The following is a 50,228-nucleotide window of genomic DNA, read 5'->3' as shown; positions in this document are numbered from 1 at the left end:
AATAACATTAGGTAATTGATTTTCTGCTTTCTTTACTGTGTTATCAGTAACACCACCACTGCCGCTACCACCGCAAGCTGATAACAATGTCATTAGGGCAGCAGTAAAAACAGTGATAAATAGGGGGGGTTTATTTTGGTTTACATTATTCATTAGAGTCGAATATCCTTATTGTCTTAAAAAGCTCAAGCAACCCAGTAATCAATTATGGGGTAAACATTGCCGAGCCGACGTATTCCTTAGAGCCCCATTTTAAAACACAATTTCGTTACATTCAATTCACGATTTGATTTTTATCTGTTTTTAAGCTGATATGGTCGCTTTACTAGCTCGACATGAACTACGCGTACTCGTTTGGTGCAAACTGCTAGGCCGCTTGAGTAATCAAATTAAAAACCTTTAGCAGCTAAAAATGAGTCGACTCAATACAGCCTCTAATAAGATTGAAGTATTTATAAAAGCAAAATTTAAACCTTGTCTGAGCTAATACAAATATTGTTGTAACATCATGCAATTTGGTTGTTTTTAAGACCTTGCAATACCAGAGGAAGCCATATATGGGGCTATTTACATAATGTTCCAAAATATATCTATTGGCTATAACTTCATTGACTCAGTATCATAGATACTAAAAACTCTCCCTTACCAGCACATAATATAAATAATATCTTATTGTTAGCCTGTAAGGGCTAACAATAAGAAGTAAGCGCACTTATTAATTTATTTATACCATCACGGGTAATGTCTTTGTGCGTTACAAAACGCATGCCTTGATAGCCAGGTGTAATAATGATCCCCTGCTTTTTTAGTTGTTCGCTTATGCTCTGAATATCCAGTTGTTCATCAATATCAACAAACACAATATTAGTTTGAACAGGGTAGGCTTGCGTACTAAAACCGGGCAGCAAGTCTAATTGATGAGCAAGGTATTGTGCATTATCATGATCTTCAACTAAGCGGCTAACATTATGTGTTAACACGTATTGCCCTGGCGCAGCCAAAATACCAGCTTGACGCATACCGCCACCTAACATTTTACGTAAACGCCGTGCTTTTTTAATAAAAGCATTGCTTCCCAGTAATAACGACCCGACTGGTGCCCCTAACCCTTTTGAAAGGCAAATAGTCATAGAATCAAAATGCTGGCTAATTTCTTTAATATCTACATTTAATGCAACAGCGGCGTTATACACTCGCGCACCATCTAGATGCAGCGCTAATTGATGTTTTATAGCAAAAGAGCGTGCCAGCGCTAAATACTGTAAGCTCAGTACTTTTCCACCGATGGTATTTTCTAAGCTCAAAAGCTTTGTACGTGCAAAATGGCTATCATCAGGTTTAATGGCTTTTTCTAGTTTTTTTAAACACAGGCTACCATCAGCTTCGTTTTCTATTGGCTGTGGCTGCACTGAGCCAAGCACGGCAGCACCACCAGCTTCGTAACGGTAGTTATGCGCGTTTTGACCGCACAAATACTCATCACCGCGCTCGCAATGGCTTAGAATCGCCAACAAGTTTGCCTGTGTACCAGAGCTAACAAATATACTCGCTTCAAAACCGTGGCGCACAGCAGCCCAATGCTCTAGTTCATTTACACTGGGGTCATCCCCATAAACATCATCACCGACTTGGGCATTGCTCATGAGTAAACGTATTTGCTGACAAGGCTGCGTGACGGTATCTGAACGAAAATCTATCATCTCGCATTACTCCTATCGTTGGTGTTTATAAACAACGCCATTTTTCATTACAAAAGAGACATTAGACAGTGCTGTAATATCATTTTCAGGGTTTGCTTTTAACGCAATAATATCAGCGTACTTGCCCACTTCTAAAGACCCTAAATTAGTCTCCTGACCAAGTAACTTAGCAGCATTACGTGTTGCACTAACCAGCACTTGCTTTGGCGTCATACCGTAGTTGACCATCAATTGTGCTTCTTTGGCATTATCACCATGGCGTGACACGCCAGAGTCAGTACCAAACGCAATATTTACATTATTCTGTAATGCGCTGCGAAACGCGTTCTCCATAAGAGGGGCTACTTTTCGCACTTTATCTGCAACGGCCTTCGGCATGTTTGGATTATTTAACACCTCTTTTGAAACTGTGTGGCCAGCCAACAGCGTTGGCACTAAATAAGTACCGTGCTTTTTAAACAGCACGATTGACTCTTCATTCAAATACGAGCCATGTTCAATTGAGTCTACACCCGCACGAATAGCAGCATTAACACCTTGTGTACCATGCGCATGTGCCGCGACTTTGCGACCAAGATTATGCGCAGTTTGAACAATCGCGGTAAGTTCATCATTAGTTAGCTGTTGATTTACACCTGCAGCCGTATTGCTCAATACCCCACCGGTTGCCGTGATCTTAATAACATCAGCGCCATATTTAATTACTTCACGAACAGCGCGTTGACAATCGTCAGCGCCATCACAAATACCCAGGCTGGTATTCATTGTTTCAATAACATTGCGTCTATAACCGTGCATATCCGCATGCCCACCGGTTGCTGAAATAGCATTACCTGATGCGAATATGCGTGGCCCAGCTATTGTTTGTTTTTCTATTGCTCGTTTAAGTGGGAATATAACTTGATAATTAGCGCCTAAATCTCTGACTGATGTAAAACCTGCATCCAGTGTTTTTTGCAAATAAGGGATTGCTTTTAGCGCGTAGTCGGCGTCATCTTGCGTAAGCCAAGCATGCGGATTTGTCTTTGTATCTCGCTCAAATGTCATATGCACATGCATATCTATCATGCCTGGCATCACATAATATGCTTTTAGGTCATAAGTTTTAACACCCTCAAGCCCCAACTTTTCAACAGACTGGTAGCCACTATAAATAGCAGACACGCGACCATTTTCGAGTACTAAAGTTTGCTCGGTTAGCGCATCGGCTTCTGGTTTAATACGTACTTTTCCAGCATGAATAACACCATCAACCTGCGCTAATGCAGCAAAGTGAACAAATACCGCTCCAAAAAATACAGCGATCCTCTTTGTTTTTTTCATTATTTTTCTCCATATCAACGATATGATATCAATACCACATTATTCTCTGTGACTGACTCAATTTGCGGTCAATCAACACCACGCTCTGTTCTTTTTTACCTTTTACCCTCATAATCACGCTCCATTGCGACATAAGTCTCGTAGCCGCTCAATAAACATCTGCGCAGCTATACCTAATCGGTCGCCATCTTGAAAGACTAAAAATAGTGAACTGGTACGAATTGCGCTATAAGTCAAAGGCAAGCGCACCAGCTTGGCGCTTTCTAGCTCGCTCGTAATTGCGCTCAATGGCAACCAAGCAAACCCTAGACCCTGTGAAATCACATCTATTGAAGTGCGTAAGTGACTCACGGTCCAACGCTGTTCAGCTTCTAACCAACCTGAATCTGAGCGTTTATGATATGCAGAATCCCTGATCACTATTTGACGAAAAGACTTCAAATCCTCAAGTTCTAGCTGTCGATTAAGTTGCTGTAAAGGGTGAAAGGGGCTAGAAACCGCGACAAAGTCGATAGTGCATAACTGCTCACTCACTCCGTTTGCAAGACTGATAGGTGAAATGGCCACATCTGCTTGATTACTCTCTACCAATTCGTGCGCGCCGCTTAAAATGGACTCAAATAACTCAATGCGCAATAAAGGGTATGATTTAGATGTTGCTTCAAGTGCCTGATACAAAATATGTTTGTCAAAAACTTCATCAACTGCAATGCGCAACGATGCTTCCACGCCAGCACCAAGCGTGTGACCCACAGCTTCCACTTTTTGAGCTTCATCTAACAGGTAGTTAGCACGTCTGAGTAACATTTCACCAGAGTCTGTTAACTTCGTTTTTCTGCCTTCTACATAAAATACTTTAACCCCTAACAGCTGCTCAATTTTACTCACAGCAGTGTGAATGCTCGACTGACTCTTGTGTATGTGCTCGGCCGCTTGGTTAAACCCACCATGCTCGGCCACCATACGAAACATTCGCCATTGTTCTAGTGTAATTCTTAGCATGCTGTTGCACTTTCCCATGATTATCTTGTAGATACGCATTTAGTAAAACATATCGATGTCAGTGGGTGAATATTTTTCTGGCTATATTAAAGTTAAAAAACACTTTACCTCAACTTAGCTTGAGCTTTTACGCTTTAAGCACTTTCAAAGGAGTACTTATGCGTAACACACTTATTTTATTTTCAAGCGCCAACGAGAATGGCAATACTTTTAAACTGACTAACCAAGTTATGAACAATTTAGCCAACGAACAAGTTAAGTTTTTCCATATTGATAAACTTAATTTCGCAGATTATAACTATAATAATCAATATAGTTATGATGATTTCTATCGCATTGTAGAAGCATTGAATTGGGCAGATAACATCATTTTTGCCTCTCCAGTGTACTGGTACAGCGTAAGTGCCAATATGAAACGCTTAATTGATCGAATGACAGAGCTAACTGAAAACCCCACAATTAAACCCATAGGTAAAGCGCTCAAAGGTAAGCGTGGTTACGTATTGACCACCTCAGCAAGCGAACAAGTGTGTGATGTGTTTGCCCGTTTTTTTAGTCAGCTTTATAGTTATTTTGATATAAAATACAGTGAGTTATTACACGCCTCATGTCGTGAGGAATTTACCTTAAAAGAAGAAGAATTTAGACAGTTCATCCACAGCATTAACCGTGCGCCAGCTACCTAATGTAAATAACCTCAGCTCTGGATAAGTGAATTTGCCCAATAAAGCTATTTTTCTCACTCTCGGCGTTGCTTTCATTTGTAATAGCCAGCTATTACTGCATAAAAGCGCCTTGATATTGAAAAAAATATCATCATTGGATTGTACGTAATATTTGTTTACAACAATATTTTCTATTTCAAAACCCTTATCCAAACCTGAGGTTAAACAGCCACTTTAGTATTAGCAAAGTGGCTTTTTTGTTCACCCCTCAATATGGCGCTGACACTGTAATTTATATTTTCGTCGCACTTCATCTACTAAACGATAGCGAGAGCTACGCTGGCGTTCATGAGGAGCAAACATTGAACTGGCACCATCGAGTAAGTTAACAGCATGAGTCAGTGCTTCAACTTTACTTTCATCTAGCTCACCTTGAGCGGTCAATTCATTAATTTGCGCAATTGCTAACTCTTTAGCTGCAATATCTTCCGGCAAACCCGAGCGGGTACACAAGCCATACGTGCCAGATAAAAAGTGTGTCCACTCGGTTTTAATATGGTCAGAGAGTTTTTCATTCAATTTTGCATCTATGCTGCGATAGCCTTGTGCTTGTAAAGCTTCTATGGTTTGTTTATATCTATGACTGAACACACGGTAGATTGACTCTTGATCATCTAAAGCCTGCACTATCCCTAACCAATTAACATACCCTTTAGCATAATATTCATAATCACTATGCTGCTGGTGATGACCAAAAAACGACTCACAATGTACATCAAGGTTTAAATGATAAGATGCTTGAGGCACAACGCCCTGCTGTTGGTAGTGACGCAGGGTTTGTTCACTGACCTGTGCCAATGATAATAATTGCGATAGCGTAATAAAGTGGTTGTTTAGATAATCTAATAACTGCAATGTTATTTCCTTTTTAATTCACAATAAATAAAAAAATCCCTCGCCCCTTGACCTCAAGCTAACTTGAGCTTTTAAAGTTAACTTAACTCAGTAACACATACTTATAAATGAGTATTTACCAAATAATGAAGCAAAGGTTTAATAGCAAAAGCGATTAAATCACAAATTTATACAAAGAAAAAATAGGAGATACCCATGCGCTTAGAACACCTCAATTTAGTGATTACAAATATGGAAAAATCATTGCACTTTTATCAGGCCGCATTTCCTCATTGGCATGTACGTAGTCAAGGACATGGCCAGTGGTACGGCAAAGCAAGACATTGGTTACATTTTGGCGATGACTATAACTATATTGCCTTTAGCGACCACGGCGAAGGAGAAAACCGGATATTAACAGGACACCAAACAGGGCTTGGTCATTTTGCATTTGAGGTTAATAACCTAAGTGCCCTAATTCAAAGAATGGAAAACTCAGGCTATGCCGTTGACAAAGGTAGCAGTGATAATCTACATCGCAGAAATGCCTACTTTATAGACCCCGATGGTTTTGAAGTTGAGTTTGTTCAATACCATAGCGATTTGCCAAAAGAGCGTAATAATGATGATTAACACCAAACGGGCCACACTGTAACAGCAATGCGGCCTTCACTTTGTTAACAATGATCAGCCAAGCTTCAAGCGCTCAACTTAGAGGAGCCCGGCAAAATTGCGATATCTTACTTTAATATAATTAAACTGCTTAATTATGAAATTTTATTTTTATGATTGAATTACAACATTAGGTTGCGGCTCACGTGAAGCACTACCAAACCGTCTAATCATTTTTGCTATTGGCCGCTCAAAGCAGCAAAAAGAGATATAAGCCACCAGTAAACTCAAACTCAGTGATAAGATCAGCTTAAATTCAATCGCTATTTCCCACTCGTTGACCACCAAAATAATGGGCATATGCAATAAGTACAGTGAATATGAAATTTTACCAACAAAATCTCCTAACTTGTTAGCAAGCAAGATATTGTTGTTAGGCACTAAAAACACTACACAAAAAAATACAGCACTCATCACCAATAAAACTTCATAGCTAAGCCACATCCTATTTTTAGCGTCTGATGTGACTGGCGTAAACTCTGGATACATAAGTGGAATTAAACCTAAAGAAAGAACAAACCAATGTTTTTTAAGATAATCTGGAATTTTTGCTGATTTATAATGCATACCAAACACCACCCCAACAAAGAAAAACGGTAAGGTTCTTAATATGCTAAATAAGTTATATGGAATACCATTAAAATCACCTGAAATTCTAGGGAAATTAGTAAAAAACAGTAACATCATCACTGCAACAACGCCGACATAAATATATCCAGCTCTTGCATTTGACAATGACCAAAAAATTACAAAAATTAAATAGAACTGAATTTCTGGTGGAATTGACCAAAGTACACTCCCACCATACACAAATAATAAATGGCCTAATAACGTATTAAAATCCGGTATGTTATAAAGCACATCCATTTCAGCTATAGTAAAAAAGTATGAGCAAAAAACAACAAGTAAATACAGAGGCAATACGCGCGCACCTCTGGCTATAAAGTAATGCTTAATATGTTCTTTAGTAAACTTTTTATCTAAATAAAGATGGGACATTAAAAAGCCACTTAACATGAAAAATAACATCACACCATATGCGCCACTGCCGCCACCTAAAGCACCATCAAGCCAATTAGTAATATCACTAAAGTGAGTGAAAAAAACGATTAATGCAGCAAGCGCCCTAAGTGTGTTTAACTTCCTGATTTGCATAAACTGCTATGTTCCCTTTTTATTTTTTGTCATGACAGTATTTATAAAAGCATCAAAATAAGGCCAACAATGACGATTCAAAGTGGCCTGTTTTGTATTTAAAAGCAATTCAACTTATCCGAGCACCGCTATTGATCCCAAACCCCATGCTCACTTTGCCCCTGAATATTCACCCGTTTGACATTAAACTCAGGCTCTTTGCCCAATTTTCGCTGCGCATTATAATCATTGTTTACGGCAATAATGGTCGGTGTTAATAACACAATAGCGAAAATATTTACTAGAGTCATTAAACCAAGCGCCATATCAGCTAAGCTCCATACTTCTTTTAACGTGGCAGTTGCACCCCATAACATCATGCCCAAATACATCGCAGTATAAATACTTCGCCCAAGTTTGTTATCTAATTTAAACAAGTGCAAATTACTCTCAGCATAAGCAAAATTGGCAACGACAGAGGTAAATGCAAACAAAGTAATTGCAGCAGCAACAAAATAAACACCACCTTGCGCTAAATGCGCTGTCATCGCATTTTGAGTAAGGCGTATGCCTTGCATTTCACCACTAATGTCAACATCAGCGAGTAGAATAACCACAGCAGTACAACTGCACAGCACAATGGTGTCAAAAAACACGCCTAGCATTTGAATATACCCTTGCGTTACAGGGTGATTTGGCACTGGACTGGCAGCCCCTGAGGCGTGAGGTACACTACCAGCACCCGCTTCATTTGAGTATAACCCGCGCTGAATGCCATTTTTAATCGCTGCTCCCATAGCACCAGCACCCGCCTCTTGTAAGCCAAAAGCTGAGAGTAAAATGTCTTTGATCATTGCAGGTACTTCACTAAAGTTAATCAGCGTTATTATCACTGCGACAGAAACAAATACAATGCCCATAATAGGCACTACTCGCTCAGCAAATCGGGCTATGGCTTTAAAACCACCGAGTATGATAGAGCCCGCCAACACAGTGATAACAATACCTGAGTAAAGCGGTGGAATATCAAATGCAAAAGATAATGCATCAGTAATAGTATTGGTTTGCATAGCACTGAAACTAAATCCATAACCCAAAAACAAGCAAACAGCAAAAACAATGGCTAACCAGCGCTTATTTAAACCCATTTGAATGTAATAAGCAGGCCCGCCACGAAACTCTCCAGCGCTATCTCGCACTTTGTAAACTTGACCAAGTACGCTCTCAGCAAAGCCAGTTGCCATGCCAAGCACTGCAATCACCCACATCCAAAAAATAGCCCCACTGCCCCCAAGTGAGATAGCCACTGCAACACCCGCTAAATTACCTGTGCCAACACGTGCTGAAAGCCCTGTACACAATGCTTGAAAGGAACTAATTTCTTCTTTATTAGCTTTGCTACTGCCTTTTAGCAAAGTAAACATATGCGTAAACTGGCGCACTTGAATACAGCCTAATCGCGCCGAAAACCACACACCTGCAAACAGTAAAATATAAATCAGTAATTGGCCTTCTCCCCACAAAAGGCCATTAATGCTAGCAATCACTTCATTTACCATGCAGAACTCCTGTTATGCACCTTTTTAGATGCATTATTATTATATATTTTGCAAATGCACACCTGCGAGCATACAGCGAATAGAGCCACCTGCAGACTCTAAAGTAGGAATGCTCATCGGCAATAAACGGGCTGAGCTTTCAATTATGTTTTTTTGTTCCATCGTGAGCGCATCACACGCCGTATGAGATAACGCTAATACTCGCCCATGTTTACCCTGTAACTCTATTGCATTGCCACAAAACTGTGCAATTTGACTATTTGAGAGCACAATCACTTCCTTTTTATGTTGAGCAAAGCACTCTAATAAAGATGCCTGCTGCTCTTTTGGCACCATATCTAAGCCAATCATCACAAAGTTGCTTGCCACACACATCAAGACATTAGTGTGATATACCGCCATACCTTGTTCATCAAACGCTTTAAATATATGAGCTTGATAACCCAATTGCTTGCATACTTTCACCACTAACTTAGCACATGTGCGCTTTGACTCAACGGCATAGACAATTTTGTGATAATGATCCATCACCATAGAGCCCGTACCTTCTAAAAACAAATCATCACGCGTTAAATCACTAAAGTCCGTCAGCTTACTCACTCTATAGTGCTGCTTTAAAAATTCTATTATATCGTTACGTCGCTCTGCTCGACGATTGGGTGCATACATAGGATACGTTAGCAACTGACCATCACCATGTGTAGAAAACCAATTGTTAGGAAACACCGAGTCTGGCGTTAACTTAGTTTCATCCTCAAATAAATGTACGATTACGCCCGCATCAGTTAGCAATTTGGCCACACCGCTGACTTCTTGATAAGCCTTTATACAACTATTTTGGCTCTCAGCAGCAACTTGATACGCATTATCTTGCATTGTTTGTGGATTAGATACAAAGTGATGGGGTCGGATCATCACCACAGCATTCGGCGTTTGTGATTGCCTCATACTGCCCCCATCCTAACGATTACCTGTTTGGTACAAGCCAAAGGTACAGCTTGTTTAAATGTAAAAAAGAACGCCCGCATTGCGCCTCCAAAGGTGTTGTCATAATTTAAACTCTACTATAACGAGCAAAAAGAACAGTTAAAATGCCAAAGCTATAAGCAATTAGCACTATTATTTATCATTTTGTATAGCCATACATTGCAAAATGCCAACATCTTGGTACTTTAAATGGGTTCGTTGTTTAAATGTGGGAGTTTTAAATGCAGCCTTATCTGTATGACTCATTAGATAAAGCGCTTATCGCAGCACTTAGAAAAGATGGTCGAGCATCTATATCTGCATTAGCACAATTGCTTAATATATCTCGTGGTACAGTACAAAATCGTTTAGATAGGCTACAAAGCTGTGGCGCTATATTAGGGTTCACCGTAAGGGTTCATGAACAAATAGACAGTGACTGCGTGCACGCCATTATGATGATAGAGGTCGTAGGCCAGTCAACCTCCCAAGTCATCCAAAAATTAAAAGGCATACCTGAACTGGTTAGAATACATACAACTAATGGCGCGTGGGATTTAGTAGCAGAAATAAAAGCAGCTAATTTGAGCGCATTTGATAGCGTACTAAAAGAGGTCCGAGCAATACACGGTATTCTCAACAGCGAAACCAGCATTAAGCTTTCTTCAATTTAAGCTAATGAGGAAGATCTGTATACTTTTTATAAATAGCCTCGATTTCTTGATTTACTATCATAATGGTTAAAGCATCATCTAATTGTTTTTTCAAATCAACCAAATGCGGCTGTAATCGCATGGCGACGTTGGTAGTCTCAATCGTGTATGCATCATTAAACTGCCCATAAGCTGGGTTATTGGCAATATAATAATGTGCCGTATCTTGACCTATTAAAATATAGTCTAAACGACCATAAGCCAACTGGCCTAACAGCTCTTTTTCAGAAACATTATCGTATACAAGTAACTTATCCTCACCAAAGTGTCGTTCAAAAGTGCCATACCGATACCCTCTTACACGACCAACGACACTTCCGTAAGCCTGATTTATAACCTCTAACTTATTGCTGTGATTAGCTAATAAAATTTCCACCGACTTAGCATAGTCAATGGTATAAACACCCGGCACTTTTTGTTCTGCGCGCCACTGCCAATTAACTCCGGGTTCAATATCTACTTGACCTGAGTCAAAAAAACGTTGCCCACGCGCCACTGATGTGGCTATAAACTCAAACTCATGACCAGTTAGCTGCGAAAGCCGGGCAAAAATATCCGCAAATATACCAACAACCTGCTGATTATCTCTAAAACTGTAAGGTGGATTAGCACCGTGATACACCAACACGGTATACTTTTGACCAAAAGCGGAAAACGCAATTAACGCAATACATATAAGCCATAGTTTCATAGCAGCTCACTTAACCCTATATTACCTATAAGTTAGTTATAGCATTTTGTTTGACTTTTAACCGCCCCGCTTAAAGTCATTGTGTTTTATTGTTCAGATTTAAGTTGTTGAGCATATTTTGCTACCACTAATAAATTAGCAATAAACCATAAATCTTTAATCACAAATTGCCCAAGGCCTGCCAATAGAGTCTGTGAGCTAAATGCTCCTTCGGCACTAAATAAAAACGTTTGTGTCATTACAAATACCGAAGCACAGCCGAATATGGCCAGCAGTATTATATTGCGTTGCTTAAACCAAAGGCCTAACCCGAGTAAAGCAGCAAAAGCTAGGTCAAAAATACCGATAATATTTGACGCCTGTTGCACCGAAAATACTTCATAAAGCCATGACATAAATGGCGAGGTGCTCACCAGTGATACAATGCCCTTCGCTTCAAACTCAAAAAACTTGAGCCCGCCAATCCATAATAACACCATCGCCACGGGAAAATAGTTTAGCCAAGCTAATTGCTTAATAGAAAATCGTGTTGAAAAAAATACACTCGCTAAAAGAGGAAAAAGTGCTGCATATTTTATAATGCCTTGTCCAGAACCAAGAATTGGAAAGCCGCCCAAATCTTGAATATATCGACTAGGGCTAGTAAGCGTCAGCAAAAAAACAGCTGCAAGAACGGCAAATATAACTGCACCTAGATGCTTAAACTGAGGTTTATCGATAAATACAAGTACCGCAGCAAGCATCATTACAATACCAATCAGTAAGCCCAGCGTAACACCACTCATCATGCTATCTATATGATAAAAAACAAGTAGTAAATCCATCCCCTTGGGATTACCATTGAGTGCAAACGACAAACCCAACAGGCCCAGACTGACAGCTAAGCACACTTTTATTGCTAGATTTACATACTTATTAAACATTAATTTATTCTCTTTATACACAATAGTGAACAGTTGACCGTTCAAAGCAAAGTTTTACTTCAAATATAGTTTGATTCAAACTTCGAGAAAGTACCAAGGTCTATAAGGATACGCTTTTGAATTAAGCAGACTGTGTTGAGTTGATATAAGCGGCGCTGATGTGCGCCGCTTATATTAAACTTAAGGCGTGTTTAACTTAAATTAACTTGATAGGTAGGTGGCTGATTGAGTTGCTTACCAAGTCCTCTCAGCCCAAGCCACCAAATCAATGCCAGTACTGCCATTGCCGCCAACCAAACGCTAGCGAACATAGGTTGCTTTGCAAAGTTGGCTAGCTGATAAATACTGGTTGATAGAATGTAGGCCAATGAGGTGGTCCAACCAATTACCAACCACATCCAGCGCGTGCCAGATTCTCGTTTTACCGCGCCTAGCACCGCCACGCATGGGGTATATAACAAAATTAGTACTAGATAACTAAATGCACCCAACTGGCCATTAAACTGACTGGCCATTTGCGTTAATAATGCATTACTGTTTGCATCTTGTTCATCCAATGCGCCAAGGCCTAGAGGGTCGCCAAGGCTACCTAATAAATCAATGAAGTTGCTTGGTATAGTAGCGAACGCTTCAATTGTTGAATCAACTAATGAGTATTCACTTTGCAGCTCACCTTGGCCAATATAAAGCGCATCAAGGGTGCCTACAATCGCTTCTTTGGCAAACAATCCTGTCACAATACCCACCGTGGCAGGCCAGTTGTCTTCTTCTATACCCAGAGGCTTAAATGCAGGTGTGACTACTTGCGCTGTTTTAGCAAGTAATGAACGTTCAGTATTTTCATTGCCAAAGCTGCCATCAGTCCCTATTGAATTAAGCATACTCAATAGCACAACGACCATCACGATAGTTTTACCTGCACGCAACGTAAAGCCTTTAAGGCGGTGCCATGTTGTGAGCCAAATATTGCGCCATACAGGTAAATGATAAGCTGGCATTTCAGTATAAGATGGGGTTTTTTCACCGGTAAATACCAGTTTTCTAAAAATAAAACCACTGGCAACAGCTACCACAATCCCCAATAGATATAATGCAAATACTACATTAGCACCATTGGTTGGGAAAAATGCAGCAGCAAATAACGCATAAACAGTTAAACGCGCACCACATGACATAAAGGGTGCCATAATAATGGTGAGTAAACGGTCCGACTCACGGTTCATAGTTCGCGCTGACATCACCGCAGGGACGTTGCAACCAAATCCAACAATTAAAGGCACAAATGCATTACCCGGCAAACCAATAGATGACATGAGTCGGTCAATAACAAATGCAGCCCGAGATAAATAACCACTATCTTCGAGTAATGATAAACACAAATACAATATGCCAATCACGGGAATAAAGGTGGCCACCAACTGTACACCTGCACCAAACCCATCAGCTAGAATAACACCGAGCCAATTAGGTGCATTAATGGCAGCTAACCCTTCTTTAACGCCATCGATTAATAATGCACCAACAAAAATATCAAAAAAGTCGATAAAAACCGCGCCAAAATTTACCGCTATGGTAAACATCAAGTACATCATTGCCAAAAAAATAGGCACACCTAAAAAGCGGTTAAGTACTATTTTATCTAACGAGTCGGTTATGTCTGAGCGCTGTGGTGAAATAACATTCACTCCATGAGTAAGGCCACGCACCTTTTTATATCGCTCTGTGGTAACTGCCACTAAATCCGTATTTTTTACATTCGACTTATTAACTGTTTTTTTACTGCTAGTGCTTTGCGCTAAAGCAATAGACAACGCTGATTTAAGTGCATCGGTACCTTTACCTGTTGAGCCCACCATCTCAATTACAGACAAACCTAAACGCTCACTGAGCAATTTAACGTCGAGTGTTTTACCGCGCTGCGTTGCCACATCAACCATGTTAGCAACAACAAGCATGGGTGTGCCCAGCTCTTGCAGTTGAGTCGTTAACATCAAGTTACGCTCAAGATTTGCCGAATCAACAATATTAATGATTAAGTCAGCATTGTTTTGATGCAAAAAGTCGATGGCAATTTGCTCATCCTGCCCTGCTTCTATTTGTTCAAGACTATATAAACCCGGTAAATCAATGAGTTCAATTTCTTGGCTTTTACCTGTATTTGATAAAGTAAAGTGACCAATTTTTTGCTCTACCGTAACACCTGGCCAATTACCGACCTTTTGCTTGGAGGATGTAAGACGATTAAAGAGAGTTGTTTTACCACAGTTAGGGTTTCCTACTAATGCAATCTTCATTGAGGCCCCTAAAGTTTTACGGTTAAAGAAATTAAACTCGCGTCGGTTTTTCTAACGCTCACTAATGTATCGCCCACTTTGACTTGCAATGGGCAACCCATAGGCGCAACGTTCATTAGCTCAATTGACTCCCCTGGTACTAAGCCAAGGGCCATGATGCGGCTCGATAGCGCAAAATCTTGATGATGCAAAGCTTCAATCACCGCTTTTTGTCGCGGCTTTAATTCATTTAAAGTCATAAATTAAACACTTATTGCAATTGGCAATAATTACCATTCCTATTTTGATGCATAATAACTCACTCCAGTGCCTAATGAAAGTGTATGACTTCACTCTCGCAAAAAGCGCAATTAATAGCGCTGGCCGATAGGGGCTTAACTTTTAGATTTATAACAAGATTTGCACGTAATTCATCAGCTTTTTATGAAAACATTAATACCCATAAAAGGTACCATACCGCGCATAAATATAACTTTAGAAAAGACAACATTAAATACGCTTTTTAAATATCAGGATTAATAGAAAGGACTATTATGAACATTAACCAAAGGGAGTGGTTGTCACTCTCAGGTACACCCTATTATTTTAATAAAAATCCTAGTACAACACTTTTAAAATACATCATACCTTTGTTTTTGTTAGCACTGAGCGCTCAAACACATGCATTAGAGTGCCACTGGGCTAATGTTGAAAGCGACACAATTAATGATGAATATAACGAGTGGAATATTAGTAAAATTTACTGCATGAATCATTCTATTAATGTCGGTGAAATCGTGTCTATCAGCTATAGAGGCAATCGCTTTTTGAGTGCTTCAGGTAATGTTGAAGAAACGCCACCATCACATCTGGTTGTAGGTCAAACGTATACTTTTACAAATAAGCTTTCCACAACTAACCCCAAGCAAACCATATCAGCCACTTGGGGAGAGAAAGGTTGGCTGGTACCTTACCTAAGTAATCAAAATGATAAGCCAACTAAAATCTACATAAGTGGCAATAAACTACCTAAACATGCTAATGCAGGGTTAAATCTCACTACGAATGCACTTATCAGTAGTGTCTATGAACTCGTTGAGGGGGTTGGTGACAACGCATTATTTAGAATTCAAGAATATACTAATCGATTAGAAGTTAAAGAACCTTACTCTATTGAAACAGGCGAGTATATGGTTCATGTAAATGCTAAACACTCAGACGACACCACAATTACACAAGTATTTACAATAAAGATCGTTGATACCCCAATTTTGTTCGGGCTTCCAAGCACCGAGACCTTTCACAATCAATGGTATAGCTTTCAACCACTTGTTATGTCACCTGATGACACTTTTGACTATCAAAACTTCCAGTTTTACATTAAAAACAAGCCCAGTTGGGCTACTTTCAGCACATCGGCAGGAAATTTATCTGGTCAACCTACGGCTGCTGAGATAGGCAAATATGAAAATATAGCTATCTCAGTTACTGACGGCCAAAAATCTTTTGATTTAGCACCTTTCGACATTCAAGTGAACGAGTATAACTATCCGCCAAGCGTTCATTATTACAATGTAACACGCAGCTTTCCATACTACAGCGGCACACCGATTGAAATAAAACCGTACGTAGAAAATATTGATTCAGACCCACTCACTTTTACTATGGCAAACGCACCCCAGTGGCTCAGTATAGATCCAGATACAGGTATCATTACGGGCACTCCACCAGATTCTTTTTCGGGGGAAGTGGATAGAATTTTCGTTACTGTTTCAGATGATTACCATACAAGCTCTGTAAGACTTGCCCCATTTACGGTTAACTACTTAGATATTGGCCAAATTGAGCTTACTGTACAAGAACCAATTGTTTATCAAATGGGCCATTGGCTACAAACAACCCCAGAAGGTGGGCTGTTCAGCTTTTTCAATTTTACTGAAGAGCAGATAAACAAAGGCATCACTTTTACCATAGTGAATACAAACATTCCGGTGAGTGAAGGTACCTTTGACTTGTATTATGATGGTTCATTCAGTGCTAACATCCACGTTGGAGGAAACCTCCCTAGCAAACCAACTTTAGACTTTGTTGTTATGGTTGGTAGCCAATACTCTCAAATATTCCAAATTGAATTAGTAATCGATGGGAACTCAGTCAAACCTCAACAGGCTCATACCGATAGTGTATTTATAGAAGAAGATAAAACAGTTGAAATAGATGTACTCGCTAACGATGAAGTTCTCGACTTTGAAAAGGCGCAAAGTTCGCTAAAAATCGCTCAACAGCCAGCTAGAGGGTCTGCTGTAGTTGCAAATGGTAAAATAAAATATACTCCCGAGTTAAACTCTTTTGGCAGTGACAACTTCTCATACTCGTTTAAAAACACAACAGGAGAATTTGTCCCTGAATCTTTTGTTGATATTCATATTAACTTCAACAATGATCTCCCTACCATTGACGCTGCAACAGTCAATGTTATAGAAGATAGTGCACTTGAGCCAATCCTCTTGAGAGATTTAACCAAAGATGTTGAAGAAGGCATACCTTCTGGTGCGCTAAGATTAACGGGTATGCCAACAAAAGGCTCCATCAGCTTTGACTTGCAAACAGAATCAATAACCTACACACCTAACAAAAATGAAACAGGGGTAGACTCGCTCTCTTTTACCGTCACCGATTCAATGGGCGCAGTGTCAGAGCCTGGTAAAATTACATTTAACATCACGCCAGTCAACGATTTACCAGTAGCTAGACACGATGTATTTAGCATTAAAGAAGATACTGTTACATCGCTAAACATCTTACAAAATGATGAAGATATTGAAGACAAACCACTTACCAGCCCAACCATAACGCTTGAAGACAAAGGCCAAGGTGCTGGCATTTATGACCTTGCAGTCGTTACCGTTAAAGAAAATAGTGAACTATCGGTCGCTCCAAAAACAGACTTAAGTGGTTATTTTGAATTCACATACACAATCACAGACTCTGATGGGGGTACATCTGAACCTGCGAATGTTCAAATCTCAATTGACTCTGTTAATGATGCACCACAAGCAGCAAACCTTTCAGTACAACTCTTAGAAGATGAGAGTGCAGAGATTACACTAAGTGCAACAGACGTTGATAGTACGAACTTGGACTATCACATTGTTGAAGCACCAACGCATGGCACAGTGAGTTTAAATGGCAGCAAAGTACTTTATGTACCAAACAACAATTATGAAGGTACTGACTCGTTCAAATATGTAGCAAACGACGGCAACTTAAATTCTTTGCTCGCCGTGGTAAACATTATCGTTACTGGTGTACCAGATACGCCAACAATTGAGGGCTCACCTATAACAATAGCCAAACAAGGTGATGAATACAGTTTTAAACCAACTGCATATGATGTTGATAGTAATGACACTCTAACATTTTCAATCCAAAACCAACCAGAGTGGGCAGCGTTTGATACTAAAACAGGTGAACTCTCTGGTACACCAAAAAATGAACATGTGAAAATATATAAAGGTCTCATGATCTCCGTTGTTGATTCTTTGGGTGCAAAAGCAACACTAAAAGCTTTTGAAATCATAGTTAAAAATGTCAATGACAGCCCAGCGATCAATGGTGAACCTGCTAACAATATTGCAGAGGATGCTGAATATAGCTTTACACCTGAGTTCTCCGATCCAGACCTAGATGTACCTAACTCTCAAGAATCACTGACCTTTACTATTTTAAACAAACCATCATGGGCTGATTTTGATATCGAAACGGGTACGTTACATGGCACGCCAAAAAATAATGACGTCGGCATAACTAAAGGCATCGTGATCAGTGTTAAAGACAAAGCAGGATTAACCAGTGCCCTCGATGCGTTTGATATTGAAGTCACCAATGTGAACGACGCACCTATAGCCTATGGATTTACGTTCACGCTAGATGAAGGTGCAACACTAAACATTGGGGATAAAGAAGGGTTACTCAGCACAGCTCATGACGATGATAAAGGTGATGAACTTAAAGTTGAACTGATAAGCAATGTGTCACAAGGTACTCTGACTGTTAATACCGTTGGTTCATTTAGCTACACACACAATGGCTCCGAAACACTCTCTGATGAGTTTAAGTATGTGGTTAAAGATAAAGTGGGAGCGTCATCTGAAATACGCACTGTGAATTTGACAATTACACCTATTGAAGATGCGCCAATTGCAAAAGACGACAATGCGTCAACCAATGAAGATACAGCTGTCACAATCAATTTAATCGACAATGATAGCGATGCTGAAAACAATCTAGTGACTGCATCTGTACACATTGAAAAACAACCAGAGCACGGTAGTGTGTCATTGGAAAATGGTGTAGTTATCTATACGCCCAATAAAGACTTTAATGGTAAAGACGATTTTAGTTACACAGTAAAAGACACTAAAGGACTTGTGTCTAACATAGCTGCAGTAACACTTACAACCAGTGCTATTAACGATGCGCCTATCGCTGAAAATATCAATCTCTCTATTGAAGAAGATACCCCGATTTCCGACATTGAAATTAGGCATATTGCTACTGACATAGAAGATAAAGACGGTAAACCTCTTGGTTTAATAGAGCTCGTTAATGATGCAAAGTTTGGTACTTTGACAATAAATCAAGATTCAGGCACATTCGATTACACACCTAAACTTAACGTGTCTGGTGTTAATGAAAGCATCAAGTATGTTATCTACGATAATGATGAACTCGCATCTTTAGAAAAAACCATCACCATTAACATTGGTGCCATCAATGACCGACCAGTTGCAAAAGGTGATGCCATTATCATTGATGAAGATATTAATGTTGAACTCAATATTCTAACCAATGACTCCGATGTCGAAGACGAAGGCTTTAACGGCGCGAATATTACGCTAGAAGATCAAGGACAAGGCACGGGGACATACGCCTTTGCGAGCGTCACAATTCAAGCCGGTGGCAACTTAAACATAGAGCCTGCCAAAGACAGGTTCGGTGAGTTTAAATTCACTTACACACTGACTGACAGTGAAGGCTTAAACTCAGAGCCAGCGATAGTCACGCTTACAATAAATTCTGTCAACGATGCCCCTGTTGCGAATAACAACAAAGCCCAAGTTGATGAAGATGGCTCTTTTGAAATCAATATATTAGGTAATGATACAGATGTAGACATTGATGAAGAGAAAAAGCTAGATAGCTTAGACCCTGCAAGTATTGTCATTGTAAATCAACCAGAAAACGGTACTATTAAAGTGCTTGACACTGGTGCTATTGTCTATAAGCCCACGCTGAATTTCAGTGGTGAAGACAGCTTTACATACACAGTAAAAGACTCTTTTGGAGCAGTTTCAAACGAAGCAATCGTCGCTATTACCATTAATTCTGTGAACGATACACCTGTTGCAACTGCTACAAACGTTTCGGTTCTAGAGGATAGTCAAACGATTATAACCCTAGCAGGAAGTGATATAGAAAAATCAACATTAAGCTTCAATATTACAACAAATCCAGCCAAAGGTACTTTGACCAAAAACAGCGATACAGCATGGCTATATAAACCAAATGCTAACTTTAACGGTATTGATAGTTTTACATTTACGGCCAACGACGGTGCGCTGAGTTCAGAACCTGCGTTGGTTAGCATCAATGTGACAGCTGTTAACGATGCACCAATAGCAAGCGCACTTAATGAAAACACGCTCGAAGAAGAACAAGTTAACATCAAACTAACAGGTGAAGATATTGATAGCGACACACTTACTTTTATTATTGTTGATAATACCAGTAATGGCACAACCACAATTGTAAACGGTGCAGCGACATACACACCAAACACTAACTTCTTCGGCAGCGACACATTTACCTATGTGGCTAACGATGGTTCACTAAGTTCAGCACCAGCTACCGTTTCGATCACGGTCGAAAATGTCAACGATGCACCAGAGATTTCAGGCTCACCAGCATCTAGTGTGAAAGCCGATAGCGAATATAACTTTACGCCTACGGTAACTGACATTGATAGCGATTCATTCACATTTAGTATTGCTAACAAACCAACGTGGGCCAAATTCGATACCGCTACTGGTACTTTATCAGGCGCGCCAACAAGAGCCGATATTGGCGTGAGCAACAACATTGAAGTGAGTGTTAGCGACTCTGAACTCTCTGCTTCACTTACACCTTTTAGTATTGAAGTAACCTTTACTAACACCCCCCCACGCACGCAACCACAAGCAATCACAGTAGATGAAGATGGCACTACCAGCTTTATTCCGCAAGCAAGCGATGTGGATGGTGATACGCTAACACTAAGCGTTGTACAACAACCGGTTTCGGGTACAGTTGAAGTACAAGGGACTACGATTACTTACTCTCCAAATACCAACTACCATGGCGCAGATAAATTCAGCTATATTGTTGACGATGGCACAGTCAAATCAAGCGAAACAGATATCTCTATCACCGTAAACTCGGTGAATGACTTGCCTATAGCCAAAGCTGACAGTTTTGAATTTACAGCCAACGATAGCAATCGTTATAGCTTAGATGTTCTGGCAAATGATACCGATGCCGATCAAGAGCCGCTCAGCATTATTGGTGCACAAGCCTCTATCGGTAATGTAACAATTGAAAATGGCCAACTGATATACCAAGCGGTGAACACTGCAAGTACTTCAGCAACTATTAGCTACGTAATTGCAGATGCACAACAAGCTAACAGCAGCGCTATGGCTACTTTAACCATCACATCGACACAAACAGGCTTACCGCAAATAACTGCACCTGTTGATATCAATGTGAATGCCGGCGGACTATTTACTAAAGTAGACTTAGGTATCGCCACAGCCTCTGATTCACAAGGCAATACCCTGCCCGTTTCATTGGTAAATAACAAGCGTGTGTTTAAGCCCGGTAAACACCTTGTTTATTGGCAAACACAAGACGCTGAAGGTCGCCAAGCAACCGCCACACAAACTGTCATCGTCAACCCTCTGGTAGCCATTGAACGAGGTATGACTGTGAGCGAAGGAAGCAGTTACTCACTAACCGCGACCCTTAATGGCGATGCACCAAGTTACCCCGTTCATGTGGGTTATACCGTATCAGGCTCAGCGACTGAGCTTGACCATAACCTTGATAGTGGAATGATAGAAATCACCCAAGGCCGCGCAGCAACTATCTCGTTTGAAATCTATCATGATTCTCAATCAGAAGAAGATGAAACGCTTATTGTTAGTTTAAGTTCTAATAACAACGTAGACCCGTCAGCACAAACAGCTGAGGTTGTTATTGCTAAAGGCAATGTCGCACCAGAACTTAATGTTGTTGTGACACAACAACAAGAGCAAAGAACTTTAGTTGCCCAAGATCAAGGCACAGTAAGTATCAAAGCCATAGCAAGTGATGTGAACGCGACAGACCAACTGAGCATCACATGGCAAAGCAATGATGACAACGTGGTTAATACCAGTGACTCAAGTGATGAGTTTACTTTCTCTGCAGCTGAGCTTACTGCTGGAATCTATAGCATTACAGCGACAGTAAGTGATGATGGACAACCGGTACTAACTGCGACTAAAGATGTTTACATTGAAGTCATTGAGCAACTGGCAACATTAACAAGCCAAGACAGTGATGGTGATATGATCCCCGATAATGAAGAGGGCTTTAGCGACTCTGACGGTGATGGTATTCCCGACTACCTAGATGCAATTGACCAACCTAATGTGCTACAAAGCCAAGGTGGCAGCTCTGATGGATTCTTGATTGAAGCTCAGTCGGGTACATCATTACGTAAAGGTGTTGCGGTTGCACAAAACAGTTCAGGTGGCGCACAACTGCTTGCCTCAGAACTACCTCAAGACGATAGCGCACAAAACGTAGGTGGCTTGTATGACTTTGTAGCCTCAGGTCTGCAAAATTCAGGTGATGTATTCACCATTGTATTACCGCAATACGAGCCCATCCCTGTTAACGCCGTTTACCGTAAGTACCAAAACGGCCAATGGATAAACTTTAGTATTGGTAACGGCGATGGTGTTATGTCAGCACGCGGCGAGAAAGGCTACTGCCCTGCAGCCAACAGCGACCAATGGCAAAACGGCCTAGCTGCAGGTGATTGGTGTATTAAGCTACTGATTGTTGACGGTGGCCCAAATGACGACGACGGTAAAGCCAATAAGCAGGTTGTTGATCCAAGTGGTATGGCTATAATACTCAATGGTAATCAATTACCTGTTGCGAACGCAGATGAGTTTAGAGTGCTAGCTGGCAAACGTACCTCACTGGCATTATTAGAAAACGATACTGATCCTGATAACGATAACCTATCACTGCATAGTGCTAATAGTGAACTTGGTGAGGTTGAAGTTGACGATGAGCAAGTATTCTTTACTGCACCAAACAATTTCGCGGGTGTGATAAATCTAGATTACATGATTGTTGATAGCCAAGGTGCATCAGCCAGCGGCGCTGCAAAAATCACAACTTATGTTAACAGCACGCCTGTAGCTCATGCAGATATAGCCAATACTAAAGATAATCAAACGATTGATATTGATGTTTTGTCAAATGACACCGACACCGATGGTGATAACCTAACTCTTACATCAGCAGAGGTAGACAAAGGCAGCGTAAGTATTAGCGACAACAATACCCTTCGTTTTACACCTGAAATTGGTTTTGCAGGTATAGTAACTATCAACTATACAGTGGCTGATAGTGAAGGTGCCACTGATAGCGCGCAAGTTGCTGTCACTGTCACGGCAAGTGCGAACACAACCACGCCGTCACCGACAAAACCCCAACCAAAAACAGAAAAAGCATCCTCTGGCTCATTTGGGGCATTGATTATGTTAGTACTGTTAGGCGTTGTCACCCGACGAAGAGTATCCGCTTTGTAGCTCAATCAAATTAAAAGTGTTACTACCCAAAGGCCAGCCTAGCTGGCCTTATTAATAATTGCCATTAATATAAATGATTTATAACACGTAGCTGTAACAGCCCAATGCTTTGGGTAACCCGAGTCAATTTGGATACACTCTCCATACTAAAAATGTTTAATTTAGTTACAATAACAGCTGCTGACGTTTGTACTTATACCAATTGCATTAATTAAATGATTAGATATTGCGATCGGTAAATGTCTTAGGTGCACATATGGACTTTTTGACATTAGCTGGGAGTCCACATAAGCCCCTAATAAATAGGTAAAAATCTCGCTGTTTAGTTATTCTACATGACTCATTTTTAAAGCAGTTAATGAGTCATTTAGCCCGCTATAATGATCAATATTTTAATAACATTAATGGTATTAAAATGAAATACTCACCCCAATAGAAGGCAAAGGCATATCGGGGAACTGATAATCTTTTTCAAACTTTGAATACATTTTATCGTATTCAAGCTCTTGCACAGCTCTTGAGCCATAAACGTTCAACACTTCAAAATAGACATTACTTTCAAGTCCAAATAGTTGCGTTCTATAATCAGCGCGAATATCTAGGCGATGATAATTATCCCATTGCAGGACATTAAACTCTCCATAATGTGGAATATAGAATAGGGGCTCATTACCTTGCTCTATATAAGGTGTTGCTGATTGGACTTGAGTATAACGCCTGCCACTTTGAAAACGCCATTTGGCGCCCAACTGCCAATTGTCATTCCACTTATAATCAACCACAAGGTTGGCAACCCAAGGCAAATCAAACTCTGAATTAAACTTTTGCTTTGTAAGGGGATTATCACGCTCTGTTTTGCTATATGCAATACTCGCCCAACCAAACCAATCATCAGCAAGCTGCTTATTAACTAACAACTCAATCCCGTAGGATTGACCTTTAGCAACATCTTCAAATGTAGAGTGCCCCGTAGTTATTTGGTTTGGCATGCGCTTTTGTGCATTAGGATTAGCAACAATTAAGTTATCTAATTCTTTATAAAATAGTTCTGTTTTAACGCTATACCCATCATCTAACTGAGACTCCAAATTCAACGCATAATGCTTTGAACCACTAGCTTGCAAATTAGGGTTGCCATACCCTTCAATGATAAATTGATAGTCATCAATTAAAGTATGATGCACCCCCATACTAAAATTCACCTTGTGCGCCATGTTAACTTGGTAGCCCACTCTTACTCTTGGCTCCAGATAGTTTTGGTCATTCCTATCAGAGCCGATAAAAGAAATACCCACTTGATAATCCCACCTCTGAGATAAATCTGCACTTGCTTGAACATAAGCTTGATATTTGTTGAAGCTCAATTTACCTGACGTTTCAAACTGTTCACTAAAATAACTTGGAGGACAAATTTCAAACTCTAAATTACACGCAAGCAAGCGACCACTGCTAACATAATCTACTTCAGTGTCTTGCAGCTTTGCCCCAAATTTAATAACACTGCTTTCACCACGATAAGTTACATCGGTTTGCGCTATTAATTTTGTGATGTCTGCATCCCAGCGAAATATATCACCCTCACGTTCTTGTTTATTTTGTGTCAATATATTCAGGCTCGTGGTTGTTTCAAAATCCCCAGTAAAATTTTGCCAACTTACAGCTTGGCTGTGAAAGTAAGTTTCAAAACGCTCCCCTGATGCTAAATCTGGGTTTTTACCAATATCTCGCCCCCCCTCATCAAAAGCAATCTCAATATAATCTTTCGCACCACTTGCCGTGGCACGAATAATATTATTATCATTCACATCCCAAATCAGCTTTGCTTGGTAGTCACGATTTCTTGGTGGCACCGCGAACGAAAAATCTTCGTCCTCGATAAAGTTATCAACATAGGTGTGAACTAAACTTTCACGAAAAGAAACATAAAATGCCGTATTACTAGATATTGCCTGCTCATATAAAAAACCACTCCTAAAAAAGCTCAAATCGAGTACCTGAGAGGGACTATCTCCATCAGGGTCTCGCAACTGAGTTAAAATAATGCCACCATTAGCATCAGCGTATTTGCTAGACCAAGCACCCGTTTTTAATTCAAAGCTCTCAATGAGTAATGGGTTATAAATACTCAAACCATCGTTATGAAATACATAGCCCATTTCCAAACCATCAGTTAGGTACAAATTATCACTCACAGAGCTACCCCGAATAGCGGGCTGTGCTACTGGCCCTCCTGTACTTGGCGTAGCAAGCACAACCCCAGGCAAAGCTTCTAGCCCTTTTAATGGGTCGTTCCCCGTACCAGGCAAAGACAACAACTTGCCTGAACTGATTTTGATACCATCAGGTTTTGAAGCAATCACGGTGATACTTTCTATCTCTTTGTCTGTTGCATTACTTTGTGCCCAAACTGGTGTGCCTACCGTGCCAATAATCATTGCTAAAATATGTTTTGAAAAAGTCATCTTGCGTCCTTTAATATTCATTTTGTGATGACTTTAATTTACGTACCTATTGCTTTCTGGTTTAATTAAACTATTGATTTATGTATGAATGGGCAGTTTTTTGTATGAATGGGCAATTTCCATTAGGCGCAATTAGTCCTTGGCGATATTTTTTCTTTGTTGGATTCTTTTTGGCTTGCCTACTGTGTGTATCAGATGATGATAATCACCTGCCTATTTGGCTAAGTTTTTTAGTTTGGCAAGTACAAGTTTTTTCGTGCTTAGCATTTTTTATTGTGTCCCACTGCTTACTCACGGGCCCTTTAGGAAAGCAAAATGACATACTAAAACTAGCAATTAGTTCTATTATAGGCGTTACTTTTTACACCCCATTCTCATTGCTGATTGACGTTTATGTTGAATATGAAACAGCATATAGCTGGAATGCGCTTTTTGAAGAATGGCAAAACATGGTGCCCCCTGCACTATTATCATGGATAGCCATTAATTTGCCTTGGATCATTGGCTTTAAGCTCGAAAAAACAACAAACACACTCCATAGTGAAGAAATTGCAGTAACAGAAAGCATTAATGATACAAAATCGCTACCTGAATTAAGCCCAACTTTTGAGCAAAAGAATATTCAATGCACAAAAAATGAAGCGCAACCAGTTCAAAATCATAACAGTGACCCTCACTCGTTTTATCAACTAGCACAACTCAAATCCATTAGTGAACTCATATATTTAAAAGCTGAACTACATTATTTAAAAGTAGTTACGCAATCACAGCAGCATTTGATTTTATATAACCTAAAAGATGCTATTGCAGATATTTGTGCCGCTGAACCAAACCTTATTGATGGACAGACGCATCGCAGCTTTTGGGTAAATAAAGTACACATTCAATCACTTTCAAAAAATAACCGCGAAGGCTCACTATTAATGTCAAATAAAGAGCATGTACCTGTCAGTCGTACCAATATGAAAAAGGTAAAAAAGTGGTTAGAGAGTTAATTTTAGATTGATAATTGACGCATCTTGAGTCACTAAAGTAGCTTTATAAACAGCCATATTTATAAGTATTAAAGTATAAGAGCTAAATGAAATGCTGTCGTAAAGTGTCGTGAAGTTTTCAGGTTATAGTCGTAATGTAGTCGTAAAAGGATCCTTAATAAGGTTGGATCATTACGCTGACTTTAAGCAATCTAATCACAGGATTAATATGAAAATAAATGCCGCATTAATATTAAAATTAAGAGCTAATCAAAGCTGGTCTCAAGAAGAGTTAGCGATTGCTTCTGGCTTAAATCTCAGAACAATTCAGCGAATCGAAAAAGACGCAACCGCTTCACTGCAATCTAAAAAAGCACTGGCGTCAGCATTTGACATCAATATTCATGACCTTGACGATGAAGAACCAGTAAAAGTGACCAAATATGAATTTAAAACATTGGAAATAGCAAATAAAGAGGGGTTTCTTGCTGGCCTTAAAAAACAAAAACTACCAGATTTGGCCAGTATTTTGAATAAAGAAGGTCAAGATGGTTGGATGTTGGTGCAAGTGCTAACACCAGAGGTTGCTCAAGGTGTTTGGACAGGTCAAACAGGCACAATGCTTGCTATTTTACAAAGAGAATGTACAAAGCCAAAAAGTTATTCATAAGCTTCGCTATGTATTCACTGAATAGGTAAACTTTGATAAACCACAAAAATTACCCTAAAGCATGTCAATCTTTATTGTTTGTTTATATAGCCACTAAAAGCACACGCTAAAAAGCGGCAATTACTCGCCGCCCATCGAGCATTTATTGATTTAACTTTGCTTTAGCCTCTTCAACTTTTGAGAAATCTAAACCCAATTCATCGACGGCCTCTTTGATAAGTTCAGGGTTTTGCATTACCAATCCCATTAACTGCTGAAGCTTTTCTGGAGGAATGCCTAACTGTGAAATCAACCCCATTGCCATCATTGGGTTTTCAGTTAACGTTTGGAAAAGCTCTTTTGCTTGCTCGTCACTTATGTTGTGCTCTTTTAGTATCGCCAAAATTGGGTTCATGATTTTACCTTTTATACTCAAGTAGTGCGCCAGTACCTTTTCACAAAGCAAAAGCGTATGATGGTTATATGTAGTGGCTCTGGTTGTGTTTTTCAAGTGCCTACTTTTGGCGCATCAAAGCGACAGCTAAACCAGATGAAATAAAAGTCACGCCCGCCCCTATATTTAAGCCCGCTACAACTTTACGTGGACCGAATAATATACAAACTAGTTCACGTTTTTATTGATACTCATTTAATTTATGCATTAAATTATTGCGCACAGCAGGCCATTCGCTGGCGATAATCGAGTATACAGCGGTATCTCTTAGTGAGCCGTCGGGCATAATTTGATGTGCCCGTAATACCCCATCTAATTTAGCGCCTAAACGTTCTATAGCACTTCGAGAAGCATGATTGAAAAAATGTGTTTTAAATTCAACGGCGATGGCATCGCATATTACAAATAAGTTTTCTAGTAAGAGCAGTTTAGCTTCTGTATTAACTGCACTACGGCGCACACTACTTGCGTACCAGGTATAACCAATGGCCGCTCGTTTATTGCTGCTATCTACTTGATAATAACGTGTAGTGCCAACAACTTTTTGCGTTTTATTATCAATAACAGCATAAGCGATATCGCCACTTTTAGCTTCTTCGATTGCCCTCTCAATATACGTTTGCATTTGCTCAGGTTTGGGTACGTTGGCATACCATAGCCGCCAAGGTTCGCCATCTTCAACAGCGCACTTTAGGCCGTCAATATGGCACAGTTCTAAGGGCGCTAAAGTGACATAACGTCCTTTTAAGGCAGTGTTTTTTATCCTCATTATTGTTATTTCCTTTATGATTCTTTATTCGTAGATGTATTGCAGTTACACTCAGCATATTCGCAGGCCTCAGTGCCTGAAAACAAAGCCGAGATTGGCATTTTAGAAACGGTTGGAGTAAATGTGCTGCTGAATTTTGCTGTTTTAATCGCCCTTTTGCAAGGTGCACCACCTAACTTATCAGAGCTAAAATCACAGTTCATGCTTCAACCTGATGAGCTTGCACAACGCTATTATCAATATGCAGAACTGCCAGCTAATACGGGTTCAGCTCAGTTTTATCAACTTACTCTCAAAGCCGCTATCATAAGCAATCAACCTAAGCTTGCCAACGCCATTGCTCTAAAACTTTCACACCCTATATGGCAGCCCCATATTGATAATCATCAAGCTAAGTTAATTAGTAATCTAGGTGTTCTTTTGAGAATGAATGGTCACTACGAACATGCAATTGATGCTTATCAGTGCGCTTTATCTTTGAATAATGGCAGTAATAACTTTCGCTTTCATACGCTTTTAAATCTACAATCGGCAATGTTACACGCCAAACAATACGACAAAGCAAAAAGTATACTAGAGCAAGCTAAAGCACTGGCTGAAAACAAACAACAACATCTGCGAGTAAAGATAAACTTAGCTAATTATCTGCTTGATAACAATCAACTACGCCAAGCAAGACATTTATTCAAAGCGCTATATCGAGACCTTAGTTTGGCTGGCGAAACTGAAACTGCTGCACGCATCGGGCTAAACCTCTTAAATACTGAAGTGCTACTTGGTGATTTCAGACAGTTTTGGCGCTATCAAAATTCAGTTAGACAAACTATTTTTTCCATTGCCAATAGTAATCATCACTATTATTACCATTTTGTGATCATGCATTCATTAGTCAGTGCAATGCAGGCACCTAATGAAATTCAACACACACGCTTTGCTTATGCCATTGAGCATGGTGATTTTTTATTTGAACATGGTCAGCAACAATCAATACGCAAGTATGTAGAAATGGTGAATGTACCTTGGATCTCAGTACAATTTGCCAAGCAAACAGCGCAGTATGAGCGCGTTAGGCCTAAAAAAACAGTGCCATTAGACTTGCTAGAACAATACTGCATTGCGCCAAACGAAAATCAAAGTCGCTTAAAAAGCGACTTTGACTCAATTACTTAATTAAAAGTCTGCGTATCTCGCGCTATTTTTAGCAAATTCAAATACATTGATTTTACCACACTGCGCAAAATGGTTATTTGTAGTGTAAGGTGTACCAATTTGTGCTATATCCCCCTCCCATCCTTGGCCATTTTTTACATAAGCTTTTAACTCAAACCAACCATCTATACTGTTACTACAGTCCATTTGCACATCTAACATCCAATAGTGATCACCGTACAGGTTGAGTGGTGTTTCTCCATAACCATCTTGTGAGACAACACGTTTAACACCCCATGCATCAGGCCATTTATTCGTTGTCCAATCCAAAGGGCTGCCTTGAGCACCTGCATTTTGTGTCGCTTCATTTGCTGACCAATCAAGATGGTGATCACCTACTTTCCAATCATTAGTCGTGCTGTTTTTTAAATTATTATGGGTTATTTTTAGTGCACATTGACTCGCATCCTGTGTGCAATTTCTACCAATACTCTGTGCATAGTTATGATCAATGCCACCACGCACAAACATATCCTGCCCTGCTTGGGTCGCAGCCTTAATAAAAATTACCGTGCGCTGCATTGGTTCGATGACATCATCAACAATCTTTGCGTTATGGTGAATGGCCAGTGCATCCATTTGAGTCAACGTAACATCAGCATACCCTTGTGTGTTGACCGTTACAGTTCGCCCAGAACAGCTCGATTTATTAGCGTTTAAACTACCTGTTAATACGTCACAATATACGCCCTGAGCAAGGCCCGTTTGCAAAGTGTGTGTTAAGGCTACTGAGTCACGGTTGATCGCAACAAACCCTTCATTACCACGAGAAAATGCTATCTGATTATTACCGTTATCCCACCAATTATTAACTTGCCAATGGCTAGTCGTGTTATTGCGAAAATCAACTGCACCAGAGATCATCATATGGCGATGCTCACACTGCCATTGATCTGCAAAACAGTTAAGCTGTCCATTATCATGCACTGTTATACTAGGCGGCCCAGCATCACTATCGTGATTGAACTCAAAACTCGACATTACTTTTGGGTAACCATAAGGATAAGCCAACATAAACACATTCGCTAAATCATATAGTTTACCATCAGCAAACGTCACCACGTTACCAGCACCACCATGTCCGCGTTGATTATCATGATTATCAACAAAAACAACGGCTTTGTAACTTGGCATCATCCCCCATGCCTCACCAAAATTACTCAACCATGCAAGCTTACCGTTTTTAAACGCCTCTCCAAGCTTAGTGGTGTATTTAAACTCAGTCACAAGCCCATTGCCAAAGTACTCATTTGCACTGACGGCTTCACCACCCTGATCAATCACTTCTTGAAATATCAAAGGTGTACCGTTTACTTGCGACAAAATAGTAGCAATGTCTGATGCTGGCATGTGCTTGGAAGCGTCTAATCGAAACCCCGCGACCCCGGCACTTACTAAAGTGTTTAAAAAATCCGAAAGTTGCGATTGTACATAAGTGGTATCGGTATCTAAATCAGCTAACCCAACTAACTCACAGTTTTGTACCCGCCACGCGTTATTACCGTAGTCTTCATCATTAATCGCACAACTTTGGTGAAAATCTTGTGGGCTATACATAGGAAATTGTTTAATACCATAACTCGTCCCAGCAGTACCTTGACCACTGCCCGCCGCCATATGGTTTATTACAGCATCTACGTATATATCGACACCAGCTTGCTTGCAGCGCTTAACCATATCTTTAAACTGCGCTTGCGTGCCACCACGACTTTGTAATTGGTAGCTTACAGGTTGATAACGTGTCCACCATGGTGCGCCAGTGATATGCTCATTAGGTGGTGAGACTTGAACAGCCGCATAGCCTTTGGGTCCTAAAAAGGTTTCGCACTCTTGTGCTACATCAAGCCAAGACCACTCGAACAAGTGAACAAACGTGGTAGGTTGAGCTTGCGCAGAGTGCGCAAAACACAGCAATGCAGCACCACTGGCAGCCGAAAGCTTAGATATTTTATTTAATGTTGTCATAATGTGCTCTTTTGTTTTTTGATTTATTTACAAACCGATAACAATGTAGAGCACTGTATCTAATTTATCCCGCTGAATACGTATGCAACTATATTATTTAGCTGAATTAATTCTTTGCTGTAACTGCTCGAATGACGCCAAAATAAACAAAATCATCTTCAATTTCACTTAAAGTAGGCCATATTTAAAGTGTTAACTTGCCGCTGAACGACTTAAACGATCATGTACATCCTGCCACTGTTCATCAAGTGGTGGCAGCTCAATCCAGATATGCTTTATTTCAGCACCATCAAGCTGATGCAGTGCATAATAAAGGTTTTGTGCATAACGTGCTTTATCTGATGATAGCTTCATTTGCATCGCGCTCGTATTATCCAGCTCATTCGTTAAAAAGTCAGAGTAATACAGTACCGCTATATCACTTTGATACAATATTGAATGCGCTGTTAATTGTTCAAACAAATGTTTGCTTTGCATTAGCTTGACCGGTTTTGAAGGTTGATAATGCGCTTTCACATTGCCCGGCACGGCCGCATTATGAGTTTGCGGCATGTGAATCGGATATCCCAATACAGCTTCTATTTGTGATTTAGTAATAGGACCGGCACGCAAAATAGTGGGTGTGTGGCCAGTAACATCAACAATAGTTGACTCTAATCCAACCTCACAAGGCCCGCCATCTAATATTGCCGCAATTTTATTATTCAAGCCAAACATAACTTGCTCAGCCGTAGTTGGGCTAATGCGTTTGTAGGGGTTTGCAGACGGCGCAGCAAGGCCTGTATCTAAACGGGCTAGTAATGCTAATACATCCGCCTGATTTGGTACTCGTAAACCTACTGTGTTTTGTCCACCAGTCACAATTGTTGATACATGATCAGCTTTAGGTAAAATTAAGGTCAAGGGGCCTGGCCAAAATGCACCAGCTAACGCCTCTACACATTTAGGTATAGCCGCAGCCCACTTATTCAGCTTATCGACCCCGTCAACATGTACAATTAAAGGGTGATCGGCAGGGCGACCCTTTGCAGCGAATATTTTACTGACAGCATCGGGTTGGCTGGCATCGGCTGCAAGCCCATAAACTGTTTCTGTAGGAATAGCGACCAACTCACCACTTTTCAAATACTCAAAAGCAGTTTCTAAACTCCGCCGCTCGTTTAAAGATAAAATTTCAGTTTTTAAGTTAGCGCTCATACCTAATCCAATAAGGAACCATGTTCGTACATACTCTGCAAACCCGCTATTATACCTTAAGAAATGACCACAACGACAAATAAATTCTTATTTAAGAGCATGTGACAATAATGACTTTCAATCCTAACTTACCTTTAGTGTATCACCCAAATTACTCTTTCTCATTCGACCCGAAACATCGCTTTGTAATGAGTAAATTTGCAAAGTTATTTGAGCACTGCCAGCAACAAGGTTTCATTAAAAATAACCTTTACCAACCAACTTTAGGGACACCTGAGCATCTAGAAGAAGTCCACTGCGAAAATTACATTTGGGATCTGTGGCATAATCGTTTGAATAATAAAGCCATGCGTCGTATTGGCCTACCATGGTCTGAGCTGCTTATGGCACGCACATTCACTGCACCATTAGGGACGCTAAAAACAGCTCAACTCGCCTTAGAGCATGGTATTGCGTGCCATTTAGCTGGTGGTACACACCACGCCCATTATGACTTTGGTTCGGGGTTTTGTATGGTGAACGACTTGGCTTTCACTGCCAGCACGTTAGTCACGCAACAAAAAGCGCGTAACATTCTTATTTTTGATTTAGATGTACATCAAGGTGATGGCACTGCAGCTATGCTCAAACACAATTCATATGTATTCACCTGCTCGATTCATTGCCAAAAAAACTTCCCGTTTAGAAAACACCCAAGCGATCTCGATATTGGCTTAGATAACAACCTTGAAGATAATGCCTACCTAAACATTGTAAAAGAAACACTAGTAGGACTCATCGAAGATATTAACCCTTCATTGGTTTTGTATGATGCCGGTGTTGATGTTTGGCAACATGATGGATTAGGTAAACTAAATATTACTTGGCAAGGCTTACAAAAGCGCGATGCCTTAGTATTAAAAACATGCCAAAAATATGGTATTCCTGTTGCCACAGTCATTGGTGGCGGCTACGACAAGAACCATCAACGTTTAGCTCAGCGCCACGGCATTGTAATTGAACAAGCTGCTTTACTTTAACAAATAAAGGTCAGGTTAACCTAAGGGCTTTCAAAATTTGCATTATGCTCAAGCAGAGCCTTGCGAACTCGCTCTATAATGTGTGGGTCAGTATTTTTATTAAATGCCATACATGCACGACGTTCATCGGCATTTTTAACTTCATAAGCAATTTCTAATAACTCATATGGCTTGCCTTGTCCTTTCATCATTTCATACGCGGTGTACTCAGTTGTAATAACGAAATCTGCTCTTCTAGCAAGCAATTTACGGGGAATTGCGCTGGGATCTGCTGAAAGGTCTAAGTTTACCTCTTTTTTAAAACCTCTAGCCAATAAATATTCATGCGACATACTACCTCGAACCAGTGAGATGATATACTTTTTGGCATCTTCCAGAGATGTTAATTTAATATCATCTCTGCTGCGAAGTTTAAATAAATATTCTTTAACCGGTTTAAGTAAAGGGCAAGCCCACAAAAATAAAGGCTTGCGCTCTTTGGTCTGATAGATGGAATAAATCATGGTATTTGCTTTGGTTTTTACCAACTTCATAGAACGAAGCCAAGGATAAACCCTGATCTCATAAGGTACTTGAGCAGCTTCAAGCACTTCTCGCACCTTTTTAGTTGCACGCCCCACCACTTCACCTTCTTCATTGCTGAAGTTGTATGGTACCCAATCTTCAGTCACTACATTCAATATGGGCTGAGCATGGATAGTGCAAGAGCACAGCAAAAACACAAACCAATATATCCTCATACCACACTCACCCTGACTGTTTTTTAAACATTATGCGCATTACCCCTATACATTGCAAAAACAACAACTAAAGTTTCATCTCTGGTTTTGCTTTTTATCTTAACTTCATGCACCATGCGCTCTTAATTAATAGAAAGTATAGTACGTTATGAAATCATTCTTCTTTTTGCTTTGTATTTGGTTATTCAGCCAAGGTGCCAATGCTCAACAACAACATACGCAGCCTACAGAGGCTGAAAAACAACAAGCACTTGATGCCCAGCAAGCCCCTATGTATAAGCCCCTTATAGAGAGATACATTTTAGACGAGCTAAAAGCTGTCCGTTATGATCAACAAAAACTACGTGAAGATGTAACCAAGCAAGTCACTCACAGCCAATTAGATGCCGCTGATAGAGCTATAACCTATACTACAGACACCGTTAACAATGTATTATTTATTATCACTGCAACAGCTTCAATATTAGTTGTTGTTGGCTGGACATCACTCAGAGACATTAAAAACAAAGTTGAAGACATGGTTAAGGAACGTGTCGGTAATATCACAGAAGAATACGAACAAAGACTGCAAATACTTGAAGAAAAACTAAAAGAGCGCTCTGAAGAAATCCTCACTAACCATAAAAAGATAACCATTACCAATGAAGTACACTCGCTATGGATGCGAGCCAACTTAGAAAGTGATATGAGCTCTAAAATTGAAATTTACGACGAAATCCTAAATCGTAAACCAGAAGATGTGGAAGCCATTGCATACAAGGCTGATGCGCTGTTAGAGCTTGGCGACACCAGCCTTGCTATACAATTGTGTAATCAGGCGTTGGAGATGGATAATGATTATGGCTATGCATACTGGCAAAGAGCCTGCGCCTTCGCCATATTGCATCAACATGCAGATGCGATGTCAGATATTCGCATGGCTTTAGAATATGCCCCAAATTTAAAAAATGAACTATTGCATGAGGCCGCTTTTGCTAGTTTACACGACAATGCAAGCTTTAATGAATTGATTGATCATACTTAAAAGCATGACTGCAACCATTGCTATTGTCGCTAAATTAACTTGCAGGGTATGATTGCCCAGCTAAACATTAGAGGGCGTTCAGAATTCTGAACGCCCTCTTTCATGACGAAGGTCAGGATCTCTTAACATTTCTGCCTTAACGCCTTGCTTGAGCTTTAAATAACTTATTAGATATTGTTATAACGTACGCACTTGTAAATCAAGCGCCCATTGTATACTTTATACAATAAACAAACTTTAAAGTCATACAAATAAAAAACTATAACCTTTTTAAATAAGCATCAATCGCATGTGATAGTAACTCATCAATTTGCTCTTCAAATTCGTCTTTGTCTTTATCCAACCTATCTAGGTAAGCTTCAACTTGAGCCATAGATAAGTTTTTATTTGCTATTGTGTATTCTCTTTCGGGCAAAGCTTTATCATAGCGAGGTACAAAACTAAAAAGCGCATACACTGGCGGTTTAATTTTATTATTTGCAAACTCACAAAAACCTTCAACAAAGTCTTTTCCTGTAGGGCCTAAACAACCTGGTTCAACACGATACAATAATCTTATTTTTTTGTCTTCACTCATACAAACACCAATTTGTTCAACATAATTTGTACTCAATTAGTTGTTTATCTACAACTTCGAGCCACCATTAAAGTTTATGATCAATTACCAATATTGCTCAACCGAGATATGACCAGGCTCTGCACGGCGGTGCCTTTTAAAACCCTTAGTCGTGAGCCAATGGGTAGTGTCTTTAACCATTTGAGGATTACCACAAATCATAAAATGACTAGACTTTGGCAACCCTTCAAGAGCACAAAACGAAGCTAATTGAGCAGATTCTAACACATGTGTGATCCGCCCTGACAAGCCATATTCTGGTACTTCTCTTGATACTACAGGAACATACTTAAATTGCTTAAACGCCTGTTGCGTCATGCTAATTTGCTGTCGATAAGTTAAGTCATCATTAGCGCGAACACCATGTACCAGTATAACCTGCCTAAACCTATCCCAAAGCTTACCTTGTGCCAAAATAGATAAAAAAGGCCCAATTGCCGTGCCAGTACTTAACATCCACAAAGTATGTGCATCTGGTATTTCTTCAATCGTTAAAAAGCCATTAGCTTGAGCGTCAATGTATATATCATCACCCGCTGTTAAGCGGGCCAGTTTTTGTGACAAACAACCGTCAGTCACTTCTATTAGGTAAAATTCCAAAGTAGGGTCATGTGGAGAGTTCACATATGAATAAGCACGCGCAATACGTTTACCATCCACTTCAAGTGCTAGCTTCGTAAATTGCCCAGCTTTGAAAGGTTGAACATCAGCAGCCACTTTTAAACTAAACAAACTAGGTGTCCACCAATTTACATTAATTACTTTGCCTGTTACCCACCGGGCCATACATTCTCTCCAGCATAATACATTTTACAAACTCAATTTAGGTAATTATGAGTTCATAAATATGATTGCAATTAGTGCTGATGTTGTAGCACGCAACACTTTTATGCCACATAACATTAAGAGTACCTCAATAAACCATGGCAGATATAATAGTAATGTCAAAGCTCAGGGCACCAAGGTTTACCCATTAATTCAGGTAAAGCATTATCCCCCTGCCGCTTGGGGGGATGCTTTGGATATAAGTGCACCGCATCAATGATGCTCAAGTGTGCTTTGATACCTGTGCCATAACCTTGCTCAATAAGTGTAGCTATATTCACTGTTAACCAAGCCTCATCGTCTTCAGAGATAGTAGCCGTTTTAATAGTCTTATCTATAACGTCAAGCCACTGTAAAAACAGCAATGACTTTAAACTCTGTTCGCGCAGTAATGGTTCATAGCCTGTTCGATACTGTAAAAACTTATCTAATGATTGTTGGCCAAAGCTGTGCTCATAATATTTAGTTTGATTAACGTCTCTGCACACCTGTCCTTACGCTTAAATATAATAAGTGCGCTTTTTCAAAGTATTCTAGCGCACTTTTGTACTCTCCTAGTGCGGCTAAAATATTTCCTCTGACAACCCAATAACCAACTTTAACTTTTGCTGATAATTGTTGCTCATCAATACTATTTATCAACTGAAATGCCATAGCTGGTTGCTCTGTCTACCTATAAACAATTACTAGATTAACTTTTAACAATGTTAATTCAATATCACTTGCTGAGAGTCTTAATGCACATTGGTAATGACGTCGTGCTTGCTCTAGCTGATTGTTATAACGATAAGCAACACCAATTCGAGTGATCAAGTTAAACTTTACTGGGCCTACATGAGCACCAAGGTCAGCGTCATAAAGTTGTTCTACAATTGATATAAAACTTTCCCAATCACGTGAATTTAACGCAGCTAACCCCCTTCTAAATGCAGAGCCACTATAGCATCTTGATTACCCTCTTTTTGAGCTTGCTTTAATAACTCACCATATAACTTGAGAGCACTTTTGGGCTCACTAGATGTCAATGCTTTCAATTCACCCTGTTGTGCAGCGCTCACCAGAAACATAAGAAGTGAAGATAAAATCAAGGAGATAATTGACATTTATACGCCTTAAAATTGTGCCATTCATCAAAGCATAGTTGTTAATCAACGTATTTCCCTTAAATTTTTACATCCATTAAAATCAAAATCGTAGGCAAAAAAAAGCCGCACTAGGTGCGGCTTTTTGGGTGTGATTCGCTTTGTTTTAGGCGTGTCTCCAAAACTCTGCGATTACGTTACCAAGGAACTGATAATTTTCAGGTTTTGCTCAACCTGAAAATAAATTTTTTAAATTGACTCTAATGCAATTTTTACCATTTCATTAAAAGTACTTTGACGCTCATCGCTAGGTGTTGCTTCACCTGTGATCACATGATCACTCACAGTAAATAAAGCCATTGCTTTAGCACCATATTCTGCTGCAACGCCATACATGCCAGCGGTTTCCATATCAACGGCCATAATGCCTAACTTGTCTAGCTGTGCATAAAAAGTTTCATCTGCTTGATAAAATGTGTCGGTGGTAAATACATTACCTACCTTCGCTTCAATCCCAAGCTTTCGTGCTGCATTTACACCGTTTTCAAGTAAACCAAAATCGGCGATTGCTGCAAAATCATAACCACGTACACGAGCACGGTTTACGTTTGAATCTGTACTTGCACCTTGCGCAAAAATAACGTCGCGAATTTTAATATCTTTACTTATACCGCCGCAGGTACCAATTCGGATCAAGTTTTTTACGCCATAACTTGCTATAAGCTCACGTGCGTATATAGACATTGAAGGAATACCCATGCCAGAGCCCATAATACTCACAGGTTTACCATTATAAGTTCCGGTAAAACCATACATATTACGAACACCGGTTACTTGACGCGCATCTTCTAAAAAGTGCTCCGCAATGTACTGCGCGCGAAGCGGGTCGCCAGGCATTAATACTGTTTCGGCAAAATCACCACTGTTTGCACTAATATGAGGTGTGCTCATCAATTGTTTTCCTTCTTTATGCTTTGTTCAGCGAAGCTTTAAACCCTTCACCATACTCAAGCGCAGATAAATTAAACCACTGGGCAAGGGTTTGACCTATGTCTGCAAAACTTTGTCTTTCTCCTAACGGAGCATTTTTTAAACCCGGTGTATAAGCCAAAACAGGCACATACTCACGAGTATGATCAGTTCCAGGCGCAGTTGGATCACACCCGTGATCGGCGGTGATCATCAACAAGTCATCTTCTTGCAATTTGTTGAGTATAGTAGGTAAAAAAGCATCAAATTCTGCAAGTGCTTGTGCATACCCAACGGCATTACGGCGATGACCAAATTTTTCGTCAAAATCCACTAAGTTAGTAAAAATTAAACTGTGATCAGGTGCGCTATCAACTAATTCTGACGTTTTCTCTAGCAAGTTCATTAGTCCAGGCGCTTTATGCTTTTGGGTAATGCCTTGATGCGCATAAATATCAGCAATTTTGCCAACACTGATTACTTCGCCACCATCTGCTGCCAATTTATCTAATAACGTTGGCGCTGGTGGCAACACCGAGTAATCTCTGCGATTACCGGTACGAATAAAGTCGGCACTCGAAGTGCCTATAAACGGCCGCGCAATTACTCGTCCTATATTCATTTCATCAAGCAGTGCCCGTGCGATTTCACATACTTGATAAAGCTTGTCAAGGCCGAACGCTTGCTCATGAGCGGCTATTTGAAAAACGCTATCAACTGAGGTGTAACAAATTGGCATGCCTGTTTTTACATGCTCCTCACCCAGCTGTTCTAAAATGGTCGTACCTGAGGCATAACAATTACCTAAAATGCCTGAAATATCAGCACGTTTGCAAAGTTCATCTACAAACTCCTGAGGAAAACAAGGTACTGTGTTAGGGAAGTATCCCCACTCAAACAACACAGGCACCCCTGCCATCTCCCAATGGCCTGATGGCGTGTCTTTACCACTGGATAACTCTTTAGCATAGCCCCAAGCGGCTTGAGGTTGCTGCCTTTGGCTGACTTCACAGGCTTCTTTGCCTGCAGCTTCACATGCATCAAGTAAACCTAAACGACTTAGGTTTGGTAAAGGTAACGCTTTACCTGTTTCTTGTTTATACGCTTGTAAAAGATGTGCAAGAGTATTTGCGCCAACATCACCAAAGTGTTCTGCATCAGGTGCTGCGCCAATACCTAGGCTATCTGCCATTAAAATGATTGCTCTTGCCATTATTTACCTCATTTTTACAAGACATGGGTTTACGTTTGTGTAAATATCCAACCTGTGCTCCCATTGATTGCTACTTTATTGTTGCTCTGAATAATCGTACAGGACATAAGTCCGCTGTCATAAAAGCATAACAAAATTCACGAACGTCGTTGAAGTTGTTGATTTTGTCTCACAGGACATAAGTCCTGTTTTGTTATCTGCAAAATCGCTAAATTTGCACCCTAAGCGAAGCAAAAGAGATTAATCGTGTCTTTTTTGCTATTGTGATCTTCCAACGTTAACGACTGCTGGGTGTGAACTTTAGTGACACGAACAATTATAGCTATTGCTGGAGCATCTGCTTCCGGTAAATCTCTTTTTACACAGACAATATACAATGAGTTAGTCAACGAACTTGAATCTGGCGCGATCGCCATTATTGAAGAAGACGCTTATTACAAAGACCAATCGCATTTACCGATTGAGCATAGGACACAAACGAACTATGACCATCCAGATGCGTTTGAACATGATTTGCTGCGCACACATTTAGAGCAGTTAAGGTTAGGTAAATCTGTAGAAGTACCTACCTACGACTATGCCCAACATACACGTAGCAATGAAACGCGTACAGTAATCCCAGCCAAGATATTAATCATTGAGGGTATTTTACTGTTAAGCGACCCCGCATTAAGTGAAGAATTTGATATTAAGGTGTTTATTGATACGCCCTTAGATATTTGTTTACTGCGTCGAATGCAACGAGATATTGAGCAACGCGGTAGAAGCTTGCCGTCTGTGGTTGAACAATACCAAGCAACGGTAAGACCCATGTTTTATCAGTTTATTGAGCCTTCAAAGCACAATGCCGACTTGGTCGTCACCCGTGGTGGTATGAATCGCGTTGCGATTGATATAATTAAAAGTAAAATAAAATACTTACTGCAAGAATAAAACGGGAACTTTAGGGCATGACAACAATAATGAGCTTAGTAGGCATGCTAATGCTACTGAGCGTGGCTTACGGTTTTTCAACAAACCGTAAGGCCATAAATAAACGTACGGTTGGGGTTGCATTCGCAATGCAAGTATCAATCGGTGGATTTGTGCTATTTGTTGATGCGGGTAAAAACGCTTTAGCAAGCATGTCCAGCGCAGTATCAGCTGTAATTGGCTATGCCAATGACGGGATAGCATTTCTATTTGGACCACTTGCAGATAAAAGTTCGTTAGGCTTTATTTTTGCGGTTCAAGTATTGCCAGTTATTGTATTCTTTTCAGCTTTAGTGGCGGTTTTATACTATCTCGGCATTATGGCATGGATCATTAAAATTTTAGGTGGTGGATTACAAAAGCTACTTAAAACATCAAAGCCTGAGTCTTTATCGGCCACAGCAAATATATTTGTAGGCCAAACAGAAGCTCCTTTGATTGTTAAGCCGTTTATACCAACAATGACTAAGTCTGAATTATTCGCGGTTATGGTTGGTGGTTTAGCAACGGTTGCAGGTTCAGTAATGGCAGGCTACGTTGCAATTGGCGTTGAGCTTAAGTACCTAATTGCGGCCAGTTTTATGGCAGCGCCTGGTGGCTTTTTAATGGCAAAAATGATTGTGCCAGAAACAGAGCAACCAAAACAAGATTTGTCGGATGTAAACGCCGATGAAGATAAACCAGTTAATGTGATTGACGCAGCTGCTGCTGGCGCATCAAGCGGCATGCACTTGGCACTAAACGTAGGTGCAATGTTACTTGCATTTGTTGCATTAATTGCTTTATTAAATGGCATGTTAGGTGGAATAGGTGCTTGGTTTGATTACCCAACACTCACATTGCAAGAAATTTTAGGTTACGTTTTTGCTCCTGTAGCATGGCTAATTGGTGTGCCATGGGATGAAGCCGTAATAGCTGGTAGTTTTATCGGTCAAAAGCTAGTAGTTAACGAGTTTGTTGCCTACCTAGACTTTATGAATTATCGAGAAGGGTTGAGTGAGCACACACAAGCGGTTGTCACATTCGCGTTATGTGGCTTTGCTAACCTATCTTCGATAGCAATTTTACTAGGCGGACTAGGTGGTATGGCGCCAAGTCGTAGAAAGGATATCGCACGCTTAGGGCTCAGGGCGGTTTTAGCAGGGTCAATGGCTAACCTAATGAGCGCAGCAATTGCAGGGTTTTTCCTCTCGCTAGCTTAGAAACTTAACGAGATATGCCGCATTTGCAAAACAATTGGTTGAATACCTTAAGGGGTTAAGGCATTCATACTAACTTGAACGATACTTCACCAAAGGGCCGCAAGGCCCTTTTATCGTTTAAAATTTCAATTTTCTCTTACCTCAACTAAGTTCACTTTTTATCTACACTTTTTTTCACTTTCCAACAAATATTTACACAATAAATTACCCAATATATTGACAGTGAAGTCCCTCAACTGTACGATTTTTAACCGCCAATAATGGTACTTAAGGACAATAAAATGAAGCTATTAAGAATATATGGGTTATCCATAGCATTGCTGTCATCGGTAATATTTACTAATCAAGCATACGCTTATCATGAATGCGACAAGGATGTTATTGAAGAGTCAATTAATAGGTATACATCAGCAACACGTGTAGAACGGTTATTTGTAAAAGCAGGTAGTTTTGATGATTGTATCCGATTACCTAGAAACAACTCTGCGTACAGTATTTTACAAAGGCAATACATGGCACGCAAAGAGCAAGAAGCGGATTTACGCGCAGATCTCCACGCACAATTTCTCGAACAAATGCCTAGTTTTGCCGTATTGAGATACTTCAACTTATCAATAATCGGTGACTTAAACGCGCGTCTTACTTCTGGCCCCAATGGAACAATATTGGTTAAAGTAGATGGATTCGGGGTACATGCAAAAGCTAAAGCTACCATAAAATATGTTCCATCAGTTATCGCTTCAGCATACGCAACGATTAGCGCAAAAGACATCGTTGCAACTGCAACTTACAATTTTATGGACGGAAAAGCGGGAAATGTGAAGATCGAGCATATAGACTTAGATATTGATGTTGACTCACGGCTCCTAGGTATAGACTACCCTCTTTTAACCACTTTATTTAACAATAAAATTAAAGCAAAACTTTCTGAGTCTGTACGTGAGCAATTAAACTCAAAACCTGCTGGATGGTCTAAATCCATGTTTTCTTTGGAAAAAGCAATTCCAGAAGGTGAGTTTGGCAGTATCGGTATAAGCATTAAAAATAGACTTAAGAATATCACGCCTGGACATTATATTCAGATATACACTAACTCCGAATATTTCAATAATTCTTCGTTCAAAGTTGTCTTCTCTGGAGGTTTATCAATGAAGGTTGATTCAAAGCTCTACAGAAACCCCTGCTATATGGGCCATAACCCAGAGTGCCAACCAAGATAAGTTAATGCGCTTCAATTGAAAGTAATTATGTGCTTGAGAATATAAACTAGCTCGAGCACACGTTCCTAAAATCAAACAGTAGCGAAAAAAGTGATGTAAAAAGCTTTTATTATCAATGCTGTTAGCTTACAAGTATTCTCTACCCATTATTTCTTAGGTACAAAGGTAAACTTAAAAAGCTGCGTACTTTATATACTCAGCAGCTTATATTTTCAGAGTAGAAACCAATAAGGACATATATAGAATCGCTCCGATTGCAAGACAATCGTTGGTAGAAATTCAAAGTTCATTGCTGCCATATATTCGGCTTTCAATTGAAAGGAATTATCCTCTTTGGCCCTAATGGATATCCGTACCTGATTGTCACATTCACACTATATGGCTTTGCTAACCTAATGAGCGCAGCAATTGCAGGGTTTTTCCTCTCGCTAGCTTAGAAACTTAACGAGATATGCCGCATTTACAAAACAATTGGTTGAATGCCTTAAGGGGTTAAGGCATTCATACTAACTTGAACGATACTTCACCAAAGGCCCTTTTATCGTTTTATAGCCACTGTAAAATACGCTCTGTGATGGCTTTCGGCTGCTGCACCCACTTAAAGTGCGATGCTCGACTTAGGCCTACATCTTCAGGTTGTAACTTAATACGCGTTACTTCTGCTGCTTTTAATTTACTAGCCAAAAAATCACTACACTGTTGCGTTATATACTTATCACCTGTTAAATAAACAAACAGCACGGGCAGTTTGATGGTTTCTAACAGCTGTTCATAATCCAATGCCGAGCCTTTGACTCGATACCGACCGGTAAAACCTTGCTGTAACCAATCCTGTATTAAACCTTTAAACTCTCTGCCTGAAAATTTAAAGCGCTCGCCGGGGAAATAGCCCAGCACAGCACTCAAACAGCCAATACAATTATAGCCTAAATAACGCCCCCAACGTCGCCACGGGTTTGCGATATTTTTATAGCAATTAGAGAACCACTAGCGATCATCACTACGCCAGAAACATGGTCAACTTGAGACGCATATAACAATCCAAGTTGCGCACCTAAACTATGACCGACTACGTTACCTGATTACATTCATAGTGTGCTTTTACTGCACCGACAATCGCTGGAAGGTCAGTATTGAGAACTTCGTTATAATCATAATTAACTGTCTTATATGGCCTTACCGAACTACAGCCATGATTCGCTAATAGTTGGCTCTCACACCCATAGCTGGTAAAATAATACAAACTGGGGCTGAACCTTCTTTACTAGAAAACCCTCTGCTCCCCATTTTTGTACCATCTCTCATACCAATCTCAGTCACCCATTCGTCTGCACTGAGTTTATGTTCATTTTTCACAGCCTACTCATTCCTTTGCAATTACACATTAACTACTGATTTTTATAACACGTGCTGTGATTTTATGCGCGGCCTTTGTCATAATACGTATCTAAAATATGAAGGTATAAGTGGTATCGATCACGTATAACGTGCGCTTTAATAAAAAGGATAAATAGTATGCAAATCTATTATTTACAAATGTTGAGTGAAACTGACCTAACGCCCTCCCCTTTACCTGACGACCTCAGTATTGTTGAAATAGAAACCATACAACCTGAGTTCAATCTTTTTTTATACTCGCTTGTTGGCAAGCATTGGCAATGGACTGATAAGTTATCTTGGTCTTTAGCGCGTTGGCAGAACTATATTGAGTCAAATAAAATACGCACTTGGGTCGGTTATAGCAAAGGCGCAATTGTCGGTTACTACGAGCTAAACCTTCATACAAAAAACGAAGTTGAGATCATGTACTTTGGGTTAACAGCCTCTTTTATTGGCAAGGGATACGGTGGCGCTTTATTAAGTCACGCAGTAGAGTCTGCATGGGCCATTGAAGGAACCAAAAGGGTATGGCTTCACACGTGCGATCTTGACCACCCCAACGCTCTAAATAATTATAAAAAAAGAGGCTTTTCTTTGTATAAAATTGAAACTGAAAATAGCTAATTAAAAAATAAGCTTACTTAAAAAGATATATTACAAACCAAATAGAACTTGAATTAAAAATTAAAAGACTATAAATCAATAAATTGCATTTAATTAATAGGATACAGAGGAGAGTTTAATTTTATTTAATTAGCACAATGACAAAAGCTTCCTTAAAAATTGGTCGTGAGAACAATACACCACTTAAGGAACAATGATGAAATCAATAATAACAATGCCACTACTTTTAACTTCGTTGTTATGCAGCGTTGGCGTTTATGCAGCCAAAGATGCCCCAATCATGTTTGATGACTTTAGTTATAAAACCTTTGTTGATGCCACTAAAAATGGCTGGCAAATTAGAACCCAAACAGGGCATCCTGGAATTAAAGGTGCTAAATGGTGGCAAGAAGGGGTATCATTTCACCTTGATAGTTTAGATCATAATAACACGGTGATGAGACTTACCTCAAAAACCGACGGCAGTGCTGAAAATACTCGCCACACTCAGGTATGCCATAAACGAAAGTACCGCGAAGGCATTTATGCAGCGCGTGTTTTTTTTAACGACAAACCACAATATGGTCCCGATGGAGATGGTGTTGTTGAGACCTTTTATGCCATAAGCCCTCTGGCAGCTCCCATGGACCCAAACTATAGCGAAATGGACTTTGAATATTTAGCTAATGGCGGCTGGGGTAAGGGTAATAAAACGCTGTTTGCTACTTCATGGGAAACCTTTAAGCTCAATCCATTTACTAAAGTAAATGAGTACAGCACGCTACAAAATAGCTTGCAAGGGTGGAACACATTACTGCTAAAAGTAACAGATAACCGACTACGTTATTATGTAAACGGTAAACTCTTCGCCGACCATGGACCTGAGGTTTACCCAGAAGTGGCAATGTCAATTAACTTTAATTTGTGGTTTATAAGCGAGCAGATTGTACAAAGCAAAGAAATGCGACAGTATTATCAAGACATTGATTGGGTTTACTTTTCACAAGATACTACCCTTAACACCCAAGCTGTCACTCAAAAAGTTGCACAACTACGCAGCAAGCGAATTCAACAAATGGATACAGTGAATAACTGGCATCCTAAGCTAGATGATTACTGCAGCCTATAACAATTCAATTAACGGTATACGGTGATTGGTCATTAAACCATGCTGCCACTCTGGTAATTAAATGAGGTTTGTCACTATAACGGGCAACTTGCTGCGCGCTCAGTGCTAGTTGCTCGGCTTCAGTTAATTTATTTTGCTGCTTAGCAACATCTGCTTTGGCCAATAGTACCCACACCTGATTGGCGGGCGCTGCATGATCATCGGCAATCTTTTGTGCTTGCTCCAAATACGTGCCCGCAACATCAAATTGCTGTTGCTGCGCCGCAATACGTGCCAACTCAATCAATGCAGCGGTTTGCCCATATTGGCTATAAAAAGATTGATGATACTCAAGTGCCTTAGTCACTAATTTTGTGGCTTGTTGAAAATCTCCCTGCAAGCGCTTAATTTTACCAAGTTCTTCATAAGTATAAGCAATAAACAGCTCATCTTGCTGGGTTTGGGCCAGTGTCTGCGCTTTTTCAATATAAAATTGCGCATCACTTAGCTCCATTACTCGTACCTTGCCTCGTGGCCAATTGATCAGTAAATACCCAATCATAAGGTGCGCCCTGATAAGCTCACGATTGTCAAAAGTCCCACTTTGCTCAACCGTTGTCATCAGCAAAGTGATTGCCTTAGAGTGAAGACCTTGATTTGCATAACTAGCTGCTAAATAACGCCTAGCTGCCAATAGGTTAGGTTCTGTTTGAAGAGCAGCCAAAAATAATGGAACAGCTTGCTGGTAGGCTTGCTGCAAGTATAACTCCACACCGCGTGCAAATGCTTCGTTACTAAAGTCACTATTCCAATTTTGCACATTAGCGTGCCTGTGACTTGCGTACTTATGCGCAAGTGTTACATTCAGTTGCTCAAAACTTTGCTCAATGCTTTTTGCAAATTCCACTCCCTTTTCAATTCCATATTCAAAAAATAGCGTGTAATGCAATTGAAAGTCCTGAGGGTAGCCAGTTAAACGCGTGTAAACCAATACTGTTGCCTCCAATTTTTGCCGCAAAAAAGCCAGTTTATTCGCATCAAGTGATTGCATACCATACTCTGAACGATGCTCAAGCGCATACAAAACTTGATCATGACCAATAACAGTTAAATCGGTGTTTGCTTTAAGTTGTCGCGATAAATACTCCATTCCTCTTAATGGCACCCACTGATGAATATTATCGGAAATATCATTCTCTACAGGTAAAAATGCAATGCTAAACGCGTTGCCTTGCTGTTTTGAATTAACACTTATAATAAGGGTAAGCAACAAACCAATGCCTATGATTGCACCAATAAACACAGCAATACGGTTGCGTGTGTTAATGGCTGTGATTGGAGCTACCCATTGGTAGCCATCTTTAGGAAAAGTTTTTATGACTTGCGAACCCAGCACATCTCGCAACTCTTTTATAGACTGTGTTAATACCTGCTCTTGTACAACAACATCATGCCAAATTATATCTAATAGTCGCTTTTTTGAAACTACCTCATCAGCATGTTGGATCAACATAGTCAGTACTTGCAATGTTTTTGCTCGCACCGCTTGGTTCTTGCCATTTTTTGAGATAACACCTTGTTTTAAATCTATATAAAACCCTAAGCATTTGTATTTATGTGTACGCTTACCTGCGATCAGACTCAAATTATACCATCTCAAAAATAACTGTTAGCCATTACTTTAAAGAACTATTAAACACACAACAAGTGCTAATAATTGAGTAACGAGACTATTACATAGCCAGTTTGTGTGTTTGGTATGATTTTTAGTTTTATAAAGCAGCCATATTTTTTATCACAACTCAATTTTATAACTGTGGTAATTTTTGCTTCGTCGATTATCCCTTGTAAAAGAATCACTAATCTAATACATGGAAAGTACGATGACACCAAACTTCATTTTCAAATTCATATGCTGTTTCGCATTGATAATCACTTGTCAAGTTTATGCAAAGCAGCAAAAGCTATTACCTAATGATGGTGAAGCAGAAGATCAGTTTAGCTATAGTGTCGCGATTGATGGCACAACCGCATTAGTTGGTGCACTCAATGCGAATGATAATGGTATTAAAAATTCAGGTGCCGCCTACATCTACACCTTAGACTCTACAGGTTGGCAACAACAAGCAAAATTAACGTCTGAACCAGCATATGCAGATGACACGCTTGGCGGTAAAGTAGCGTTAAAAAACCACATTGCCATGCTAGGTGTGAGCAGAAGGGATGATAAAGATGAAAACTCAGGTGCTGTGTTTGCTTTTGAAAAAGATGCCAATACGTGGTCGCAAAAGCAAATTTTAACAACAGAAGATGCCAAAGCAGGCGACGCTTTTGGTCAAAGTATTGCTATGACAGAGCACTTTCTTGTCATCAGTGCGCCACACAGCGATGCACCTCAAAAAGATTCAGGCTCCGCTTATGTTTATAAACGAAACAATAATACATGCCAATTTCAAGCCAAGCTTACGGCAGATGATGGTGCGCAGGGCGATTTATTTGGCATAAGTGTCGCGATTGATGATAACACGATTCTAATTGGTGCTGATTTAAATGATGAAAAAGCAGGTGCTGTATATGCCTATGTCTTCGACGGTAAACAATGGCATCATCAAGCAAAACTGATGGCTAAAGATGGCGCAAAAACGGATATTTTTGGCGTAAGAGTGGAGTTGTTTGACGACATAGCATTGATCTCCGCCAAAAGAGACGATTTAAAAGGCGTAGGCATAGATGCGGGCGCTGCTTATATTGTTGATTCGTAAAATTAAAAATCATTTTATAGTGAACAGTAAAACAGTCTAGTGTTGAATTTATAATAGCACCCTCATTATTTGGTACTTCGATTCACCTATCATATTCATCAAAATCTCGGTGCGCTGAAACGCTTAATCAAAGGTGCCAAAACTAGCAGTTGAGACCATTCATTTTTGTGTTTCTGCGGTGTAACGAAATTAGTAACCTCGCTAAAAGCCAAAAAATAGCTTAAATAGAGCATCATACATACCAACAAAATACCCCGCTTAAAGTATTACACCAATTTTATTAAAACATTGATCATTTAGAATAACGACATACCGGAACTTTTGCTTAGTTACTGGGTCATTTATCTATCGCAATATCTGATCTTAAAACTCATTAACCCTAAAGCTTAC

General features: G+C 40.0%; 42 protein-coding genes. 15 read left to right on the top strand and 27 right to left on the bottom strand.

The annotated features are described in order from the left end of the window. Positions 1 to 689 precede the first annotated feature (689 nt). From ltaE to SANK73390_RS17440, 3 genes are all read right to left on the bottom strand, one after another. Complete coding sequence (gene ltaE, locus SANK73390_RS17450) at positions 690 to 1,700, bottom strand: low-specificity L-threonine aldolase (RefSeq protein WP_462767714.1); 1,011 nt, start codon at positions 1,698 to 1,700, stop codon at positions 690 to 692. Between the two features lie 12 nt (positions 1,701 to 1,712). Continuing rightward, positions 1,713 to 3,023 carry a metal-dependent hydrolase family protein gene (locus SANK73390_RS17445; RefSeq protein WP_462767713.1) on the bottom strand — a complete coding sequence of 437 codons (1,311 nt, stop codon included), beginning with the start codon at positions 3,021 to 3,023 and terminating at the stop codon, positions 1,713 to 1,715. Positions 3,024 to 3,137: 114 nt separating this feature from the next. Further along, positions 3,138 to 4,025, bottom strand: coding sequence for a LysR family transcriptional regulator (locus SANK73390_RS17440; protein WP_462767712.1), 888 nt, complete (start codon positions 4,023 to 4,025; stop codon positions 3,138 to 3,140). 158 nt (positions 4,026 to 4,183) lie between these two features. Between SANK73390_RS17440 and SANK73390_RS17435 the strand changes: the two genes are divergently transcribed. Further along, entirely contained in the window at positions 4,184 to 4,711 is a 528-nt protein-coding gene (locus SANK73390_RS17435) for a flavodoxin family protein (RefSeq protein WP_462767711.1), read from the top strand. Between the two features lie 240 nt (positions 4,712 to 4,951). On the opposite strand, the gene SANK73390_RS17430 is transcribed toward SANK73390_RS17435, so the two are convergent. Then, complete coding sequence (locus SANK73390_RS17430) at positions 4,952 to 5,605, bottom strand: DUF6058 family natural product biosynthesis protein (protein WP_462767710.1); 654 nt, start codon at positions 5,603 to 5,605, stop codon at positions 4,952 to 4,954. 195 nt (positions 5,606 to 5,800) lie between these two features. Here SANK73390_RS17430 and SANK73390_RS17425 point away from each other — a divergent pair, with 195 nt between their 5' ends. Next, complete coding sequence (locus tag SANK73390_RS17425) at positions 5,801 to 6,217, top strand: VOC family protein (RefSeq protein WP_462767709.1); 417 nt, start codon at positions 5,801 to 5,803, stop codon at positions 6,215 to 6,217. A 150-nt stretch (positions 6,218 to 6,367) separates the two neighbouring features. Here SANK73390_RS17425 and SANK73390_RS17420 read toward each other — a convergent pair whose 3' ends face one another. The 3 genes from SANK73390_RS17420 to ctlX form a co-directional block, all read right to left on the bottom strand. Then, the gene (locus SANK73390_RS17420; RefSeq protein WP_462767708.1) at positions 6,368 to 7,411 is read right to left on the bottom strand and encodes an acyltransferase family protein; all 1,044 of its coding nucleotides are present in this window, start codon (positions 7,409 to 7,411) and stop codon (positions 6,368 to 6,370) included. Positions 7,412 to 7,539: 128 nt separating this feature from the next. Then, entirely contained in the window at positions 7,540 to 8,949 is a 1,410-nt protein-coding gene (locus SANK73390_RS17415; RefSeq protein ID WP_462767707.1) for an alanine/glycine:cation symporter family protein, read from the bottom strand. A 39-nt stretch (positions 8,950 to 8,988) separates the two neighbouring features. After that, complete coding sequence (gene ctlX / locus SANK73390_RS17410) at positions 8,989 to 9,897, bottom strand: citrulline utilization hydrolase CtlX (RefSeq protein WP_462767706.1); 909 nt, start codon at positions 9,895 to 9,897, stop codon at positions 8,989 to 8,991. A gap of 260 nt (positions 9,898 to 10,157) precedes the next feature. On the opposite strand from ctlX, the gene SANK73390_RS17405 reads away from it, so the two are divergent. Next, positions 10,158 to 10,589: an Lrp/AsnC family transcriptional regulator gene (locus SANK73390_RS17405; RefSeq protein ID WP_462767705.1), complete on the top strand. Its 432-nt coding sequence runs from the start codon at positions 10,158 to 10,160 to the stop codon at positions 10,587 to 10,589. Position 10,590: 1 nt separating this feature from the next. Here SANK73390_RS17405 and SANK73390_RS17400 read toward each other — a convergent pair whose 3' ends face one another. From SANK73390_RS17400 to SANK73390_RS17385, 4 genes are all read right to left on the bottom strand, one after another. Continuing rightward, positions 10,591 to 11,319: a substrate-binding periplasmic protein gene (locus SANK73390_RS17400; RefSeq protein ID WP_462767704.1), complete on the bottom strand. Its 729-nt coding sequence runs from the start codon at positions 11,317 to 11,319 to the stop codon at positions 10,591 to 10,593. A gap of 86 nt (positions 11,320 to 11,405) precedes the next feature. Next, positions 11,406 to 12,242, bottom strand: coding sequence for a DUF417 family protein (locus SANK73390_RS17395; protein WP_462767703.1), 837 nt, complete (start codon positions 12,240 to 12,242; stop codon positions 11,406 to 11,408). A gap of 191 nt (positions 12,243 to 12,433) precedes the next feature. Next, positions 12,434 to 14,536 (bottom strand): ferrous iron transport protein B, encoded by a 2,103-nt coding sequence (gene feoB / locus SANK73390_RS17390; protein WP_462767702.1) that lies wholly within the window; start codon positions 14,534 to 14,536, stop codon positions 12,434 to 12,436. Positions 14,537 to 14,544: 8 nt separating this feature from the next. After that, positions 14,545 to 14,775 (bottom strand): FeoA family protein, encoded by a 231-nt coding sequence (locus SANK73390_RS17385; protein WP_462767701.1) that lies wholly within the window; start codon positions 14,773 to 14,775, stop codon positions 14,545 to 14,547. Positions 14,776 to 15,069: 294 nt separating this feature from the next. Here SANK73390_RS17385 and SANK73390_RS17380 point away from each other — a divergent pair, with 294 nt between their 5' ends. Then, a complete protein-coding gene (locus SANK73390_RS17380; protein WP_462767700.1) occupies positions 15,070 to 23,424 on the top strand; it encodes an Ig-like domain-containing protein in 8,355 nt (2,784 codons plus the stop codon). A 410-nt stretch (positions 23,425 to 23,834) separates the two neighbouring features. On the opposite strand, the gene SANK73390_RS17375 is transcribed toward SANK73390_RS17380, so the two are convergent. Beyond that, positions 23,835 to 25,886, bottom strand: a complete 2,052-nt coding sequence (locus SANK73390_RS17375) for a TonB-dependent receptor plug domain-containing protein (RefSeq protein ID WP_462767699.1) — start codon at positions 25,884 to 25,886, stop codon at positions 23,835 to 23,837. Between the two features lie 104 nt (positions 25,887 to 25,990). On the opposite strand from SANK73390_RS17375, the gene SANK73390_RS17370 reads away from it, so the two are divergent. Next, positions 25,991 to 26,881: a LytTR family DNA-binding domain-containing protein gene (locus SANK73390_RS17370; RefSeq protein ID WP_462767698.1), complete on the top strand. Its 891-nt coding sequence runs from the start codon at positions 25,991 to 25,993 to the stop codon at positions 26,879 to 26,881. A 208-nt stretch (positions 26,882 to 27,089) separates the two neighbouring features. Beyond that, complete coding sequence (locus SANK73390_RS17365; protein ID WP_462767697.1) at positions 27,090 to 27,530, top strand: DUF4177 domain-containing protein; 441 nt, start codon at positions 27,090 to 27,092, stop codon at positions 27,528 to 27,530. 142 nt (positions 27,531 to 27,672) lie between these two features. Here SANK73390_RS17365 and SANK73390_RS17360 read toward each other — a convergent pair whose 3' ends face one another. Both SANK73390_RS17360 and SANK73390_RS17355 read right to left on the bottom strand, forming a co-directional pair. Further along, complete coding sequence (locus SANK73390_RS17360; protein ID WP_462767696.1) at positions 27,673 to 27,924, bottom strand: DUF2999 family protein; 252 nt, start codon at positions 27,922 to 27,924, stop codon at positions 27,673 to 27,675. Positions 27,925 to 28,144: 220 nt separating this feature from the next. Next, positions 28,145 to 28,732: a GNAT family N-acetyltransferase gene (locus SANK73390_RS17355; protein WP_462767695.1), complete on the bottom strand. Its 588-nt coding sequence runs from the start codon at positions 28,730 to 28,732 to the stop codon at positions 28,145 to 28,147. A 72-nt stretch (positions 28,733 to 28,804) separates the two neighbouring features. On the opposite strand from SANK73390_RS17355, the gene SANK73390_RS17350 reads away from it, so the two are divergent. Further along, a complete protein-coding gene (locus SANK73390_RS17350; protein ID WP_462767694.1) occupies positions 28,805 to 29,902 on the top strand; it encodes a tetratricopeptide repeat protein in 1,098 nt (365 codons plus the stop codon). On the opposite strand, the gene SANK73390_RS17345 is transcribed toward SANK73390_RS17350, so the two are convergent. Together SANK73390_RS17345 and SANK73390_RS17340 are read right to left on the bottom strand one after the other, a co-directional pair. Further along, positions 29,903 to 31,906, bottom strand: a complete 2,004-nt coding sequence (locus SANK73390_RS17345) for an alpha-amylase (protein ID WP_462767693.1) — start codon at positions 31,904 to 31,906, stop codon at positions 29,903 to 29,905. A 192-nt stretch (positions 31,907 to 32,098) separates the two neighbouring features. Beyond that, positions 32,099 to 33,103 carry an L-threonylcarbamoyladenylate synthase gene (locus tag SANK73390_RS17340; protein WP_462767692.1) on the bottom strand — a complete coding sequence of 335 codons (1,005 nt, stop codon included), beginning with the start codon at positions 33,101 to 33,103 and terminating at the stop codon, positions 32,099 to 32,101. Positions 33,104 to 33,213: 110 nt separating this feature from the next. Here SANK73390_RS17340 and SANK73390_RS17335 point away from each other — a divergent pair, with 110 nt between their 5' ends. Further along, positions 33,214 to 34,122, top strand: coding sequence for a histone deacetylase family protein (locus SANK73390_RS17335; RefSeq protein WP_462767691.1), 909 nt, complete (start codon positions 33,214 to 33,216; stop codon positions 34,120 to 34,122). Positions 34,123 to 34,142: 20 nt separating this feature from the next. Here the strand turns inward: SANK73390_RS17335 and SANK73390_RS17330 are convergent, their stop codons facing one another. After that, positions 34,143 to 34,862 (bottom strand): substrate-binding periplasmic protein, encoded by a 720-nt coding sequence (locus SANK73390_RS17330; RefSeq protein WP_462767690.1) that lies wholly within the window; start codon positions 34,860 to 34,862, stop codon positions 34,143 to 34,145. A 148-nt stretch (positions 34,863 to 35,010) separates the two neighbouring features. Here SANK73390_RS17330 and SANK73390_RS17325 point away from each other — a divergent pair, with 148 nt between their 5' ends. Further along, positions 35,011 to 35,886, top strand: coding sequence for a tetratricopeptide repeat protein (locus SANK73390_RS17325; RefSeq protein WP_462767689.1), 876 nt, complete (start codon positions 35,011 to 35,013; stop codon positions 35,884 to 35,886). Positions 35,887 to 36,145: 259 nt separating this feature from the next. Here the strand turns inward: SANK73390_RS17325 and SANK73390_RS17320 are convergent, their stop codons facing one another. The 7 genes from SANK73390_RS17320 to SANK73390_RS17290 form a co-directional block, all read right to left on the bottom strand. Then, a complete protein-coding gene (locus tag SANK73390_RS17320; protein ID WP_462767688.1) occupies positions 36,146 to 36,463 on the bottom strand; it encodes a hypothetical protein in 318 nt (105 codons plus the stop codon). A gap of 84 nt (positions 36,464 to 36,547) precedes the next feature. After that, a complete protein-coding gene (locus SANK73390_RS17315) occupies positions 36,548 to 37,288 on the bottom strand; it encodes a ferredoxin--NADP reductase (protein ID WP_462767687.1) in 741 nt (246 codons plus the stop codon). A gap of 158 nt (positions 37,289 to 37,446) precedes the next feature. Beyond that, positions 37,447 to 37,815 (bottom strand): hypothetical protein, encoded by a 369-nt coding sequence (locus SANK73390_RS17310; protein WP_462767686.1) that lies wholly within the window; start codon positions 37,813 to 37,815, stop codon positions 37,447 to 37,449. Continuing rightward, positions 37,799 to 37,981 (bottom strand): tetratricopeptide repeat protein, encoded by a 183-nt coding sequence (locus tag SANK73390_RS17305; protein ID WP_462767685.1) that lies wholly within the window; start codon positions 37,979 to 37,981, stop codon positions 37,799 to 37,801. Before SANK73390_RS17305 ends, SANK73390_RS17310 begins: the two co-directional genes overlap by 17 nt. A gap of 257 nt (positions 37,982 to 38,238) precedes the next feature. Further along, the gene (locus SANK73390_RS17300) at positions 38,239 to 38,430 is read right to left on the bottom strand and encodes a hypothetical protein (protein ID WP_462767684.1); all 192 of its coding nucleotides are present in this window, start codon (positions 38,428 to 38,430) and stop codon (positions 38,239 to 38,241) included. A 228-nt stretch (positions 38,431 to 38,658) separates the two neighbouring features. Continuing rightward, positions 38,659 to 39,360 carry a purine-nucleoside phosphorylase gene (gene deoD / locus SANK73390_RS17295; protein ID WP_462767683.1) on the bottom strand — a complete coding sequence of 234 codons (702 nt, stop codon included), beginning with the start codon at positions 39,358 to 39,360 and terminating at the stop codon, positions 38,659 to 38,661. Between the two features lie 16 nt (positions 39,361 to 39,376). Then, a complete protein-coding gene (locus SANK73390_RS17290; RefSeq protein ID WP_462767682.1) occupies positions 39,377 to 40,591 on the bottom strand; it encodes a phosphopentomutase in 1,215 nt (404 codons plus the stop codon). A gap of 303 nt (positions 40,592 to 40,894) precedes the next feature. Between SANK73390_RS17290 and udk the strand changes: the two genes are divergently transcribed. The 3 genes from udk to SANK73390_RS17275 all read left to right on the top strand — a co-directional run bounded on the left by udk (position 40,895) and on the right by SANK73390_RS17275 (position 43,985). Continuing rightward, positions 40,895 to 41,524, top strand: a complete 630-nt coding sequence (gene udk, locus SANK73390_RS17285) for a uridine kinase (protein WP_261593678.1) — start codon at positions 40,895 to 40,897, stop codon at positions 41,522 to 41,524. Positions 41,525 to 41,541: 17 nt separating this feature from the next. Further along, a complete protein-coding gene (locus SANK73390_RS17280) occupies positions 41,542 to 42,765 on the top strand; it encodes a NupC/NupG family nucleoside CNT transporter (RefSeq protein WP_462767680.1) in 1,224 nt (407 codons plus the stop codon). Between the two features lie 281 nt (positions 42,766 to 43,046). Next, positions 43,047 to 43,985, top strand: coding sequence for a hypothetical protein (locus SANK73390_RS17275; protein ID WP_462767678.1), 939 nt, complete (start codon positions 43,047 to 43,049; stop codon positions 43,983 to 43,985). 546 nt (positions 43,986 to 44,531) lie between these two features. Here the strand turns inward: SANK73390_RS17275 and SANK73390_RS17270 are convergent. Together SANK73390_RS17270 and SANK73390_RS17265 are read right to left on the bottom strand one after the other, a co-directional pair. After that, entirely contained in the window at positions 44,532 to 44,891 is a 360-nt protein-coding gene (locus SANK73390_RS17270; RefSeq protein WP_462767676.1) for a hypothetical protein, read from the bottom strand. A gap of 294 nt (positions 44,892 to 45,185) precedes the next feature. Beyond that, the gene (locus tag SANK73390_RS17265; protein ID WP_462767674.1) at positions 45,186 to 45,341 is read right to left on the bottom strand and encodes a hypothetical protein; all 156 of its coding nucleotides are present in this window, start codon (positions 45,339 to 45,341) and stop codon (positions 45,186 to 45,188) included. Positions 45,342 to 45,500: 159 nt separating this feature from the next. Between SANK73390_RS17265 and SANK73390_RS17260 the strand changes: the two genes are divergently transcribed. Both SANK73390_RS17260 and SANK73390_RS17255 read left to right on the top strand, forming a co-directional pair. Beyond that, complete coding sequence (locus SANK73390_RS17260) at positions 45,501 to 45,989, top strand: GNAT family N-acetyltransferase (RefSeq protein WP_462767672.1); 489 nt, start codon at positions 45,501 to 45,503, stop codon at positions 45,987 to 45,989. A 196-nt stretch (positions 45,990 to 46,185) separates the two neighbouring features. After that, positions 46,186 to 47,097 (top strand): glycoside hydrolase family 16 protein, encoded by a 912-nt coding sequence (locus tag SANK73390_RS17255; protein ID WP_462767670.1) that lies wholly within the window; start codon positions 46,186 to 46,188, stop codon positions 47,095 to 47,097. 4 nt (positions 47,098 to 47,101) lie between these two features. On the opposite strand, the gene SANK73390_RS17250 is transcribed toward SANK73390_RS17255, so the two are convergent. Next, complete coding sequence (locus tag SANK73390_RS17250) at positions 47,102 to 48,721, bottom strand: winged helix-turn-helix domain-containing protein (protein WP_462767668.1); 1,620 nt, start codon at positions 48,719 to 48,721, stop codon at positions 47,102 to 47,104. 238 nt (positions 48,722 to 48,959) lie between these two features. On the opposite strand from SANK73390_RS17250, the gene SANK73390_RS17245 reads away from it, so the two are divergent. Beyond that, entirely contained in the window at positions 48,960 to 49,838 is an 879-nt protein-coding gene (locus tag SANK73390_RS17245; RefSeq protein WP_462767666.1) for an FG-GAP repeat protein, read from the top strand. Positions 49,839 to 50,228: the final 390 nt, after the last annotated feature.

This window comes from Pseudoalteromonas sp. SANK 73390 (genome assembly GCF_054966645.1).
Note: the sequence above shows the minus strand (reverse complement) of the source record. Positions and strands in the feature narration are given on the sequence as shown.

What these genes read in the sequence shown, in the direction of transcription:
- SANK73390_RS17290 (WP_462767682.1), bottom strand. Translation starts at nt 40,591, where the DNA reads ATGGCAAGAGCAATCATTTTAATGGCAGATAGCCTAGGTATTGGCGCA.
- SANK73390_RS17345 (WP_462767693.1), bottom strand. Translation starts at nt 31,906, where the DNA reads ATGACAACATTAAATAAAATATCTAAGCTTTCGGCTGCCAGTGGTGCT.
- SANK73390_RS17305 (WP_462767685.1), bottom strand. Translation starts at nt 37,981, where the DNA reads ATGGCATTTCAGTTGATAAATAGTATTGATGAGCAACAATTATCAGCA.
- SANK73390_RS17355 (WP_462767695.1), bottom strand. Translation starts at nt 28,732, where the DNA reads ATGAGGATAAAAAACACTGCCTTAAAAGGACGTTATGTCACTTTAGCG.
- SANK73390_RS17440 (WP_462767712.1), bottom strand. Translation starts at nt 4,025, where the DNA reads ATGCTAAGAATTACACTAGAACAATGGCGAATGTTTCGTATGGTGGCC.
- SANK73390_RS17415 (WP_462767707.1), bottom strand. Translation starts at nt 8,949, where the DNA reads ATGGTAAATGAAGTGATTGCTAGCATTAATGGCCTTTTGTGGGGAGAA.
- ctlX (WP_462767706.1), bottom strand. Translation starts at nt 9,897, where the DNA reads ATGAGGCAATCACAAACGCCGAATGCTGTGGTGATGATCCGACCCCAT.
- feoB (WP_462767702.1), bottom strand. Translation starts at nt 14,536, where the DNA reads ATGAAGATTGCATTAGTAGGAAACCCTAACTGTGGTAAAACAACTCTC.
- SANK73390_RS17300 (WP_462767684.1), bottom strand. Translation starts at nt 38,430, where the DNA reads ATGTCAATTATCTCCTTGATTTTATCTTCACTTCTTATGTTTCTGGTG.
- SANK73390_RS17330 (WP_462767690.1), bottom strand. Translation starts at nt 34,862, where the DNA reads ATGAGGATATATTGGTTTGTGTTTTTGCTGTGCTCTTGCACTATCCAT.
- SANK73390_RS17320 (WP_462767688.1), bottom strand. Translation starts at nt 36,463, where the DNA reads ATGAGTGAAGACAAAAAAATAAGATTATTGTATCGTGTTGAACCAGGT.
- SANK73390_RS17375 (WP_462767699.1), bottom strand. Translation starts at nt 25,886, where the DNA reads ATGACTTTTTCAAAACATATTTTAGCAATGATTATTGGCACGGTAGGC.
- SANK73390_RS17360 (WP_462767696.1), bottom strand. Translation starts at nt 27,924, where the DNA reads ATGAACCCAATTTTGGCGATACTAAAAGAGCACAACATAAGTGACGAG.
- SANK73390_RS17425 (WP_462767709.1), top strand. Translation starts at nt 5,801, where the DNA reads ATGCGCTTAGAACACCTCAATTTAGTGATTACAAATATGGAAAAATCA.
- SANK73390_RS17400 (WP_462767704.1), bottom strand. Translation starts at nt 11,319, where the DNA reads ATGAAACTATGGCTTATATGTATTGCGTTAATTGCGTTTTCCGCTTTT.
- SANK73390_RS17365 (WP_462767697.1), top strand. Translation starts at nt 27,090, where the DNA reads ATGAAAATAAATGCCGCATTAATATTAAAATTAAGAGCTAATCAAAGC.
- SANK73390_RS17260 (WP_462767672.1), top strand. Translation starts at nt 45,501, where the DNA reads ATGCAAATCTATTATTTACAAATGTTGAGTGAAACTGACCTAACGCCC.
- SANK73390_RS17335 (WP_462767691.1), top strand. Translation starts at nt 33,214, where the DNA reads ATGACTTTCAATCCTAACTTACCTTTAGTGTATCACCCAAATTACTCT.
- SANK73390_RS17340 (WP_462767692.1), bottom strand. Translation starts at nt 33,103, where the DNA reads ATGAGCGCTAACTTAAAAACTGAAATTTTATCTTTAAACGAGCGGCGG.
- SANK73390_RS17420 (WP_462767708.1), bottom strand. Translation starts at nt 7,411, where the DNA reads ATGCAAATCAGGAAGTTAAACACACTTAGGGCGCTTGCTGCATTAATC.
- SANK73390_RS17370 (WP_462767698.1), top strand. Translation starts at nt 25,991, where the DNA reads ATGAATGGGCAATTTCCATTAGGCGCAATTAGTCCTTGGCGATATTTT.
- SANK73390_RS17325 (WP_462767689.1), top strand. Translation starts at nt 35,011, where the DNA reads ATGAAATCATTCTTCTTTTTGCTTTGTATTTGGTTATTCAGCCAAGGT.
- ltaE (WP_462767714.1), bottom strand. Translation starts at nt 1,700, where the DNA reads ATGATAGATTTTCGTTCAGATACCGTCACGCAGCCTTGTCAGCAAATA.
- SANK73390_RS17280 (WP_462767680.1), top strand. Translation starts at nt 41,542, where the DNA reads ATGACAACAATAATGAGCTTAGTAGGCATGCTAATGCTACTGAGCGTG.
- SANK73390_RS17380 (WP_462767700.1), top strand. Translation starts at nt 15,070, where the DNA reads ATGAACATTAACCAAAGGGAGTGGTTGTCACTCTCAGGTACACCCTAT.
- SANK73390_RS17315 (WP_462767687.1), bottom strand. Translation starts at nt 37,288, where the DNA reads ATGGCCCGGTGGGTAACAGGCAAAGTAATTAATGTAAATTGGTGGACA.
- SANK73390_RS17435 (WP_462767711.1), top strand. Translation starts at nt 4,184, where the DNA reads ATGCGTAACACACTTATTTTATTTTCAAGCGCCAACGAGAATGGCAAT.
- SANK73390_RS17255 (WP_462767670.1), top strand. Translation starts at nt 46,186, where the DNA reads ATGAAATCAATAATAACAATGCCACTACTTTTAACTTCGTTGTTATGC.
- SANK73390_RS17385 (WP_462767701.1), bottom strand. Translation starts at nt 14,775, where the DNA reads ATGACTTTAAATGAATTAAAGCCGCGACAAAAAGCGGTGATTGAAGCT.
- SANK73390_RS17445 (WP_462767713.1), bottom strand. Translation starts at nt 3,023, where the DNA reads ATGAAAAAAACAAAGAGGATCGCTGTATTTTTTGGAGCGGTATTTGTT.
- deoD (WP_462767683.1), bottom strand. Translation starts at nt 39,360, where the DNA reads ATGAGCACACCTCATATTAGTGCAAACAGTGGTGATTTTGCCGAAACA.
- SANK73390_RS17395 (WP_462767703.1), bottom strand. Translation starts at nt 12,242, where the DNA reads ATGTTTAATAAGTATGTAAATCTAGCAATAAAAGTGTGCTTAGCTGTC.
- SANK73390_RS17405 (WP_462767705.1), top strand. Translation starts at nt 10,158, where the DNA reads ATGCAGCCTTATCTGTATGACTCATTAGATAAAGCGCTTATCGCAGCA.
- SANK73390_RS17275 (WP_462767678.1), top strand. Translation starts at nt 43,047, where the DNA reads ATGAAGCTATTAAGAATATATGGGTTATCCATAGCATTGCTGTCATCG.
- SANK73390_RS17245 (WP_462767666.1), top strand. Translation starts at nt 48,960, where the DNA reads ATGACACCAAACTTCATTTTCAAATTCATATGCTGTTTCGCATTGATA.